Annotated in this window: 47 protein-coding genes (1 of these 47 running past the window's edge); 12 read left to right on the forward strand and 35 right to left on the reverse strand. The window is 70.9% G+C overall.

The features are described from left to right. Nucleotides 1–110: 110 nt before the first annotated feature. The 8 genes from LP52_RS17600 to LP52_RS17635 all read right to left on the reverse strand — a co-directional run bounded on the left by LP52_RS17600 (nucleotide 111) and on the right by LP52_RS17635 (nucleotide 10,976). Entirely contained in the window at nucleotides 111–1,148 is a 1,038-nt protein-coding gene (locus LP52_RS17600) for a methyltransferase (protein WP_202966133.1), read from the reverse strand. A gap of 34 nt (nucleotides 1,149–1,182) precedes the next feature. Beyond that, nucleotides 1,183–2,283 carry a methyltransferase gene (locus LP52_RS17605; RefSeq protein ID WP_202966134.1) on the reverse strand — a complete coding sequence of 367 codons (1,101 nt, stop codon included), beginning with the start codon at nucleotides 2,281–2,283 and terminating at the stop codon, nucleotides 1,183–1,185. Beyond that, a complete protein-coding gene (locus LP52_RS17610; RefSeq protein ID WP_052809982.1) occupies nucleotides 2,280–3,977 on the reverse strand; it encodes a class I adenylate-forming enzyme family protein in 1,698 nt (565 codons plus the stop codon). Before LP52_RS17610 ends, LP52_RS17605 begins: the two co-directional genes overlap by 4 nt. An 89-nt stretch (nucleotides 3,978–4,066) precedes the next feature. Continuing rightward, nucleotides 4,067–6,880: a helix-turn-helix transcriptional regulator gene (locus LP52_RS17615; RefSeq protein WP_084723289.1), complete on the reverse strand. Its 2,814-nt coding sequence runs from the start codon at nucleotides 6,878–6,880 to the stop codon at nucleotides 4,067–4,069. Between the two features lie 574 nt (nucleotides 6,881–7,454). Beyond that, nucleotides 7,455–8,060, reverse strand: a complete 606-nt coding sequence (wrbA, locus tag LP52_RS17620; RefSeq protein ID WP_040275105.1) for an NAD(P)H:quinone oxidoreductase — start codon at nucleotides 8,058–8,060, stop codon at nucleotides 7,455–7,457. Between the two features lie 39 nt (nucleotides 8,061–8,099). Next, entirely contained in the window at nucleotides 8,100–8,780 is a 681-nt protein-coding gene (locus LP52_RS17625; protein ID WP_040275106.1) for a DsbA family oxidoreductase, read from the reverse strand. Between the two features lie 190 nt (nucleotides 8,781–8,970). After that, entirely contained in the window at nucleotides 8,971–9,867 is an 897-nt protein-coding gene (locus LP52_RS17630) for an NAD(P)H-binding protein (RefSeq protein ID WP_157036371.1), read from the reverse strand. Beyond that, the gene (locus tag LP52_RS17635) at nucleotides 9,864–10,976 is read right to left on the reverse strand and encodes an NAD(P)/FAD-dependent oxidoreductase (protein WP_040275107.1); all 1,113 of its coding nucleotides are present in this window, start codon (nucleotides 10,974–10,976) and stop codon (nucleotides 9,864–9,866) included. The genes LP52_RS17630 and LP52_RS17635 overlap by 4 nt, the downstream gene beginning before the upstream one ends. A 274-nt stretch (nucleotides 10,977–11,250) precedes the next feature. Here LP52_RS17635 and LP52_RS17640 point away from each other — a divergent pair, with 274 nt between their 5' ends. Then, the gene (locus LP52_RS17640; protein ID WP_040275164.1) at nucleotides 11,251–11,631 is read left to right on the forward strand and encodes a VOC family protein; all 381 of its coding nucleotides are present in this window, start codon (nucleotides 11,251–11,253) and stop codon (nucleotides 11,629–11,631) included. Nucleotides 11,632–12,140: 509 nt separating this feature from the next. Here the strand turns inward: LP52_RS17640 and LP52_RS17645 are convergent. Next, nucleotides 12,141–13,100 carry a LysR family transcriptional regulator gene (locus LP52_RS17645; RefSeq protein ID WP_084723291.1) on the reverse strand — a complete coding sequence of 320 codons (960 nt, stop codon included), beginning with the start codon at nucleotides 13,098–13,100 and terminating at the stop codon, nucleotides 12,141–12,143. 81 nt (nucleotides 13,101–13,181) lie between these two features. Here LP52_RS17645 and LP52_RS17650 point away from each other — a divergent pair, with 81 nt between their 5' ends. Next, on the forward strand, nucleotides 13,182–14,204 hold the full coding sequence (locus LP52_RS17650) for a DMT family transporter (RefSeq protein ID WP_052809972.1): 1,023 nt from the start codon (nucleotides 13,182–13,184) through the stop codon (nucleotides 14,202–14,204). Between the two features lie 162 nt (nucleotides 14,205–14,366). On the opposite strand, the gene LP52_RS17655 is transcribed toward LP52_RS17650, so the two are convergent. Further along, nucleotides 14,367–15,104 (reverse strand): SDR family NAD(P)-dependent oxidoreductase, encoded by a 738-nt coding sequence (locus LP52_RS17655; RefSeq protein WP_040275109.1) that lies wholly within the window; start codon nucleotides 15,102–15,104, stop codon nucleotides 14,367–14,369. 101 nt (nucleotides 15,105–15,205) lie between these two features. On the opposite strand from LP52_RS17655, the gene LP52_RS17660 reads away from it, so the two are divergent. Further along, on the forward strand, nucleotides 15,206–16,054 hold the full coding sequence (locus LP52_RS17660) for a helix-turn-helix transcriptional regulator (protein WP_040275110.1): 849 nt from the start codon (nucleotides 15,206–15,208) through the stop codon (nucleotides 16,052–16,054). 166 nt (nucleotides 16,055–16,220) lie between these two features. On the opposite strand, the gene LP52_RS17665 is transcribed toward LP52_RS17660, so the two are convergent. The 7 genes from LP52_RS17665 to LP52_RS17695 form a co-directional block, all read right to left on the reverse strand. Further along, nucleotides 16,221–17,264 (reverse strand): ABC transporter ATP-binding protein, encoded by a 1,044-nt coding sequence (locus tag LP52_RS17665; protein ID WP_040275112.1) that lies wholly within the window; start codon nucleotides 17,262–17,264, stop codon nucleotides 16,221–16,223. Then, on the reverse strand, nucleotides 17,257–18,267 hold the full coding sequence (locus LP52_RS17670) for an ABC transporter ATP-binding protein (protein ID WP_040275113.1): 1,011 nt from the start codon (nucleotides 18,265–18,267) through the stop codon (nucleotides 17,257–17,259). Before LP52_RS17670 ends, LP52_RS17665 begins: the two co-directional genes overlap by 8 nt. Next, nucleotides 18,264–19,274, reverse strand: coding sequence for an ABC transporter permease (locus tag LP52_RS17675; protein ID WP_052809973.1), 1,011 nt, complete (start codon nucleotides 19,272–19,274; stop codon nucleotides 18,264–18,266). Before LP52_RS17675 ends, LP52_RS17670 begins: the two co-directional genes overlap by 4 nt. Continuing rightward, entirely contained in the window at nucleotides 19,271–20,197 is a 927-nt protein-coding gene (locus LP52_RS17680) for an ABC transporter permease (RefSeq protein ID WP_040275115.1), read from the reverse strand. Before LP52_RS17680 ends, LP52_RS17675 begins: the two co-directional genes overlap by 4 nt. Nucleotides 20,198–20,213: 16 nt before the next feature. Continuing rightward, a complete protein-coding gene (locus LP52_RS17685; RefSeq protein WP_052809974.1) occupies nucleotides 20,214–21,779 on the reverse strand; it encodes an ABC transporter substrate-binding protein in 1,566 nt (521 codons plus the stop codon). A 136-nt stretch (nucleotides 21,780–21,915) separates the two neighbouring features. Next, complete coding sequence (locus LP52_RS17690) at nucleotides 21,916–23,466, reverse strand: aldehyde dehydrogenase family protein (protein WP_052809975.1); 1,551 nt, start codon at nucleotides 23,464–23,466, stop codon at nucleotides 21,916–21,918. Next, entirely contained in the window at nucleotides 23,463–24,395 is a 933-nt protein-coding gene (locus tag LP52_RS17695; protein ID WP_040275117.1) for a 5-dehydro-4-deoxyglucarate dehydratase, read from the reverse strand. The genes LP52_RS17690 and LP52_RS17695 overlap by 4 nt, the downstream gene beginning before the upstream one ends. A 90-nt stretch (nucleotides 24,396–24,485) precedes the next feature. On the opposite strand from LP52_RS17695, the gene LP52_RS17700 reads away from it, so the two are divergent. Beyond that, complete coding sequence (locus LP52_RS17700; RefSeq protein WP_040275118.1) at nucleotides 24,486–25,274, forward strand: IclR family transcriptional regulator; 789 nt, start codon at nucleotides 24,486–24,488, stop codon at nucleotides 25,272–25,274. A 129-nt stretch (nucleotides 25,275–25,403) separates the two neighbouring features. Beyond that, nucleotides 25,404–26,366 (forward strand): YihY/virulence factor BrkB family protein, encoded by a 963-nt coding sequence (locus tag LP52_RS17705; RefSeq protein ID WP_040275120.1) that lies wholly within the window; start codon nucleotides 25,404–25,406, stop codon nucleotides 26,364–26,366. An 89-nt stretch (nucleotides 26,367–26,455) separates the two neighbouring features. Here LP52_RS17705 and LP52_RS17710 read toward each other — a convergent pair whose 3' ends face one another. After that, nucleotides 26,456–27,418: a formylglycine-generating enzyme family protein gene (locus LP52_RS17710; protein ID WP_084723292.1), complete on the reverse strand. Its 963-nt coding sequence runs from the start codon at nucleotides 27,416–27,418 to the stop codon at nucleotides 26,456–26,458. Nucleotides 27,419–27,710: 292 nt separating this feature from the next. Beyond that, the gene (locus LP52_RS17715; RefSeq protein ID WP_040275123.1) at nucleotides 27,711–28,358 is read right to left on the reverse strand and encodes a TetR/AcrR family transcriptional regulator; all 648 of its coding nucleotides are present in this window, start codon (nucleotides 28,356–28,358) and stop codon (nucleotides 27,711–27,713) included. 127 nt (nucleotides 28,359–28,485) lie between these two features. Between LP52_RS17715 and LP52_RS17720 the strand changes: the two genes are divergently transcribed. From LP52_RS17720 to LP52_RS25865, 5 genes are all read left to right on the forward strand, one after another. Continuing rightward, nucleotides 28,486–29,514 (forward strand): aldo/keto reductase, encoded by a 1,029-nt coding sequence (locus LP52_RS17720; RefSeq protein ID WP_040275125.1) that lies wholly within the window; start codon nucleotides 28,486–28,488, stop codon nucleotides 29,512–29,514. 264 nt (nucleotides 29,515–29,778) lie between these two features. Beyond that, the gene (locus tag LP52_RS17725) at nucleotides 29,779–30,999 is read left to right on the forward strand and encodes a Tm-1-like ATP-binding domain-containing protein (RefSeq protein ID WP_040275127.1); all 1,221 of its coding nucleotides are present in this window, start codon (nucleotides 29,779–29,781) and stop codon (nucleotides 30,997–30,999) included. After that, complete coding sequence (locus tag LP52_RS17730) at nucleotides 30,996–31,826, forward strand: phosphoenolpyruvate hydrolase family protein (protein WP_040275128.1); 831 nt, start codon at nucleotides 30,996–30,998, stop codon at nucleotides 31,824–31,826. Before LP52_RS17725 ends, LP52_RS17730 begins: the two co-directional genes overlap by 4 nt. 49 nt (nucleotides 31,827–31,875) lie before the next feature. Then, entirely contained in the window at nucleotides 31,876–32,292 is a 417-nt protein-coding gene (locus LP52_RS17735; protein ID WP_040275129.1) for a cupin domain-containing protein, read from the forward strand. A gap of 428 nt (nucleotides 32,293–32,720) precedes the next feature. Beyond that, nucleotides 32,721–34,736, forward strand: a complete 2,016-nt coding sequence (locus LP52_RS25865) for a tetratricopeptide repeat protein (RefSeq protein WP_052809976.1) — start codon at nucleotides 32,721–32,723, stop codon at nucleotides 34,734–34,736. A gap of 57 nt (nucleotides 34,737–34,793) precedes the next feature. Here the strand turns inward: LP52_RS25865 and LP52_RS17745 are convergent, their stop codons facing one another. The 6 genes from LP52_RS17745 to LP52_RS17770 all read right to left on the reverse strand — a co-directional run bounded on the left by LP52_RS17745 (nucleotide 34,794) and on the right by LP52_RS17770 (nucleotide 40,998). Further along, nucleotides 34,794–35,360 carry a GNAT family N-acetyltransferase gene (locus LP52_RS17745; RefSeq protein ID WP_040275130.1) on the reverse strand — a complete coding sequence of 189 codons (567 nt, stop codon included), beginning with the start codon at nucleotides 35,358–35,360 and terminating at the stop codon, nucleotides 34,794–34,796. A gap of 52 nt (nucleotides 35,361–35,412) precedes the next feature. Then, nucleotides 35,413–36,438 carry an ABC transporter ATP-binding protein gene (locus LP52_RS17750; RefSeq protein WP_040275131.1) on the reverse strand — a complete coding sequence of 342 codons (1,026 nt, stop codon included), beginning with the start codon at nucleotides 36,436–36,438 and terminating at the stop codon, nucleotides 35,413–35,415. After that, complete coding sequence (locus LP52_RS17755; protein ID WP_202966135.1) at nucleotides 36,419–37,453, reverse strand: ABC transporter ATP-binding protein; 1,035 nt, start codon at nucleotides 37,451–37,453, stop codon at nucleotides 36,419–36,421. The genes LP52_RS17750 and LP52_RS17755 overlap by 20 nt, the downstream gene beginning before the upstream one ends. Before the next feature lie 8 nt (nucleotides 37,454–37,461). Then, entirely contained in the window at nucleotides 37,462–38,370 is a 909-nt protein-coding gene (locus LP52_RS17760; protein WP_040275132.1) for an ABC transporter permease, read from the reverse strand. Continuing rightward, a complete protein-coding gene (locus LP52_RS17765; protein WP_040275133.1) occupies nucleotides 38,363–39,289 on the reverse strand; it encodes an ABC transporter permease in 927 nt (308 codons plus the stop codon). The genes LP52_RS17760 and LP52_RS17765 overlap by 8 nt, the downstream gene beginning before the upstream one ends. Nucleotides 39,290–39,360: 71 nt before the next feature. Then, the gene (locus tag LP52_RS17770) at nucleotides 39,361–40,998 is read right to left on the reverse strand and encodes a peptide ABC transporter substrate-binding protein (RefSeq protein ID WP_040275135.1); all 1,638 of its coding nucleotides are present in this window, start codon (nucleotides 40,996–40,998) and stop codon (nucleotides 39,361–39,363) included. Between the two features lie 468 nt (nucleotides 40,999–41,466). Here LP52_RS17770 and LP52_RS17775 point away from each other — a divergent pair, with 468 nt between their 5' ends. Continuing rightward, a complete protein-coding gene (locus tag LP52_RS17775; RefSeq protein ID WP_052809977.1) occupies nucleotides 41,467–42,390 on the forward strand; it encodes a LysR family transcriptional regulator in 924 nt (307 codons plus the stop codon). A gap of 77 nt (nucleotides 42,391–42,467) precedes the next feature. Here LP52_RS17775 and LP52_RS17780 read toward each other — a convergent pair whose 3' ends face one another. From LP52_RS17780 to LP52_RS17800, 5 genes are all read right to left on the reverse strand, one after another. Continuing rightward, nucleotides 42,468–43,418, reverse strand: coding sequence for an SUMF1/EgtB/PvdO family nonheme iron enzyme (locus tag LP52_RS17780; protein WP_084723293.1), 951 nt, complete (start codon nucleotides 43,416–43,418; stop codon nucleotides 42,468–42,470). Beyond that, complete coding sequence (locus LP52_RS17785) at nucleotides 43,411–45,771, reverse strand: arylsulfatase (protein WP_040275138.1); 2,361 nt, start codon at nucleotides 45,769–45,771, stop codon at nucleotides 43,411–43,413. Before LP52_RS17785 ends, LP52_RS17780 begins: the two co-directional genes overlap by 8 nt. A 73-nt stretch (nucleotides 45,772–45,844) precedes the next feature. Then, nucleotides 45,845–46,753 carry an ABC transporter permease gene (locus LP52_RS17790; RefSeq protein WP_040275139.1) on the reverse strand — a complete coding sequence of 303 codons (909 nt, stop codon included), beginning with the start codon at nucleotides 46,751–46,753 and terminating at the stop codon, nucleotides 45,845–45,847. After that, nucleotides 46,746–47,942, reverse strand: a complete 1,197-nt coding sequence (locus LP52_RS17795) for a quaternary amine ABC transporter ATP-binding protein (protein WP_040275141.1) — start codon at nucleotides 47,940–47,942, stop codon at nucleotides 46,746–46,748. The genes LP52_RS17790 and LP52_RS17795 overlap by 8 nt, the downstream gene beginning before the upstream one ends. Further along, nucleotides 47,939–48,889 (reverse strand): ABC transporter substrate-binding protein, encoded by a 951-nt coding sequence (locus LP52_RS17800; RefSeq protein WP_169775380.1) that lies wholly within the window; start codon nucleotides 48,887–48,889, stop codon nucleotides 47,939–47,941. The genes LP52_RS17795 and LP52_RS17800 overlap by 4 nt, the downstream gene beginning before the upstream one ends. A 733-nt stretch (nucleotides 48,890–49,622) precedes the next feature. Here LP52_RS17800 and LP52_RS17805 point away from each other — a divergent pair. Then, nucleotides 49,623–51,179, forward strand: a complete 1,557-nt coding sequence (locus LP52_RS17805; RefSeq protein ID WP_040275142.1) for a GMC family oxidoreductase — start codon at nucleotides 49,623–49,625, stop codon at nucleotides 51,177–51,179. A 129-nt stretch (nucleotides 51,180–51,308) separates the two neighbouring features. Here the strand turns inward: LP52_RS17805 and LP52_RS17810 are convergent, their stop codons facing one another. From LP52_RS17810 to LP52_RS17830, 5 genes are all read right to left on the reverse strand, one after another. Next, nucleotides 51,309–51,968, reverse strand: a complete 660-nt coding sequence (locus LP52_RS17810; protein WP_040275144.1) for a response regulator — start codon at nucleotides 51,966–51,968, stop codon at nucleotides 51,309–51,311. Then, on the reverse strand, nucleotides 51,965–53,425 hold the full coding sequence (locus LP52_RS17815) for a sensor histidine kinase (RefSeq protein WP_238580968.1): 1,461 nt from the start codon (nucleotides 53,423–53,425) through the stop codon (nucleotides 51,965–51,967). Before LP52_RS17815 ends, LP52_RS17810 begins: the two co-directional genes overlap by 4 nt. 88 nt (nucleotides 53,426–53,513) lie before the next feature. Beyond that, nucleotides 53,514–55,481 (reverse strand): serine hydrolase domain-containing protein, encoded by a 1,968-nt coding sequence (locus LP52_RS17820; protein ID WP_338011648.1) that lies wholly within the window; start codon nucleotides 55,479–55,481, stop codon nucleotides 53,514–53,516. A gap of 319 nt (nucleotides 55,482–55,800) precedes the next feature. Further along, nucleotides 55,801–56,910, reverse strand: a complete 1,110-nt coding sequence (locus tag LP52_RS17825; RefSeq protein WP_238580970.1) for a DNA alkylation repair protein — start codon at nucleotides 56,908–56,910, stop codon at nucleotides 55,801–55,803. Nucleotides 56,911–57,255: 345 nt separating this feature from the next. Beyond that, nucleotides 57,256–57,671: the 3' portion of a cytochrome c biogenesis CcdA family protein gene (locus LP52_RS17830; protein WP_040275146.1), read on the reverse strand. The gene runs 463 nt beyond the window's last position; only the last 416 of its 879 coding nucleotides appear in the window; its start codon lies off the right edge, out of view; its stop codon occupies nucleotides 57,256–57,258.

Genomic DNA, 57,671 nt, shown 5'->3' on the forward strand with positions numbered 1-57,671 from the left:
CGGCCCGCCGCACGGGTGCCACGTTTCGCGGCGGGGATGCGCACGACCGGTCCGGCCTGCCGAGCCCGGTCGGCTCGGCAGGCCGGACGGCCTTTCGCCGGCGGCGCCGATCAGGGCTTGCGCGCCCGGACGACCCCGTTGGCACCCACCGCGTCGAAGTACTCCGCGCGCGGATCGCGGAACCCGGCGTCACGCAGCCACTGCGCGTACTCGGCAGCCGTGTAGTTGCAGCCCTCGGTCTCGACGAGCTTGTTCAGGCTCATCATGGCCGCCGGCACCGGTCCTGTCCGTTCGTCGTTGACGAGGAGCTCGCACAGCAGCACCTCGCCTCCGCTCTCCAACGCGGCGAAGGACTTGGCCAGCAGCTCGCGGTTGCGCTCCTCCGGCCAGTCGTGCATCACCATCGAGAACAGGTGCAGGTCGTGGCCTTCGGGCAGGGCGGGGTCGCGGAAGAAGTCGCCGGCAGCGACCGAGACACGCTCGGCCAGCCCGGCCTTCGCCACGTTGGCCTCGGCGATCTCGGCCACGAAGGCGAGGTCGTATACGGTCGCGCGCAGCTCGGGATACATGCGGCACAGCTCGATGTCGAAGGCGCCCGAGCCGCCGCCCACGTCGAGCAGCGAGCGGAAGCCGGAGAGGTCGAGCGCCGATCCGAGGGTTCGGGCCGTCAGCCGCGACATCGCATGCATGGCCTCCCAGAACATCTCGACCATCCGGGGATCGGCGCTTTCGAAGAGCGAGCGATCCCGGTCGGGGTCCCAGGTCGTGGGCCGGTTCGTGCGCACCGCCCGGCTGAGTTCGTCCCAGCCCGCGTAGAGCCGCTTGTCGAACATGGTCACCAGGCCGCCCAGGTAGTCCTCGCTCCCGGGGATCAGGTAGCGGCGAGTCATCGCGCTGTTGCGGTAGCGCTGCCCGCTTTTGTCCAGCAGGCCCAGCGCGGCGCAGCCCGTCAGCAGCATGCCCGCCGGGCGCGTGTCGATGTCCCAGTCTCGGGCAAGTTCGTCGATCGTCGTCCCGTCCTTGGCGGCCAGGTGGCCGAACAGGCCGAGCTCGTGGGCGGCGGCGAGGGTCTTGAACTGCCAGAAGCTCGTCGCGAGCTGCATGAGGGGCAGAGGGGAGGCGTCGGCTGTCGGTCCGCTTTCGGTCATGACTCTCCTGACCATCGATGGTTGAGGGGCGGGATCAGGCTCGTTCGGCCACGAGGACGCTGGTAGGCGACGAGGTCGCGCGGACCTCGCGCAGGTGCAGCCCGGCGCGCTCGAACAGCGGCGCCCACTCCCGCGCGTCGCGGATGCGGCCCTTGAGCAGGGTCAGCATGACGATGTCCTGGAACTTGCCGAAGTGCGGTGCGTCCCCGCCGGGCGGCACCTCGTCGATGACGACGACCTCGCCGCCCGGAGGCAGGACCGCACGGATGTTGGCGAGGATCCGCACGGCGTCGGCGTCGTCCCAGTCGTGGAGGGTCCAGGAGACGACATAGGTGTCGCCGCCCGCGGGGACCGCTTCGAGAAAGTCGCCTCCTTCGCAGCGCACCCGGCCGCCGATCCCGGCCTCGGCCACGACGGCCTCGGCTTCGGGGACCACCCGCGCAAGGTCGAACACGACCGCCGTCAGGTCCGGGAACCGCTGCGCGATCATGGCGACGAGGTGCCCCTGCCCGCCGCCGACATCGACCAGGTGGCGGCAGCGACCGAAATCGTAGGACTCCAGTACGGCGGAGTTCACCATCCGCGCCATGCCGCCCATCGCCCTGTTGAACAGCGTCGCGATCGCCGGGTCGGCGGCGAAGTACTCCCACCAGCTCATACCGTGCTCGTGGTCGAATGCGGGGTGCCCGGTGCGCACGCTGTGTCCCACGGCGCCGAAGGCCCGCTGGCGGGCCGGCAGCGCGACGTAGCGGGCGAGGTCGGCCATCGAACTCTCCGCGTCGCCGCGCAGGGTCTCCGACAGTCCGGTGTGGCCGAAGGTGCGCGGCGCCGTCTCGGTGAAAACGCCGACGCTGGCCAGCGCCCGCATCGCGCGGTAGAGGGCACCGGGGTGGGCGCCCGCGGCCTCAGCCAGGTCGTCGACGTCTCGGGGCCCGTCCGCGAGCGCGTCGGCCAGACCGAGCTCGACCGCGACGACGAGCAGCTGGCTGACCAGCGAGCTGTAGAGCATCTCGTACATGCGAACGGCCGCCGGCTTGTTCGCGCCGCTCAGCGCACCGCCGGGCATATCCGGGACGGTGCCGGCCTCCGGTTCCGCGGATCCGCCGCGGACGGCTCTGGCGTCGGTGTCGGTCACGACGCGCTCCCTTCTGCGTCTCGGGCGAGGAGCCCGGCGAAACGTTCACGCAGGCGCCGCTTGAGCACCTTTCCCGTGGGGCCGAGCGGGAAGTCCTCCCCGCTGCGGGCGGCGACCGCGGCGGCCAGCGGGGTGAGGCCGCGGACGGCCAGGGCGTCGTTGACGAACCCGGTCAGGTCGTCGGGCTCCGGCACTCCCGCGCTCAGTCGCACCGTGGCCGCCGGCGCCGAGTACCCGCTTATGGGATCGGGCACGGCGAAGACCGAGCAGTCGTCGATTCCGGGGCAGCCCAGGAGGGCCTCCTCCAGCGGCAGGCTGTAGACGGGGCCCGAAGCGGTGTGGACGACGTCGGGCACACGGTCGAGGTGGAACACGCGGCCGTCATGGTCGCGGTAGACCACGTCGCCGGTCAGCCAGTACCCGGCGAAGGAGGACCGCGCCGTCAGCTCGGAGTCGTTCCAGTAGCCGGGGGTCACCGTGGGGGTGCGCACGCCGAGCCGGCCCGGCTGTTCGGGCGGCAGCTCGCGGCCGTCGTCGTCGAGGACGGCCACCTCCTCGACGACGTCGATCGGCGTTCCGACACAGCGGCCGTAGTCGCCGCTCTCGGGATCGCTGACCTTGCGGAACAGCGCCATGCCCATCTCGGAGGAGCCGAGGCCGTCGATGAAGCGCGACCCGGGACGAAACCCCGAGCCGTCGGGCCGGCGGCCGTGCCGCACCAGGGCTCGGATGTGTGCCTCGTGCGCCGAGTCGCCGGTGTTGATCCAGGTGTGCACGCGGTCGAGGCCGGTGTCAGCCAGGTCGGTCGTCGCCAGCTCCACGTACGTCTGCGGAAACGCGACGACGACGGTCGGTGAGAACTCGCGTGCGGCCTCGCGCACGGCATCGCCCGAGGGGTCGGCGACGACGAGCGTAGGAAGTCCCAGCAGGGTCGCTGTCATCAGGTAGCTGATGCCGGCCGAGTGCGCCTGTGGCAGGGCCGTCAGCATCCGGTTCTCGTCCGCCTGCGGGAACTCCACCAGCCGGTCGCGCTTGCCGAGGAAGAACTGCCGGTGGCCGAAGGTGGCGGCTTTGGGGATCCCGGTGGTGCCGGAGGTGTGGCACAGCATGACCGGGTCGGCATCAGCGTGGGGGTAGGGGAAGACCGCGGGGAGCGCGCCCTCCGTGCGCGACCGCGGCAGCTGCTCCGGCTCGGCCCGGAAGCGCATCCGTGCCGGCAGGCCGCCCGAGGCGTCGAGCCGCGCCAGCCTGTCGGAGTCGGCCACCACGCCCACGCTTCCGATGCGCGCCATGTAAGCCGCCGCGATTCCGGGCTCCATGCGACCGTTGATCAGCGCGGGCACCGCGCCGAGCGCGCTGAGGGCCAGGTAGTGCAGGAAGTAGCCGATCCCCTCGTCCAGGTAGACCCCGACCGGGTCCCCCTTGCCCACACCGGACTCGTGGTACCAGGAGGCGTAGGCGTCGCGGATGCCGGTCAGCTTCTGCAGGCTCAGCGGCTCGGCTTCGGCGGCCTTGCCGCCGCTGCGGCAGGCCCACAGGAAGGGGGACTCGGAGGCGGGGTGCACGCTGCGGACGCGGTCCAGGAAATTGCCCATGCCCAGACCGGAGTCGGACAGCAGGCGCAATCGCACGTCCAGTGGGGTGGCGGCGCGAGGACGGTAGTCATTGTCGAGTGAGCTGCTCGTGTCATGCATCGTGACCTCTTCAGCGATCTCGGCCATGAGGGTGCCGCGTACCGCGGTCGCCCGTGGTCGAGACTGCTCGGCTCGGCCCCGGAGCGGCATCACGCGTTCGCGCGATCCTCGCCGTCGGCGCCGTCGTCCGCCGGAAGGGTCGAGGTGTCGTTCGCCAGGACGTAGCGGGTCAGCTCGACCCTGCTGTTGACACCGAGCTTGGTGAAGCTGTGCCGCAGATGGCTGTCCACCGTGTGCGGTGAGAGGAAGAGCTTCTCTGCGACCTCGCGATTGGTGAGCCCCTCGGCCACCTGGCGGACCACGCGCAGTTCCGCGTCGGTCAGGCTCCGCCATCCGATGCTCCACCGCGACGCGCTCTCGGGGAGTCTCCGTCGGACCCGCAGGCGGCCCAGCATCTCCTGCAGCCGCGCCGCGTCGCGGCGTGCTCCGCAGGCCGCGAACTCCTCCAGGGAGCTTTCGGCGAGTTCGACCGCCTCCTCGCGCTTGCCGTGCGCGACGGCGAGCCTGGCGGCGTCCTCCTTCGCCGCGGCTCTGGCCAGCGGCCGCGGACCGTCCTCGAAACCGCGCACGGCCGCGCGCAGGTCGCCCAGGTCCGCGCGCAGTACGCCCTCGGCGTGCCGGTGGGCGGCGGCGGGAGTGCCGACCGCCGGATTCCGCTCGCTCAGCGCACGCGCCTGGCTGACAACGGCGTCGGCCTTCTCGGGGGCACCCGCCCGGTGCAGGGCCACGGCCATGGCCGACGCGGCCTGGGGTTCACGGACCAGCAAGGATACGCAGTGGGTCGTGCCCACCACCCCGTTCAGCGCCTCCACGACCTTCCGGGACTCCCCGGCGACATCGGCGAGCCGGGCGCTCATCCACACCAGTGGCGTGGGCAGCGCCTTGCTGCGGGAGGAGGCCAGGCGCCCGGCCTCCTCGACATGGTCCCGGCAGCCGGCCAGCTCGTCGCGGTGGAAGGCGACCCTCGCCAGGACCCAGCGCAGGCGCAGGTTCTGGCCATAGGCGCTGAACTGCTCGGCGATCTGCAGACCTACCTCGGCCTCGGCTTCCGCCTCGTCCAGCCGACCCGCCGCAAGCAGCAGTTCGGAACGGTGGTAGTGCCAGAGAGGCTGGGCCCAGGCCGTTCCCAGCCGTACCGCCTCCCCTTTGTCGGCGGCGAGTGCCGCCTCGCCCTCGCCGAAACGGTCCGCGGCGGTGAGTGCCGCTGCCAGCCAGATGCGGGGGTGGCGGTGCCGCGCCTCTCCCCCGACCTCGTCGGCGATACGCACCGCCTCGGCGCCGTGGGCCACGGCGGCGGCCAGCCGCCCCTCGTCGATGGCAGCCCGGCAGCGGCCCCCGTAACCGCAGGTCGCCGCCGCGAACTCGGCCGATTCGGCACCCTCGTGGACGGCGTTGCGGGCCGAGGCGTCAGCCGACGTGGCGAAGTCCGGCGCGGCCTGCTCGTCGAGCAGTCCGTGGGCCCTGATCGCATGCAGCTGCGCCCGGATGTTCTTCGGCAGGCCCGGGATGGCCAGTCCGCGGGCGGCGTCGACGACCACCGAGCCGTGATCGCCGCTCACGTAGAACGCCTCGGCCAGGGCGAGCAGCAGCGCGCCCTCCTCCTGCGGCGACAGGCCGGTGCGCAGTTCATCCTCGCCGAGGCAGCGCGCCTGTTCGGGGCGGCCGACCTTGGCGAGCAGGCGTACCGCTTCGGCGACGAGCGGGGGGCGCCGCGCATCGTCGGCACCGAGCGCCTCCAACACGTGCACGATGAAGCTGGCCGCCGTGTGCGGTGCGGAGAGGCGCATCTGATCGGCCGTCCGCAGCAGGACCCCGAGTGTGCCTTCGTCGTCGGCCCGTCCGCCGTGGCGCAGGTGCACCGCCGTCTCGCCGACGGGGCGCCCCTCCTGCTGGGCCAGCGACGAGGCCTCGCGGTGCAGGGCCGCCCGCACCGGACCCGCCAGAGCTTCGTACATGGCGGTTCGGATCAGGTCGTGGCGGAAGGCGAACTCGTCGCCGCGGTCGATCAGGGCTCCCACTTTCACGGCCTCGTCCAGGGCGGGCAGCACGTCGACCGGGGAGCGCCCGGCCAGGCGGGCGAGCTCGTGCACGGCGAAGGGCCGAGTCAGGACGGAGGCCACCTGCAGCAGCCAACGCGTGCTGTCGGTCAGGTTGTAGAGCAGGCGGTCTTCGCCGTGCAGGGACTCGGTGCAGGAGCCGTCGCCGACGAGGACCGCCTTTCCCTCGCGGATCTCGACCTGGCCTCCGTCGCTCAGCGCCCCCAGGGCGCGTTCGACCAGGAAGGGATTGCCACCGGTGCGGTGGGCCACCGCGAGGATCCCCTCATCGGGCTCGGCTCCCAGCAGGTCGGTGCTCAGCCGTGCCACGTCGGCTTCGTCGAGCGGCCCGACGGCGACGCTGTGCGCCCCTTCTGCAAGCAGCCAATCGATCGACTCCTGCGCCCGGCCCGAGGCGCATCCCAGCCGCCGCACGATCAGCCACAGCACCGGAAAGGTCTTGAGCTCAGGAATGAGTACGCGCATGGCGAGCGCGGCGACCTCGTCGGCCCACTGGGCGTCGTCGAGCACGACCATCAACGGCTGCTCGCGTGCGGCGTCCTCGAGCCGTCCGCCGATGCTGTCGACAATCTGCAACCCGTCCATGCCGGCCATGCTCGGCGATGCCAATTCCCGCCCGCAGGAGAAATTACGCAGAGTCGTCATCGGAACTTCGACGTCGAGTTCCGAAGCTCTTCCGGAACAAACCCGAACGCGCCGACAATCCGCGTAGTCCAGTACCTCCTGAGTAAGATGAGTCTTACCTATTCCGGCAGGACCCTCCAGCACGATGCATTCGCCGACCCCGTTCTCCAGCGAGTCCACGGCGCCGCGCAACCGCACAGCAACCGCCTCCCTGCTGACCATTGAATTCTCGGAAGGACGCCTGGTCACCTGTACCCCCTACAAGTGAGAACTCGCAACTTCCTGCGAATACAGCGAGGCGGATCCCGGTTTTCCAAGATCAATTTCCTATGCCCACCGGGAAGCCGTCGCGGTTGCACGCCGACATTTTACACCTTTCCCGGATTATCGCCACACCTCTACGCGATTCCGACATAGCCAATCGAAGCGCCGCACAAGCGCACGCACCCGGAAGAACGGAATCCGGCGGCAACCCCCGCGCGAACTGGGCGTCGCATTCCATCCGCATGATCAACTTATGCAGAATTTACGGCGAGCCCTTTCGAGGCCGGCCGCCGCTGCCGCGGGATGGGCGGGCCGGGCTGGGGGCCGCCCTGCGTATGGCCGCGATCGGCCAGGCTCCTCCCCGGCCTACGCGCCTCGCTCGGGCCATGCCCCCGAGAACCAGGAAAGGCCCTGCCGGCGAGCCGGCAGGGCCGATAAGAGGACGGCGATCGTCCCGATGTCCGCGATCCGGCGCGCCTCGCCCCCGGGGAGCACCCGGCGCACGGGGCCTCGGCAAGCGCCGGAAGTAGGATCAGACCCTGCCGCGCACGAACTGGGCAGCGGTCTCGGCGACCCGGCGGCCCTGGAAGTTGGCCACAGCCAGCTCCTCCTTGCTGGGGTTCTTCTGCGCATGCGTGCTGCTCGCGCCGTAGGGGTTGCCGCCGCCGGCCGAAACCGCCTCGTCGGTGTAGCCCAGAGGGACGATGATGGACCCCCAGTGCATGAAGACGTGGTACATGCTGGTGATGGTCGTCTCCTGTCCCCCGTGCATCTCGTCCGCGCTGGTGAAGCCGCTGACGATCTTGTCGGCGAGCTTGCCCTCGAACCAGAGGCCGCCCGTGGTGTCCAGGAACTGCTTGAGCTGCGACGAGACGTTGCCGTAGCGGGTCGGAGTGCCGAACACGTAGGCGTCGGCCCACAGGAGGTCGTCCAGCGACGCCTCGGGGATGTCCTTGGTGGCCTGCTGGTTTTCGTACCAGTCGGGTTCTTCGTCGATCACGCTCTGGGGGGCGAGTTCCCCGGCACGCAGCAGGCGGACCTCGGCGCCCGCATCGGCGGCGCCGGCGTGGACCTCCTGGGCGAGCTGGTGCACGTGGCCGGTCGAGCTGTAGTAGATGACCGCGACCTTGGCTGACATGGATGCCTCCTCGTCGTTTCTCTTTCGGTGCTGCAGGAGTCAGGGCAGGGCCCTGCGCAGGAGGTCGGCGTAGACGCTCGGGTCGTCCCGTTCGACCACGGGGAAACCGACGCCCTCCGCTCCCTCCCAGCTGAGCTGGATGCCCGGGTTGTGCACCCAGGTGCCGTCGGGGAAGAAGAGCGTCGGGCTGCCCTGGACCGTGTCGCCGCTGCACAGGGACACCTGCTCTTCGATGTATGCGCGGGCCCGTCCTGCGACGAGCCCCTCGCGGATCGCCGCGGCGTCGAGGCCGCAGGACTCCGCGACGGCAAGCACCTCATGCCTCATGGAGATGTTGCGGCTCTGGCCGAACAGAGCCCGGCGCAGCGCCCGGTCGAAAGTGGCGCTGACCTCCAGCCCCTGCTCCTTGGCGATCTCGACCGCTTCCATGGCCAGGACCGTCGTCACGGGGTAGTCGTGCGGCGGCGCCTGCCACACCTGCCATCCGGCAGCGGGTTCCAGCCCGCCGGCGACGGGGATCTCCGCGTCGAGGATCAGCTTGGGCGTAGCCATGTCGTTGATCAGTTCCAGGGGGAACGGCCGGATGTCGAACCGGACCTGCTCGCTCAATCCGAGCGAGCAGCGGGCCGCGAAGAGCCGGTAGTGGGCCACATGCGCCCATGGACAGCCGATGTCGGCGTAGACGGCGATTGTTCCGGGGGCCACCTCGATCGCTGTCATGATCCCTTCCCACTTCCCAGGAGACCGGCCAGCACCGGCGTGCGCGGCCAGACCGCCCACAGCCAGCGGCTTTCGCATACTCTTCGACACTAAACGGAATTCGTTCCGGATGCAATGAGTCGCGGGCCGACGCGGCCCCGCCCTCCACCACGGCGCCCTGCGCAGCGGCCGACGGCGGAGGAAGCGGCCGTCACACCTGCAGGGCGAAAGACGGCGCGGCCTGCGCCGCGAAGTCCGCGAACCGGCGCGGCGCGCGACCGGTGATCTCCTCCACGGCGGAGGTGACGAGCGAGCCCTCGCCTGCCCGCAGCGTCGAGTACAGGCCCAGGCGGGCGTTGATCGCCCACTCGGGTGCACCGCCGGCGCGCATGTTGGCCGCCGTCCGCTCGGGCGGGACGTCCACGTAGCGCACCGGCGTGCCCGTCGCGCGCGCGAGGTGTCCCGCGATCTCCGCGAACCCGAGCGCCTCGGGGCCGGTGAGGTCGTGGGCTCCCTGCACTCGCGCAGGTTCCAGCAACGCGGCGGCCGCGCACGCGGCGACGTCCCGCGCGTCGACGAAGCTGACCCGCGCCTCGCCGATGGGCAGCTCGAGAGTGCCGCGTGCGGCGATGGTGGAGCGCCACTGCAACGAGTTCTGCATGAAGGCGTTGGGCCGCAGAAGGGCGTACGCCACCCCTGAGGACTCCAGCACGCGGTCGGCTCTGCCGTGCTCGCGGTGCACCCGGATCGGGGACTCCGACGCGGCCCCCAGCGCCGAGACCTTCACGATCCGCTCGACACCGCAGGCACGGGCCATCCGCACCAGTCGGCTCTGCAGCTCGTCCTGACGGGGGCGAAGAGGCGTGATCAGGCACAGCGAACGCACGCGCACGAGTGCGTCCCCCATCGCCTCATCGCTGTCGAGATCGGCCTGGACGGTCTGGACGCGGCCCTCGAAGTCCGCATCCGAGCCGGGGCGTACCACCGCCAGAGGCGGATGACCGGACGAGAGGAGTTCCTCGACCAGCGCCCGTCCGACGGTGCCCGCGGCGCCGGTCACCATGATCGGTGCGCGTCCGCGGTCCGCCTGCGTCGTCGCCCCGCTCATGCTGCCTGCGTCGCCCGGTCGGTGCACCGCGCCAGGATTCCGGCGAGGCGATTCTCCTGGGCGCCGTCGGCCAGCAGCTCGCCGAGGACGGGTGCCATCTTGAAGAGGTTGTGCCCGGTGACAGCGGTGACCCCGTCTGTGTGCCAGACCCCGATGGCGTCGCTGCCCGCGGGAAGCTTCGTCATGGAGCACACCCGGATCCCGACCGGTTCCGGGTGCAGCCCGGGAAGCGCCCGTTCCACGTAGCGCGAGAGGCGGCGGACGTGCTCCTCCATCTCGGTTCCAGGCGGCAGGCCGCCGTCCATGGGGACGTCGACGCCCTTGCCGATCATGCCGATCACATAGCGCCCGGTGGTGCCGATCGGCGACCCGTAAACCATCGGGCCGAACTCACCGGAGCGGTCGACCCAGCAGGGCAGCGGACCGGAGGCGTGCTCGTCGCGCACTCGGAAGTGCGGTCGCGCATGCAGCGCCGCCTCCAGCGGGATGTCGATGCCCACGCCCGCAGCCAGGCGCGGGGTCGCCGCACCGGCGCAGATCAACACGTGCCGGGCGCGGTAGATCGCGTCGGCGGTCTGCAGCTCGACGCCGCCGCCGTCTCCGGGGTCGCAGACACCGTGTACCTCCTCGGAGACGATCCGGTCGCCCACCCACGACGTCAGCGCCTCGATGGTGCGGCGCGATCGGATCGCCCCCGAGTCCGGGTCGACCAGCAGCCGCCCCGACACCGGGCGCAGCGGGCCGAAGACCTCCGGCGCGAGCTCCCCCTCAACCCAGCGGTGGGCGATTCCGTGCGTGTCCAGTCCGGCGGCATCGGATTCACCGAAGCCCAGGTAGGCGGTTCCCTCCGAGCCGACGAGGGTACGCCCGCAGCGCTTCTCCCAGTCCCTCCAGAGAGCCAGTGAATCGGCGACGAGCCGCACCACATCCTCGTCGTCGTGTCGGTTCCGGAACGTGCGGGTCAGGCCTCCGGACTGGCCCTGGCCGGGTCGGCGCCCCTCAAAGCACACCACTTCGGCGCCGCGCCGGGCGAGCGCGTCGGTGGCTGCCAAGCCGAGCACGCCGGCCCCGATGACCGCGACGTCGATGTGGCGACGCAGTTCGCTCATGCTCCCGCCTCCGCGGTTGGTTGGGTCGAGCCGTACCGGAACCGAGTGTGGAGCGGAGAAGGGCGCGTTTCGTCACGTGTTCGCGCCATACGCGCCCGGCACCGCGGCTTGCGCCCGCCCGGCGGCCTTGCCGACACGGCCCGCGCCGCGGCCCCACGACTGATCGCGTGAACACGGGATGGCCGCGGGGGCGGTACGGGGGACGCTGGGTGCGCGGATCGCTGCGATCCGCTCGACCGGCGGAGTGCCTCCCGAACCCGAAGGAGCTGTCAACGTGGCTGAGAACGTCAACGTAGTCGGACCGGACTTCCTCACCCTCCAAGTACGCGACCTTGAGCGGTCGCGCCGTTTCTACACCGAACTCGTCGGGTTCCATACGGTCCCCTCGAAGGTGCCCAACGCCGCCGTGCTGGGCAGCGAGCCGATCAAGGTGGCCCTGCGCCAGGCGACCGACGACCTCGACGAGGTCGCCAAGCTCGCCTGGGGCGTGGTCATCTGGATCAAGGCCGAGGACCCCGACAAGATCGCGGGCACGCTCGCCGACAACGGCGTGCCCATCGTCAAGCCGCTGTGCGACGGCGCCTGCGGGCGCGAGTTCATCTTCGAGGACCCCGACGGCTACCGCATCACCATCTACGAGGGCCAGCCCGACTGACTCCCGTCAGCCGGGACCGGGCCGCGGTGGCCGATGGATCCGCCTCGCCGGTCCGCTCCAGTCCCGCCCGGGTGCGCGCGTCTCCGCCCTCCGGCACCAGGACCACGGTGCCGGTACCGCTGTCGGCGCTGCGCAGGTCGCCGGTGGAGGGGGCCGGACCGCGCCGCCGCGAGCAGCCATGGCGGGGACGCCGTACTCGCGGGCACGGCGGGGCCGGGATGGCGGGCGGCATCCGATGTGAAGCGGGCGCAGCCGGTGGCCGGTCCGGCCTCGCCGACGGGTCGGAGGGCCGGGGACGACGCTGCTCAGGTCGGCTGCCTCAGCTGATCCAACCCGCGCGCAGCGTCCCCGAAGGCTCGGTTCAGCACGGCCTCACTGCGCCACTGGTGGGCACACGATCGCGGGCAACCCGGCCCGACGGCTTCGATCCGGCGGTCAACGAGGCGCCGAGTGGCACGCCCCTCGCCGCGGCCCCGGTGCGCCGACTTCGCACGCGGGGTGCATGCCCCCTACGACGGAGCGCGGACGCGGCCTGCCACGCACGTCGCGCTGCCGGCCGCCGCCGCGTCCTGGCCCCGGGGAGTGCTACCCGCGACCTCCCGGAGCAGTTCGAGGGTGGCGCGTGCTGCGGGGGTGTGGTCGGCGGCGTCGTGCACCACCGCGTAGATGGACCGGACCGGGGTCGGGCGAACGACGCGGACGCACGTGACCCCGTCGGGAAGGTGGGCCGCCCCGAGCGAGGGAAGTACCGTGAGGCCGATTCCGGCCTCGACGAAGGCGAGCGCGGTCGGGTAGTCGTGGGCCTCGACGTGGAAGGCGGGTGCGAAGCCCGCAGCGGTGCAGGCCTCGACGAGGTTGGCTCGGCACCAGCCGCGGGCGAAGTCGTTGTCGATCCACCGGTCGTCGGCGAGCTCGGCCAGGTCCACTTCGTCCCTGCCGTCGAAGCGGTGCCCGCGGGGCAGCACCGCGACGTAGGGGTCGTCGAGGAGGTGGTGTCCGGTGAACCCCGTGCCGGGGTCGAAGCCGCTGCGCGCCACGGCCACCTGCACATCGGCGCGTTCCTCGGCGGAGAGCGGGATGTGCTCGCTGAGTTCGAGGTCGAGCCGTACGCCCGGAAAGTCGGAGTTCAGCCGCCGAACCACATGCGGCATCCACGCCGCGCCCACCGACGCGAAATAGGCGATGGTCAGCGAACCTGTGCGGCCCGACCGCAGGTCCGTCACCAGCGACTCGGCCTCTCCGAGCCGGGCGAGCAGGCGATCGGCTTCGGCGGCCAGCGCGTTCCCGGCGGCTGTGGGGCGCAGTCCCCGACCGGAGCGCGCGAACAGGGTGAGCCCCGTCTCCCGCTGGAGGGCGGTGATGTGCTGGCTGACCGCAGACGGCGTGTACCCCAGGTTGGCGGCGGCCGTCTGGACCGATCCGGACGCCACGACGGAGCGGAAGATCTGGAGCCGATGCACGTCGAGCATGTGCCGAATATACAGCAGGACTGAATCGTCATGAAGAGATAATCGCTGGTACTGAATCGGGCGAAGCACGAGAATCGTGGCATGACACGTCCGCAGCTCCCTGAGAGCCCCGCGCCGAGCCCGGTCACGGGCGAGGAACCGCCCGCCGTATCCGCCCCCGCCCTCTCGCACTCGGCCGCCGAGCGCGGGCCCCGACCTCCGTCCTGGACCATCGTCTGCGCCGCGGGGATCACGGTACTGCTGTGGGCTTCGGCGTTCGTGGGGATCCGCGCCGCCGGGCACGACTTCTCCCCCGGCGCTTTGGCGCTCGGCCGCATGGTGGCCGCCGCACTCGTACTGAGCGTGTTCGTCGCGGTCGCCAACGCAGCCGCCCGACGCCGGACCGCACCACGAGCAGCCGCAGCGCGGCCTCTTCCCGGCGCCCTGCCCAGTGGCGGACCGCTGGGCCTTATCGCGCTCTGGGGCGTGGTCTGGTTCGGCGGGTACAACGTGGCGCTGAACGCCGCCGAGCGACTGGTGGACGCCGGGACGGCGGCCCTGCTGGTGTCGACCGCGCCCATCCTGGTCGCGGTGGCCGCCGTCCTCGTCCTGGGCGAGCGGCTCAGGAGACGGCTCGGCATCGGGGTCGCCGTAGCGTTCGCCGGCGTCGCCCTGATCGCGATCACCGGTTTCACCGGGCGGCTCGACGCGATGGGCATCGCGCTGGCGGTTCTGTCCGCGGTGCTGTACGCCTCCGCCGTGCTCCTGCAGAAGCGCCTCCTGGTGCGCGTCGAGGCGGTGACGATGACGTGGCTCGGCACGCTCGCCGGGACCGCGGCCCTGCTGCCGTTCCTGCCCGTACTCCTTGGCGAACTCGCCGCGGCGCCGACACCGTCCCTTCTGGCCATGCTGTACCTGGGCGTGTTTCCCACGGCGATCGGCTTCCTCGCCTGGGGATACGTTCTGTCCCACTGGACCGCCGGCCGCACCATCGCCGCGACCTACCTGGTGCCGCCGGTCACCGTGGCGCTGTCGTGGATACTTCTGGCCGAGGTGCCGACACCGCTCGCGCTCCTGGGCGGCGCACTCTGCCTGGCCGGCGTGGTGCTGGCGACGCGCCGCTGACGCGGCCGCGCGCGGTGGGAGGGCGGCAGCCCGCCGAGGGGGCCGGACGGGCGGCCCCCTTCGTGGAGCCGGTGTGCTGCTCAGCGCACGGCCAGGGACGGGTCGGCGAGGCAGGAGGCGGATCCGCTCCCCCGGGACCGGCCGGTGCGCCCGGCCCCGCCCTCACCAGGGGACGGCGCCGTCGCGGTCGCGGTACTGCCCGGTCCGGCCGGGCGAGGCGGTCGCCAGCTCGACGATGGCGTCGGTGCCCTCTGCCACCGTCTGCGTGCCCCGGTGGCCGTTGAGGTCGGTGGCGGTGTATCCGGGGTCGGCGATGTTGAAGCGGATCTCCTTGATGGCCTTGGCGTACTGGGTGGTGATCATGTTGAGGGCGGCCTTGGAGGCCGGGTAGATCAGGTGGGAGACGGTCGACTCCATCCGCTCGGGGTCCGTCGTGATCGTCAGCGACCCGACGCCGCTGGAGACCATCACGACCCGGGGGTCGTGCCCGGCGCGCAGCAGCGGCAGGAACGCGTGCGTCACGCGGATCGGGCCGAGCACGTTGACGCCGAAGGCGGGGATGAGGTGCTGCGGCAGGGTCTCCTCGGGGCTGACGGGCTCACCGGTGATCCCGGCGTTGTTGATCAGGACGTCGAGCCGGTCGGTGCTCGCGCCCACGGTCCGCACGGCCGCTGCGACCGAGTCGTCGGAGGTGACGTCCAACTGGACGAAGGTCACGTCCGCGCCGTCGGCGGCGAGGTGCTGGGCAGCCGTGCGGCCGCGGGCTTCGTCGCGCGCCCCGAGGAAGACGCGCCAGCCGAGTTCGCCGAGGCGGCGCGCCGCCTCGTAGCCCAGGCCTTTGTTGCCGCCGGTGATCAGGGCGGTGGTCGTGCTGCTGGAGGTTCCGGATGATTCGCTCATGTGTCGAACGATGCCGCGCCGGCGGGGAGCCATCCAGAGACGCCTGAGGCTGGGAGCGGCAGTCCCAGGATGTCCGCGCCGGTCGGGAGGAGAATGGACGCATGGACCGACTCGAACTCGCCCGCGTCCTCAAGGCCGCACGGGCGCGCATCGCGCCCGAGGAGGTCGGCCTGCCGACCGGACCGCGACGGCGAGTGGCCGGGCTGCGCCGCGAGGAGGTGGCCCAGCTCGCCGGGCTGAGCGTCGACTATGTCGTCCGCCTCGAGCAGGGCCGCGGGCCGCAGCCGTCCCTCCAGGTGCTTACGGCTCTGACCCGGGCGCTTCGGCTTGAGACCGACGAACGCGATCAGGTCTTCCGCCTCGCAGGCAGCGCCCCGCCGCTCGCCGGTCGGGTCGAGATGTCCATCCGGCCCAGCGTGCTGCGGCTGCTCCAGCGGCTGACCGACCTGCCGGCGCTCGTGCTGTCGGCCAAGAGCGACGTGCTGGCGCAGAACCCCATGGCCGACGCGCTCCTCGGTGACCTGGGCCGCCGGTCCGGGCGGCAGCGCAACATCATCTGGCAGCGGCTCCTCGGCGCGGGGTCCGGCCGCGTCGCGCTCTCCCCCGAGGAGGACGCGGTGACGGCGCAGCAGGCCGTCGGTTCGCTGCGCACCGCACTCTCCCGCTACCCGCACGACCCGGACCTGCGCTCGCTGGTCGACGAGCTGCTGGCCGGCAGCGAGCGATTCCGGGGCATGTGGGAGGAGGGACGCTCGACGACGTGGCGGTCGATGCACAAGACGATCAACCACCCCGACCTCGGGCCTCTCGTCCTGGACTGCGACACCCTCCTGCTGCCCGACACCGACCAGTCGATGATCGTCTACTCGGCGGCCGCCGGCACGCGCGAAGCCTCGGCCCTGGACATGCTGCGCGTCACCGGCACCGAACGGATGGACGCGACCCGCTAGCGGAGGGGTGGCGCCTCGTCCGCGCCGCCGTCGCCGGGAGCGGCTATGGCGGCGCGGCAGCGCAAACCGCCCGGACGCCCTCGCCGCCCCTGCGCCCCCGACCGCCGCTCGCAGCGCATCGTCGCCGACCAGGCGCCGAAGGGACGCGGCAAGGGCGCCGGCGTCGTCACCCGCGCTGCGGACCCGACACCGGAGGGACAGGATGCGCGGGTTCCAGTGGGAAGTGGCATGCGGCCGTATGCGTCGGGTCGCCGCCGTGCGCCTCAGCGGGGGGAACCTCCTCGGCGCACACGTCCTCGGCACGCCAGCACCGGGTGCGGAACCGGCATCCGGACGGCGGGTCGATCGGCGAGGGCACCTCGCCGCGCAGCAGGATGCGCTGCCGGGAGGTGCCCTCGGAGCCCACGGGGGCCGGCGCCGAGGACAGCAGCGCCGCCGTGTAGGGGTGGCGCGGGTTCGCGAAGATCTCCTCGGTCCGGCCCGTTTCGGCCACCTTGCCCAGGTACATCACAGCGACCCGGTCGGCGACGTGGCGAACCACCGAAAGGTCGTGGGAGATGAACACATACGACACGTCGAGTTCGGCCTGCAGCTCCGCCAGCAGGTTCAGCACCTGCGCTTGCACGGACAGGTCCAGGGCGGACACGGGCTCGTCGCAGACGATGACGTCGGGTTTCAACGCCAGCGCGCGGGCGATCCCGATGCGCTGCCGCTGCCCGCCGGAGAGCTCCTGCGGGTAACGGCGGGCGTCGCCCTCGCGCAGCCCGACCATCTCCAGCAGCTTCCGCACCCGCCGGTCCCGGCCGCCGCGAGGCACGAGGTCGCGGTGGGTGCGCCAGGGCTCACCGATCAGCTCGGCCACGTTCAGCCGCGGGTTGAGGGAGGCGAACGGGTCCTGGAAGACCATCTGCACCCGCCGGCGCCAGGCGAGCAGTTCCTTTCCGCGCAGCGAGAGCGGATCGGTGCCGTCGAAGCGCAGCGTGCCCTGGTCGGGCCGGTCCAGCATGAGCAGCACTCGGGCCAGCGTGGACTTGCCGCAGCCCGACTCGCCCACCAGTCCCAGGGTCTCGCCCCGTTCCAGCGTGAGGTCGACTCCGTCGAGGGCGCGCAACCTGGTGGTGCCGGCCGAGCTCCTGGGCACCTTGAAGCTCTTGGTCAGACCGGCGGCCTCAACCAGCGGCGCCGGCGGCCGTGTCACGGTGTCAGGCATGCGCCGCCTCCTTCCAGTAGTGGCAGGCCGCCGCGCGGCCGAGGCCGGTTTCCGACAGCTCCGGCCGGTGTGTGGCGCAGTCCTCGCGTGCGATCGGACAGCGGGTGCGGAACGCGCAGCCGGTGGGTACCGCCCGCAGGTCGGGAGGATTACCGGGGATGAACCGCAGCGGCTCTCCTCGGTTCCGGCTTCCCGGCACCGAGTCGAGGAGCCCGCGTGTGTAGGGGTGTCGTGGGTCGGCGAAGACATCGCCGACCGGGCCGGCCTCCACGACGGATCCGGCGTACATCACCGCTACGTGGTCGGCGTGCTCGGCGGCGACCGCGAGGTCGTGTGTGATGAGGACCAGCGCCGTGTCCTGCTCGGCCCGCAGGTCGTGCAGCAACTCCATGATCTGGGCCTGCACGGTGACGTCCAGGGCCGTGGTGGGCTCGTCGGCGATCAGCACCGAGGGCCGCAGCGCCACCGCCATCGCGATCAGCAGGCGCTGGCGCATGCCGCCGGAGAACTGGTGGGGGTAGGCGTCCACGCGGGATCGCGGCTCGGGGATGCCCACCCGCTCCATGAGCTCCACCGCCTTGGCCTTGGCCGCCTTGCGGGACAGCCGCTCGTGGATGCGGAAGGGTTCGGCGAGCTGCGTGCCCACGGTGAACACCGGATTCAGCGCGGTCAGCGCGTCTTGGAACACGATGGCCAGGCCGGGGCCGGCGAGGCGGCGCCGCGCCGCAGCGCTCAGCGCCAGCAGGTCGGAACCGTTGAGCCGGATCTCGCCGCCGACGACGTCGGCGACCGGTTCGAGAAACCCGGCGACCGCCTGCGCCGTCATGCTCTTGCCGCACCCCGACTCGCCGAGCAGCGCCAGCGTCTCGCCGGAACGCACGGTGAAGCTCACATCGCGGACCACGTGAGCGGTGCCTTCGGGGGTTCGGACGTCGACCGATAGCCGGTCCACCTCCATCGCCGCCGCGCCCGAGGGCGGCGCCGCTTCCCGGGTCGTGCTCATGCCGGTACCTCCTCGGTCGAAGCCTTGGCGCGGCGCCTGCGGCGCGGCACGGTCAACCGCCACCGCTGGGCCGGGTCGGTCGCCAGCCGCGCCCACGACGCCAGGGTGGTCGCCGAGATGGTGGTGATGACGATGGCCAGACCGGGAAAGACCGCGGTCCACCACGCCGTCTGCAACTCCTCGCGTCCCTGGGCCACCATCAGTCCCCAGCTCAGATCCGGCGGTTGGATGCCGATGCCCAGGAAGCTCAACGAGGACTCCGTGAGGATCACGAAGCAGAAGTCGAGCGTGGCGACGGTGAGCAGCGTGGGCAGCACGGTCGGCGCGACGTGGCGGCGGATGATGTCGCCGCTGCGGGCACCGAAAGTACGGGCCGCGTCGACGAACAGCCGGCTCTGCAGCTCGGCCGACTCGGCGCGGGCGGTTCGCACGTAGACCGGCAGCCGCGCGATCGCGATGACCAGGACGAGATTGGCGACGCTGGGCGAGAACACGTAGAGGACGACGACCGCCAGCAGCAGGGACGGGAAACTGAGGATCACGTCGGCGATCCGCATCGACACGCTCTCCCGCCAGCCGCGGTGGTAGCCCGCCCACATGCCCCATACCGAACCCAGCGTCAGCGACAGGACCACGGCGGGCACCGCCACCAACAGGGTGGTTCGCGCGGCGACGACGAGCCGGGCCGCGACGCTGCGGCCCAACGAGTCGCTGCCGAGCACGAACGACCAGCCGTTCTCCAGGGTGAACGGCGGCAGACTGGTCGAACGCAGGTTCTGCTCGGTGGCGAGTTCGCCGAGCAGGAAGGGGCCGATCGCCGCGGCGGCGCCGATGATCACCAGTACCAGGGCCGCCAGGCAGGCGAAGCGGTCCTTGAGCAGCAGCGCGAACAATCGCGGCGGCTGCGGCGCCGGCGCCTCGGCCGCGGAAGCGGCGGAGGCGAACCCCGGGCCTCCGTCAACTCCGCCGTCCGTGCCGTCTCTGTGGTCGCCGTTGCCGTTGGTCATGCCGTCACCCCCTGGCGGACGCGCGCGTCCAACAGCGCGTAGCAGACGTCGATGAGGATGTTGAGCGCGAAGATCGTCAGGGCGGTCAGCAGCACCGCCGCCTGGAGCACCGCGAAATCGCGCTCCAGGATCGAGTCGATCATCAGCTTGCCGATGCCCGGCCAACCGAAGATCGTCTCGACGACGACGGCGCCGTTGATCATGCTCACGGTCAGGTCTCCGGCGACCGTGAGCGCCGGCGCGGCGGCGTTGCGCAGCGCGTGGCCGAAGATGACGCGCTTCTCGTCGGCGCCCTTGCTGCGCGCCACTTTGGTGTAGGGGGCCGACAGCGCCGAGACCATGGAGCCGCGCACCACCTGGACGAGGACGCCGAAGGGGCGGATGAGCAGCGTGAGGATCGGCAGGACCCACGCCGCCGTCCCGTCGGTGCCGGAGGTGGGCAGCCAGTTCAGTGTCACGGAGAACACCAGCACCAGCATGATGGCGAACCAGAAGTCCGGCACGCTCGCCGACGTCGACGACAGGAGACTGGCGGCCCGGTCGGCCAACGAGTTCGGGCGGTAGGCCGCCAGGCTGCCGATCACCACGGCCGCCACGATGGCGATGAGCATGGTCGTCCCGGCCAGTTGCAGTGTCGCCGGGAACGCCTGCAGCACCGCCTGGGCGGCGGGCTGGGCTGTCCGCAGCGACTCGCCGAAGTCCAGGCGGGCGATCTGGCCGAGGTAGTCGAAGAACTGCACCACCACGGGCTGGTCGAACCCGTTGCGGGCGGCGAACTCCGCCCGCATCTCAGGCGTCGCGCTGAGCGGCAGGTACAGGTTCGCGGGGTCGCCGGTCAACCGCGCCAGGAAGAACACCCCGAGGATCACCACGAGGAGCGGCAGGGCGCTGGAGACGATACGGCGCCAGAGGAAGGCGAGCATGGACCGGAATACCTCCTCAGTCCGCGGGCTGCATCCCGCGCAGCCGCAGCTCGTCGTTGGTGGCCGAATTCGGTGTGTAGGACACGTCCGGGGAGATCGCCATGACGCCGGTCATGTGCGCGAGGACCGCGTCGCGGACCACCTCGTCGTTCTGGTAGGCGAGCGCCTCGGCGAAAGCCTGCTGACGGGGCTCGTCCTGGGCGTTCTCGGCCTCCTCGATCATCGAGTCGAGCTTCTCGGTGCCGTAGCTGCTCTGCGCCCCCGAGGAGCCGTAGATCTGCTCCATCGTGAACGCGGCGTCACCGGCCTGGTTGCCGTGCTGGGCCTGCAGCAGCGTCGGCCCCATGTCCGAGGGGAACGGCCGGAGCAGGTACTCCATCCAGGCGTTGACATCGAGCATCTTGACCTTCACCTTGAGCCCGGCGTCGATCAGGGACCGCTGCACGACCTCCGTGGCCTCCGAGGCCTTGGGGTAGATGCCGTTGCGGCCGATGATGGTGATGGTCGTGTCGACGGGGACGCCGTCGGCCCGTGCCTCGTCGATCAGGGTCTCGGCCTTCTTCGGGTCGTGGGGCCACGGTTGGATCTCCTCGTTGTGGCCGGTCACACCCTTGGGAACGATCTGCCCGGCGGGTTGGCCGAGCCCGGAGAAGACGGAGGAGACCAGGCCCTTCTTGTCGATCGCGTAGTTGATGGCGCGGCGCACGCGGATGTCGTCGAGCGGCTCCTCGCCGGCGTCGATACGCATGTAGGAGGTCTCGTTGTTCGGGTACTCCACCGCGTTGTCGCCCGCGCTGTCCTGGGGCGTGAGCCCGACGGCGATGTCCGCCTCGCCCTGGGAGACCATCGCGGCCCGGATGCTGCTTTCGGCACGCCAGACGTAGCGGGCCGTGGCGTAGGCGGGCTTGTCGCCCCAGTAGCCGTCGTAGCGCTGGAGCTTCAGGTCGACGCCCTGGTTCCATTCCTTGATCTTGTAGGGGCCGGTGCCGACAGGCTCGCGGGCCTTGTCCTGTGTGTCGGTGCTGCTCGGCACGATCTCGATGAAGGACAGCCGCAGCGGCAGGATCGGGTCGGGCTCGGCCGTGGTCACTTCCAGGGTGTGGTCGTCGACGGCCTCGGCGGTGAGTTCGCTGTCACCGAAGACGTAGCCGTCGACGTTGCAGCCGATGTCGGAGTCGACGGTGCGGTCGATGGAGAACGCGGCGGCTTCGGCGTCGAAGGCCGTGCCGTCGTGGAAGGTGACCCCCTCGCGCATGGTGAACGCCCACGTCTTGTCGGACGTCTGCTCCCAACCGGTCGCCAGCGCGGGTTCGAGGGCGCCGGTCTTGGGCACGCGTTCGGTGAGCGCCTCGGTGATGTTGGATCGCGTCACACGGCCGGTGGCGGTCAGGGATGCGTCACAGGGCTCCAGTGTGGGCGGCTCCTCGGGAAGCGCGATACGGACCGTGTCCGCGGCTCCGCCGTCGTCGGTGTTGGCGACGGCGCAGGCGGTGCCGGCCAGGAGGAGTCCGACGGCGGCGAAGACGCCGGGGATCCGCAGCGGCCGGGGACCGGTCGCCGGGGTGAGCGGTGGTATGGGCATTGGTTTCTCCTGGAACGTGGCTGGAGGAAGCTGGAGGAAGGTGTGGGGACGGATGGGAGTGCCTCCGGACCCGCGAGGCGCGTGATCGGGTTCGGGGCGAGGCGTCGGCGGTGCCGGGCGGCTCAGGCGGCGCCGGTCACGTGCCGCGCAAGGCGCCGGGCAGCAGCGCCTCGGGAACGTCCTGGAAGGTGACGGGTCGTTGGAACCGCCGTACCGCGGTCCAGCCGACGGAGGTGTGCGCGCTGTCGGAGGTGGCCGGGTACGGGCCGCCGTGCGTCTGCGCGGCGTTGACGGCCACACCGGTCGGGAAACCGTTGTGCACGACGCGGCCGGCCAGGTCGGCGAGCTCCGCGGTGAACGGCGCGAGTCCCGCGTGGTCCTCGGGTTCGGCGTGGACCGTCGCGGTGAGGGAGCCCGGCATCAGCCGCACCGCCTCGAAGAACCGCTCTTCGGATCCGACGTCGACCACCACGGCGACCGGGCCGAAGTGCTCCTCCCGCAGCTCAGGCGCTGCCGCCAGGTCGTCGAGCCCGGCCAGCAGCAGGACCGGTGCCGCACGCAGGCCGGGGCCCTCGAAAGCGTCCCGCCTCTTCGTGACCACCTCGACTCCGGCGGCGTCGGTGCTGGCGGCCAGCCGGTCGGCGAGCGCGTCGCGGGTGGCGGCGTTGAGGAGCACGCCCGGCTCGGCATCGTCGAGGTGAGTCGCCGCCCTCTCGGCGAACTCGCGGCCCCGCGTGGTGAACACGAGGCCGGGCTTGGTGCACATCTGTCCGGCGCCGACGGTCATGGAGGCGGCGAAGCCCTCCGCGATCTCATCGAGCCGTTCCCGCACCGCGGCCTCGGTGACGAACACCGGGTTGAGACTGCCCATCTCGGCGAACACCGGGATCGGGCGGGGCCGTGCAGCGGCGAGCTCCGCCAGAGCGCGGCCCCCGGCGAAGGAGCCGGTGAACCCGACCGCGCGGACCTCCGGCGCGGTAACCAGGGCCGCCCCGGTCTCGTTGCCCGCCCCGTGCAGTAGAGCGAAGGTACCGCGGTGGGCTCCGGCCGCGGCGACGGCGTCGACGACGGCGCGGCCGACGATCTCGCTCGTGGCCGGGTGGGAGGGGTGGGCCTTGACGAGCACGGGGCACCCCGCCGCCAGCGCCGAGGCGGTGTCGCCTCCGGCGGTGCTGAAGGCGAGCGGGAAGTTCGAGGCGCCGAACACCGCGACCGGGCCGACCGGGACCAGTACGCGGCGCAGGTCAGGACGGGGCGGGACGGCATCGGGGGCGGCTTCCACGCGAAGCGCCTCCCGGTAGTCGCCCTCTTCCACGACCCGGGCGAACCCGTTCAGCTGGTTGCGGGTGCGGGCCAGCTCGCCGTCGAGGCGCCCTTCGCCGATGCCCGTCTCTGCACTCGCCGCCCCGACGATGCTGTCGCGGACGGCCTCCAGCCGCTCGGCGATTCCCCGAAGCAGGACCGCCTGCCAGCCTTCGGGCAGGGACCGGTTGGCGTCATAGGCGGCCCGAGCCGAATCGGCGGCGCGAGCGACGTCGTCCGCACCGCAGGAGGTGAATTCCGGCCCGACCGGCGCGGCGGTTGCCGGGTCGACCGCCCGGAACGCGGCACCCGACCCGCGCAGTTCCGCTCCGCCCAGGAAACCGATGCCGGTCGCCGGGAGTGCCTTCTCCGTCGAGGGGGTCATGCCGCCACCTCCGCACTCGCGACGGCCAGTCCGCGGTCGATGATGTCGGCCAGTTCGGCCTTGTGTTCAGGAGACGGTTCCGCCAACGGTGGGCGCACGGGCCCGGCCGAACGCCCGCGGATCTCCAGCCCCGCTTTGACCAGCGAGACGGCGTAACCCGGTGTGGTGTTGCGCAGCTCGGCGAGCGGGACGTAGAACTCGCGCAGCAGCTCGTCCTGGACGGCCTCGTCGCCGCGCTCCGAGGCGGCGAAGAAGGCGGTCGCGACGGCGGGAGCGAAGGCGAGCACCGCGGAGGAGTAGGCTGCGGCGCCGACGGCACGGTAGGCGCGGGCGAAGGTCTCGGCCGTCGGCATGCCGTTGAGCAGCGGGAGGCGGTTCTCGGTCACGGTCCTGATGCGCTGCAGCAGTTCGATGTCGCCGTGCCCGTCTTTCAGCGCGACGACGCGGTCGTTCCCGGCCAGTTCGGCCACGGTCTCGGGGGTGAAGACCGCGGTGGAGCGCTGGTAAGGGATCAGTCCGAGGCCGGTGGAGTCGAGGAGGTCCCTGTAGTGCGAAAGCAGCCCTCTCTGCGGGCCGACCTGCAGGTAGGGAGGGAGCACGAGCGCGCCGTCGGCGCCCTCGCCCTCGGCCGAGCGGAGATACTCCTTGGCGACCCGGGCGCCGCCGCCGACGCCTGCCAGCACCGGGACCGCGCCGCCGACGTGTTCGACCGCGGTGCGCACCGCCGTGCGGTGCTCCTCCAATGTCAGCGAGGCGAACTCGCCGGTGCCGCAGGCGACGAACAACGCTCCGGGGCCGGCCTCGAGCATGTCGTCGAGGTGCTCCTTGAAGCGCGGCAGGTCGAGCTCTCCCGCGTCGGTGAAGGGAGTGACCGGAAAGCCGAGCAGTCCGGTGAAGGACTCGCCGAGCTCCGCAGGCGATAGCGGCATGAGCAAACCTCTTGTCTACAAATGGATACAATATCTATGCTGGTAGACAAGCACCGTAAGCTGGTGTTTCAAATCACGTCAAGGGGAAATATGAGGCGATCCACGACGACGGGGGCGGAAACCGCCGAGGTCACGGGGGTTCGGACGGTGAAATCGGCCGAACGGGCGATCCTGCTGCTGGAGTACCTCAGCTCCGCCGAGGAGCCGCGCTCGCTCCGCGACGTGGCCCAGGACCTGGAGATCCCCCGGGCCAGCGCCTATGCGCTGCTGATGACACTGGTCCACCGCGGGTGGGTGGAGCCTGACGCGACCGGCTCCGGATTCCGCCTGGGCATCCGGGCCCTGCGGGTCGGCGCCTCCTACGTGGAACACGACGACGTCGTGCAGCGGGCGCACCGCGTCATGGACGAGATGTCTCAGGAGTGGGGAGAGACCGTCCACCTCGCCCGGTTGGACGCCCACGAGATCGTCTACCTGGCGACCTGCATCTCGCGCCATTCGCTCGCGGTCGTCTCCCGTCCCGGCCGCCGGCTTCCGTGCTGGGCGACAGGGCTCGGCAAGGCGCTCCTGGCCGAACGACCGTGGGAAGAGAACGACGCACTGCTGCCCGAGGCGCTCTCGGCCCGCACCGTCAACACCTTCACCGACCGCGAGGCGCTGCGGGACGAGCTGAAGTCGGTGCAGGAGCGCGGTTACGCCATCGACGAGCAGGAGTCCACGATCGGGCTGCGGTGCTTCTCCGTCGCTCTGGACTTCGGCGACGGGACCGCCCCCAAGGAGGCGCTCAGCTTCTCGGTCCCCATCGTGCGCCTGGACCCGGAACGCGAGCGGAGCCTTGTGGCGGCCCTCCTCGATGCCCGCGAACGGATCGTGCGCTGACCGCGCCCCGCTCACCTCGGCGATGCGGGCGCTTTTCGTGGCGGGTCTGGGGTAGTGGGGGCGCGCACCGCATCACGTGCCGCGCAGGGGGAGGCTTCGGTGCCGACACGACCGGAAGAAGGGCCGAGAATGGCCGGAAACCAGCGGAGTACCGAGAACGGCTCGCCGCAGCAGGAGGCGTCGGCGCCCACCGAACTGCCGAAGCGGTCGTGGACGGGTTCGATGCGCCGGACCGTCGCCGAATTCCGGGACGACAACCTGCTCGACCTCGCCGCCGCGCTGACGTACTACGCGGTCCTGTCCATCTTTCCCGCACTCCTGGTCCTGGTCTCGCTCCTGGGACTGGCCGGGCGGTCGGCGACGCGGGCTCTGACCGACAGCATCTCGGCAGCACCGGCCGATGTGGCCTCGGTGCTGACCTCGATCCTGGAGAACGTGCAGCGCAGCCAGGCCACGGCCGGGATCTTCGGCTTGATCGGCCTGGCCGTCGCCCTGTGGTCGGCCTCCGGCTACATCGGGGCCTTCATGCGCGCGTCCAACGTCATCTACGACGTCCCTGAAGGACGCCCCATATACAAGACCCTGCCGATCCGGGTCGGGGTCACGCTTCTCATGGTCGTCCTGCTGGCCGTGGCGGCGGTGGCCGTCGTCGTCACCGGCGGCCTCGCCGAGCAGGCCGGGCAGCTCCTGGGCCTGGGACCCACCGCGGTCATGGTGTGGCGCATCGCGAAGTGGCCGGTTCTCCTCTTCGTCGTCGCCTTCATGATCTCCCTGCTCTACTGGGCGTCGCCCAACGCCAAGCGGGGCTTCCGCTGGGTGACGCCGGGCAGCGTGCTGGCCATCGTGATCTGGCTGCTGGCCTCGGGCGCCTTCGCGGTCTACCTCGCGAACTTCGCCTCCTACAACCAGACCTACGGCAGCATGGCCGGAGTGATCATCTTTCTCGTGTGGCTGTGGATCACCAACATCGCGATCCTTCTCGGCGAGGAGTTCAACGCCGAGCTTGAGCGGGGCCGAGCCCTCGCCGAAGGCCACCCCGAGACCGAAGAACCCTATGTGGAACTGCGCGACATACCCAAGAAGCAACGCTGAGCACCGGCTTCGCGCCATTCCCGCATGCGCGGGAGGTGCAGACGCCGTCTTTCACGGCCCGGAGGTGGTCGTTGCGCGCCCGCACCGCTTCACCGTGCCACGCGGAATCCCGTATTGCCGGTGGAGCTGTCCGGGGAGTTGCCCATCCGCGCCGAGGTGCGGTAGCGGAAGCAGTACGACTCGTGGCACATGTGGGAGCCGCCCTTGAGAACCCGGGCCTGCCCGAAGCGCGGACCGGTGGGGTCGGTCCACGGCCCCTTCCGGTGGTACCGCGGGTTGAACCGGTCCGCGCACCACTCCCACACGTTTCCCGTCGTGTTGTACAGCCCGTAGCCGTTGGGCGGGAAGGCGTCCACCGGGCAGGTGCCGACGTAGCCGTCGGCAGCGGTGTTGCGGTCGGGAAAGGAGCCCTGCCAGACGTTCATGCGGTGCTCTCCGCCCGGCTCGCGTTCGTCGCCCCAGGGGTAGGGCTTCCCGGTCAGCCCGCCCCGCGCGGCGTACTCCCACTCGGCCTCGGTCGGCAGCCGAACGCCGGCCCATCGGCAGTAGGCGAGCGCGTCGTCGTGCGAGACGTGGACGACGGGGTGGTCCTGGCGCCCGCGGAGCCCGGAACCGGGGCCCTCGGGGCGGCGCCAGTCGGCTTCGTGCACCTGGCGCCACCACGACGCGCCGGCGGCGGCCCGCGTCGGGGGGAACCGGCGCGGCAGGAAACCCGCGAAGACGAAGGTCCAGCCGTACCGCTCGGCGTCCGTGGCATAGCCCGTGCTCTGGACGAACGCGGCGAACTCGGCGTTGGTGACCGCCGTGGCGGCGATCTCGAACCCGCTGAGCGTCACCTCCCGGACCGGCCCCTCGCCGTCCTCGGGGTAGGGTCCGTCCGCACAGCCCATGAGGAACGCGCCGCCTTCCAACGTCCGCCAGCCGCCGTGCGGCGGCGGGGCGGCCGCCTCCGCAGCGGCGACGGGCGTCGGCGCCTCGGCGGCCTGCGCCTCTCCCCGTGGCGGGGCGCAGCATGAACTCCGAGGCCGGTCGGATGAGGTGTCTGCGCTCATGGATCGCTCCTCGTACCGTCTCGGCCGCACTGCCGTCGAACTCGGCGCCCCGCACGGCCGGGGCGATCTCCTCCGGCGGTGAGCGGCACGGCCACCGCCGATCGTCCCGTTCCCACACCACATGATCACAGTGGTGGCGATGCCGCCCGACCAGGCGCGTCGCCTGCACCGGTCCGGGGCGCGCCGGCGGCCTTCCTTTCTGCGGGCGCTCGCCGCCCGCGAGGCCGGTGCGACGTTCGACCTGCGCGCCCGCGGCGGTCGCGGACCGGGTCTCTGGGGGACACACAGGGCTTCAGGGGCGAGACCGGCTCGTGTCGGCACCGTGGCGCAGTCCGTCGATGAGGAGCCCGACCATGCGCCGGCTGTAGCCGACTCCCCTGTCCGTCACGGGCATGCAGAGGTTCGATACGGCGTACAGGAGGTCCTCGGGGGCGATGTCGGCGCGGATCTCGCCCCTCGCCGCCGCGGCTTCGAGCAGTGAGCCCAGGGCCGGGCCGAGGCGCTGCATGAAGTAGGCGGGCAGGGCGTCGAACGCCGGATCCCCCGAGTGGAGGGCTTTGGCGAGGCCCCGTTTGGCCGCGAGGAACTCGGTGTAGCGGTGGATCCACTTCTCGAGTGCCTCTGCCGGCTCGTGCGCGGCGGCCAGCGCCGGGGCGGCGTCGGCGCAGGCGTCCACCTCGTGCTGGAACACGGCCTTGACCAGGTCCGAGCGCTGCGGGAAGTGCCGATACAAGGTTCCCACCCCGACGCCGGCCTGATCGGCGATCTCCCTCGCGGGCGCGTCTACGCCCGACGTGCCGAAGACGGCTTTCGCCGCGTCGAGCAGGGAGTCGATGTTGCGCTGCGCGTCGGCGCGCGGCCGACGCGGCGCGCGTTCCGGTGCGCCCGGGCCCGCCGAGCCGGTCGATTCGGCCCCGGTCCGCGCCGTGTTGTCCGTCACTGCACTCCTCCGCTTGCTTTCCGGAACGTTGTTCCATATTGTTCTGGAAGGGCGTTCCACTTCGGTTCAGAATACGGCATCGAATCAGCGCTCTCCATACCTCGGCTCCAACCTCGGGAGACACCCAATGCAGTACCGCAACCTCGGCCGGACCGGCATCAAGGTCAGCCCCTACGCGCTCGGCGCGATGATGTTCGGGGCCGTCGGCAACCCCGACCACGACGACTCGATCAAGATCATCCACAAGGCCCTCGACGCGGGGATCAACGTCGTCGACACCGCCGACGTGTACTCCCACGGCGAGTCGGAGGAGATCGTGGGCAAGGCCCTCAAAGGACGCCGCGGCGACGTCGTGCTCGCCACCAAGGCACGGCTGCCGATGAGCGAGGACCCCAACCACCAGGGCGCCTCCAGGCGCTGGCTGGTGCGTGCCCTGGACGACTCGCTGCGGCGCCTGCAGACCGACCACATCGACCTGTTCCAGATGCAGCGGCCCGACCCCGACACCGACATCGAGGAGACCCTCTCGACGCTCACCGATCTGGTGCGTGCGGGCAAGGTCCGGGCCGTCGGCACCTCGTCCCTGCCCGCCTCGGACATCGTCCGCTCCCACTGGGTCGCCGAGCGGCGCGGCCTGACCCGGTTGCGCACCGAGCAGCCGCCGTACTCGATCCTCAACCGCGGCATCGAGCGCGAGGTCCTGCCCGTGGCGCAGGAGTACGGCATGGGCACCCTGGTCTACAGCCCGCTCGCCGGCGGCCTGCTGACCGGCCGGTACCGCAAGGGCCAGGACGCCGACACCCACCGGTCCCGGTTCGGCTTCAACCACCTGAAGGACGAGCGCCGCCTGGACGCCGTGGAACAGCTCATCCCCCTCGCCCAGGAGGCCGGGACGCCCCTCGCCCACCTCGCGCTGGCCTTCGCCATCGGCCACCCGGGGGTCACCTCCGCGATCATCGGACCGCGCACCATGGAGCACCTCGACGACCTGCTCGCCGGCGTCGACGTCACGCTCAGCGACGAGGTCCTCGACCGGATCGACGAGATCGTCCCGCCCGGCACCGACATCGGCCGACTCGACATGGCCTACGACCCGCCCGCCATCCTGCGGTCCCCGCTGCGCCGGCGCCCGTTCGAGGCGCGTGCGGCGGCCTGAGCCCATCCGCCGGCGTGAGACGGGTCGGCGGCGGTCCGCCCGCCACGGCCCGAAAGTGCGGCCGCGGCAGATCCGCCGGCGGGCACGGCCGCTCCTGGGAATCGGTGCACGCGCCGATCAGTGGGCACCCGGACCCTGGCGGCCTGTGCGGCGGCGTCCCGCGGCGCCTCCGACCCGCCGCGGTCACCGGGGCATTGACGCGCCAGAACCGGCCGGTCTAGCGTCCAAGAGCTGGAGCGTCCCCGCACTCGAGGAGTTGGGCCCATGGCGCCGACGGTCGCGCTGCTCGGCACTTTGGACACCAAGGGAGCGGAGTACGAGTTCCTCAGGCAGCGCCTCGCGGCCGCCGGATGCACGCCCCTGCTGATCGACTGCGGCGTGTACCCGCCCGAGGGGGCGACCCCCGACATCCCCGCCGAACAGGTGGCCCAGGCCGCCGGTGCCGCGGTGGAGCGATTGCGCGAGGCCGCCGACCGCGGTGCGGCCGTGGCGCGGATGGCCGAGGGGGCGGCGGCGACCCTGCGGGAACTGTCCGAGGCGGGCCGGGTCCAGGCGGTGCTGGCGGTGGGCGGCTCCGGGGGCACCGCGATCGCGGCCCAGGCGATGGCCGCGCTGCCGATCGGCATGCCCAAGCTCATCGTCTCCACGGTGGCTTCGGGAGACACCCGCCCCTACGTGGGCGCACGGGACGTGACGATGATGTATTCGGTCGTCGACATCGCCGGCATCAACCGCATCTCCGCGCGCATCCTCGCCAACGCCGCGGCGGCGGCCGCGGGCATGGCCGGCGCCGCGGAACCGCGGGTCCCGCCCCGGCCGCTGGTGGGGACCAGCATGTTCGGCGTCACCACGCCCAGCGTCACCGCCGCCCGCGAGAACCTCGAGCGCTCCGGGTTCGAGGTCCTGGTCTTCCACGCCACGGGCACCGGCGGGCAGTCGCTGGAGGCACTGGCCGCCGACGGCTATCTGGCGGGCGTACTCGACATCACGACCACCGAGCTGGCCGACGAACTCGTCGGCGGGGTCATGAGCGCCGGATCCGACCGGTTGCGCGTGGCCGGCCGCCACGGCCTGCCCCAGGTGGTCTCGGTGGGCGCGGTGGACATGGTGAACTTCGCCGCGCCCGACACCGTGCCCGCCGCCTTCGCCGACCGGGTCTTCTATCACCACAACCCCAACGTCACCCTGATGCGCACCACCGCCCAGGAGTGCACCGAGATCGCCCGGCGCATCGCGGACCGGCTGAACGGGGCCGCCGGGCCCGTGTCGCTCTACCTGCCGCTCGGCGGCGTATCCGCGCTCTCGGTGGCCGGCGGGCCCTTCCACGACGCCGAGGCCGACACCGCGCTGTTCGCCACGCTGCGCGAGCGCATCGACCCGGCCCGCGTGGAGCTGCACGAGCTCGACACCGACGTCAACGACCCGCGGTTCGCCGCGGCGATGACCGACCGCCTGACCGCACTCGTCCAGGAGCACCAGCAGTGAACCGTGACCAAGCACTCGCCCGGCTGCGTCGCGTGGCCGGGGCGGGCGAGACCGTGATCGGCGCCGGCGCGGGCACCGGGCTGTCGGCCAAGTGCGCCGAGGCCGGGGGCAGCGACCTGATCATCATCTACAACTCGGGGCGCTACCGCATGGCCGGGCGCGGCTCGCTGGCCGGCCTGATGCCCTACGGCGATGCCAACGCGATCGTGGTGGACATGGCGCGTGAGGTGCTTCCGGTGGTACGCGAGACCCCGGTGCTGGCCGGTGTGTGCGGCACCGATCCGTTCCGGCGGATGGAGGTGTTCCTCGCCGAACTGAAGTCCCTGGGCTTCGCCGGGGTGCAGAACTTCCCCACGGTCGGCCTCATCGACGGCACCTTCCGGGCCAACCTCGAAGAGACCGGGATGGGCTTCGGCCTCGAGGTGGCGATGGTCCGCCAGGCGCGGGAGATGGACCTGCTGACCGCTCCCTACGTCTTCGACACCGACCAGGCCCGGCGCATGGCCGAGGCCGGCGCCGACGTGGTGGTGGCTCACATGGGGTTGACGACCTCGGGGACCATCGGCGCCCAGACCGCCCTGACCCTCGACGATTCGGTACGGCGGGTGCAGCAGATCGCCGACGCCGCCCGCGAGGCCTCCCCCGAGGTGATCGTGCTCTGCCACGGCGGGCCGATCGCCGAGCCCGACGACGCCGGCTACGTGCTGGCCAACACCCGCGGGGTGTCCGGCTTCTTCGGCGCCTCCAGCATGGAGCGCCTGCCCACGGAGACCGCGATGAAACAGACCATGCGCCGCTACAAGGAACTGCGCCCCGCACCGGGCTGAGCCGGCCGACGGGCGCCCGGGCGCGACGAAACGGACAGGAGATCACACGGTGCGACTCGCAGCGGTCGACCCCCACAGCCGGGAGACCATGACCTTCGACTGGGGCTCGGCGAAGTGGTACATCCAGCCCGACAGCGTCCCCGAGACCGGGCTGACCTTCGGTGAGGTGGTGCTCAACCCCGGCCGGGGCCACGACCGGCACAACCACCCCGGCTCCGAGGAGGTGCTCTACGTACTGTCCGGAACCGGGCGGCAGATGCTCGACGACGAGGAACCCTTCGACGTCTCCCCCGGCGACGTCGTCCATGTGCCGCGGGGCGTGTACCACAGCACCATGAACACCGGCTGGACCCCGATGCGGCTGATCGCGGTCTACAACCCCGGCGGCGAGGAGGCGGCACTGCGCGGCCTCCCGGACTTCGCCCCCGTTCCGCCCGGCGAGGTTCCCCGACTGCGCCGCGAATGAAATCCGAGGCCTCCCCCGCAGGCCTTTCGGCCGCCGAGCCGGCGATCGGCGGGACGATCCGGCGGCCGTATTCGCAGATGTGGCGCGCCGCGTCCTGACGGTGGCCCCTGGCGGAGGGGACCCGGCTTCCGGGTTCCCCCTCGCCTGCCGACGCCGGGCGGTGGTGGTACACAATCGGTGCCATGCTTCCGGGCGCAGTCTCCCTACCCGTCCCCAGAGCTCTCGTTCCGGTCCCCGGTCCGACGCCGGGGAGTTGGGCCGTGGCCGGACTTTCCCAGGAAACGAGCGTTTCCCTGTTGTGGGTACTCTGCATCCTCGTGGGCCTCGGGGCGAGCGCCGGACTGGTCCTGCGAGTGCGGCGCCGCCCGAAGCCCTCTCCGCCTGACAGCGGCGGCGGCCAAGGCCCCGGCAGCAGGATCGAAGGAGACGTGGCCGGTACCGCCGTGCAGGCCGGTACCGTCACCGGCGGCATCCACGTCTACGCCCACGGCCCCAGCCGGCCTCCGCCCACGGAGACAGACGCGGCCCTGTCCGCCGCCATCCCCGTTGGACAAGCTCTTCCCCGCCGATTGGGGATACACGCCGCCCGCCGCGGCACCGACGACTCCGACCTGCCCCCGTACGTGCCGCGCGACTCCGACGGCCTCATCCGACGACGCGTACGCACATCCGCGGACCACGGGGGCGCTGTACTTGTGGTAGGAGATTCCACCGCAGGCAAGTCCCGCGCGCTGCTGCACGCCCTCGCCGAGACGGTGCCCGAACGACGGCTGGTCGTACCGGCCGCGGACACCGACTTCACCGCCTTGGCTGACCGCCTGCGCAGCACGGCGATCGACGAGGAGCATGAGCGCTGGGTTCTCTGGCTCGACGATCTCGACCGCTACCTGTGGCACGGCGCGAAGGGACTGACCGAAGCCACGGTCCAGGCGCTGGCAGCCGCGCGGACCCTCGTGGCCGCCACCATTCGAAGTGAGTACTACGACGCCTATCGGGCCGCCCCCGCCGACGGTCGGGGTGAAGCGCACGGAGACGGTGAAGAGGCCCGCCTGCTCCGGCGCATCGACGTCGTAGAGCTCGGACGGGTGTGGTCGCCCGGAGAAGTCCGGCGCACCGCGGAATCACCGGATCGGCGGCTGCGCGAAGCCGCAGCGCATCACGGCGTACACGGTGTCGCCGAGTACTTGGCCGCAGGCCCCGACCTCCTGGCGGAGTGGCGCCGTGCCCGGCGACACGTCCAGCGGGGTGGGCATCCCCGGGGCCACGCCGTGGTCACCGCAGCCGTCGACCTCACCCGCACCGGCTTGGGAAGCCCACTCACCCGGGAACTGATCGAGCAGGCCCACTCCGCCTACCTTGCCGACGCGGCCGCCCTTGGCCCCGAAACGTTCGAGGAAGCCTGGGACTGGGCACGAGAGCTCCGGCTGGGGACCACCGGACTTCTGGTTCCTGCCGACCACGGCGGCAAGGAAGGGTGGCGCCCATTCGACTATCTGATCGAAGCCGCCGACACACCGATCCCCGCCGCCACATGGCAGGCGGCACTCGACCACGCTACGGATGCCGAAGCACGCCTGCGCGTCGTTCTCTCCGCCGACCGCCTGGGCGAGCGGGAATTCGCGCATGCCGAATGCGAAACTCTGGCCCTGACGGGCCATGCACGGGCCATGACGATCATGGGCCGCTGGGAACGGCGTGCCCAACGTTTCCGAAAAGCCGAGGAATGGTTCCGACAAGCCGTTTCCGCGGGAAACGCCACCGCCGTAAGGGACCTCGGCCATGCGCTCAGTATGCGGGGACGCGTCGGCGAGGCCGAAGAACTGCTGCGCAGTGCTGCCGAGCACGGTGACTTTCGCGCAATGAATGCCCTCGCCAGCCTGCTCAGCGAGCAAAGGCGGCCGGAGGAGGCCCTGCACTGGTACCGCAGATCCGCTCTCTCCGGCGACCGGTCGGCAGTAGAGCAGTACGGCCGCATGCTTACCGACCAAGGGCGGCCGGAGCTGGCGGAGCGGTGGTACCGCGAAGCCGTCGAACGGGGCCACTTCTCCGCCATGGCCAGCCTGGGAACACTGCTCCAAGCGCAGGGGCGATCCGACGAGGCCGAGGAATGGATTCGAACGGCCATAGACGACGGCCGGCATGATGCCGCACTTCAGATCGGACTGTTCTTCATGGAGCGACAGCGGCCTGCGGAAGCGGTCCCCTGGCTCCGCCGGGCCGCAGCCGATCTCGGTGCCGGTATCGGTGTCGAGCACCTTGCGGCCGCCCTCGTACACGAAGGCAGGGACGAGGAAGCCGCCGCCTGGATCCGCGAATTTGGTAGCGACTACGACGCCACCATGGTCGGCCTTATCCTCACTGCGGGCCGTTGGGACGACGAAGCGCGTCGATGGGAGCAGGCAGCGGGCGAGCTCCTTGAACCCGGTTCCGACAAGGACGCCTGATCCGGCGGCCGCGCGGCCAGCGGGCCGAGGGCCGCGGGGTCGCCGTAGCAGCGCAGATCAGCCGTCGTGCTGAGCTGGAAGCGCCTCCGCTGCCCACTCGTCGTCGAGGATCGAGTGCACGATGGAGTCCCGCCAGGCGCCCCGGCTCCACAGGTGCCGGCGGATGCGGCCCTCCTCCACCATGCCGGCACCGGCCATCACCCGCTGGGAGGCGGCGTTGGCAGGCGAACGCGCGCCCCAGAGGCGGCTCAGGCCCAGTTCCTCGAAACCGAGCCGCAGGAGCAGCCGGACGAGTTCGCCGCCCATGCCGCGTCCCCACATATCCGGCCGCAGCACGAAGCCGATCTGACCGCTGTGCGGGTGCTCGTCGATCCCCAGGCGGGCGACTCCGACCAGCTCGGCGCCGCCGTCGACCGCCGCGAGCATGTACACGGTCCTCGGCTCGGCCGCGGCGTAGGCGATCGCGGAGTCGAGGACGGCCGCGCACTGCTCCGGCGAGCGCGGTGGGAACGTCAGGTGGCGGGTGGCTTCCTCGTCCCCGTAGACCCGCAGCAGGCCCGCGGCGTCGTCCGCGGCCATCTCCCGCAGCCCGAGGCGCGATCCCGCGATCTCCATCCCGGTCATGCCCCGAGCCTAGCCTCGCCTTTCCGCCGGCTGACCCGCCTCGCGGCGCGGGTCAGCCGGCGGGGGCGGCGTCGTCGGCTTCGGGGAAGTGGCAGGCGCTGGGATGCCGGGTTCCCGGGCGGATCTCCAGAAGGGGCTCCTCCCGGGAGCAGAGGTCGGCGGCTTTGTAGCAGCGGGTGCGGAACCGGCATCCGCTGGGCGGGTCGGCGGGGCTCGGCACGTCTCCGGGGAGGATGCGCCGCCGACGGAGCTGCCGGCCCTCGGGATCGGGCACGGGAGCCGCCGAAAGCAGAGCCCGGGTATAGGGGTGCCTCGGCTCGTCGTAGACGTGGGTATCCCGGCCGACCTCGACGAACTTGCCCAGGTACATCACCGCCACACGGTCGGCGATGTGGCGCACCACCGACAGGTCGTGGGCGATGAACACGTAGGCGAGGCCGAACTCCCGCTGGAGCCGCTGCAGCAGGTTGATGACCTGGGCCTGGACCGATACGTCGAGCGCGGAGATCGGCTCGTCGCACACGATGACCCGCGGCCGCAGGGCCAGAGCGCGGGCGATGCCGATGCGCTGGCGCTGGCCGCCGGAGAACTGGTGCGGGTAGCGGTTGATGTGCTCGGGATCGAGCCCCACGACCTCCAGCAGGTACTGGATGTGGTCGCTGCGCTTGCCCGCCGGCGCCATCTCGGGGTGGACCTCGAACGGCTCGCCGACGATGTCGCCCACCGTCATGCGGGGATTCAGCGATGTGTAGGGGTCCTGGAAGATCATCTGGACGTCGCGCCGCATCTGCTTGATCTGCGGGCCGCGCTTGTGCGCGACGTCCGCCCCGTCCAGCAGGATCTCGCCCGAGCTGGGCCGGTCCAGGCCGACGAGCATCTTGGCCAGCGTGGACTTGCCGCACCCCGACTCGCCGACCACCCCGAGGGTCTCGCCGGGAGCCAGGGCGAAGTCCACCCCGTCGACGGCGCGGACCCATCCGACCGTCCGCTTCATCACCACACCGGTGGTCAGCGGAAAGTGCTTGACGAGGTTGCGCGCCTCCAGCACCGCGGTCCGGTCACCGGTCACCGTGGTCATCAAGCACCTCCTGGTAGAAGTGGCACGCGCTCGCCCGCTCGGGTCCGACGGTGTACATCGGCGGCGGGGTGGTGACACAGGTTTCGCGCCGGTAGTGGCAGCGCGGATGGAATGCGCAGCCCAGCGGCATGTCCATCAGGCTCGGCGGGGTGCCGCCGATGGCCTGCAGGTCCGATCCCACCTGGTCGAGCCGCGGAATGGACTCCAGCAGGCCCTTGGTGTAGGGGTGGGCGGGGCGGCGGTAGGCGTCGAACACGTCCGCGTACTCCACCACGCGCCCGCCGTACATCACCGCCACGCGGTCGGCCACATCGGCCACCACCCCCAGGTCGTGGGTGATGAGGATCAGGGCCATCCCCAGCTCTTCCTGCAGTTCGGCCAGCAGCTCCATGATCTGCGCCTGGACGGTGACGTCCAGGGCGGTCGTGGGCTCGTCGGCGATCAGGACCCCCGGGTCGAGCGCGATCGCCATCGCGATCATGATGCGCTGGCGCATGCCGCCGGAGAACTGGTGCGGATAGTCGCCGGCGCGGCGCCGCGCGTCGGGGATGTGGACCCGGTCCATCAGTTCCACCGCCCGCTTGTTGGCCTCCGATCGGGAGGCGCCGCGGTGGACCCTGAACATCTCGGCGATCTGCCAACCGACGGGGAACAGCGGGTTCAGAGCCGAGAGCGCGTCTTGGAAGATGATGGAGACGCCCTCGCCGCGGACACGCCTGCGCTCCTCGGCGGACATGCCGAGCAGGTCGCGCCCGCAGAACCGGATGCTCCCGCCGGTGATCGCGCCGGGAGGCATGTCGAGGATCCCCATGACGGCCTGCGCCGTGACGCTCTTGCCGGAGCCCGACTCGCCCATGACGGCCAGGGTCTCGCCGCGGTCGACGGTGAAGCTCACCCCGTTGACCGCTTCGGCCGTCCCGGCGCGCGTGCGGAACTCGACGTGAAGGTCCTCGACCTCCAGCAGGGGGCTCCTGTCCTCGGGCCGCTCGTTTTCGTCGGGCAGGTTCAGTGCCACGTTGACTCCTAGCGAAGCTTCGGGTCCAGCGCGTCGCGGACCGCGTCACCCAGCAAGACGAAGGCCAGCACGGTGGCACACAGGAAGATGGTCGGGAACAGGGTGAGGTAGAAGGCCTGCCGGATGAAGTCGCCGGACTCGGAGATGGCCACTCCCCACGAGATGACCGGAGGCCGCAGTCCGACGCCGAGGAACGACAGGGTCGCCTCCGCGCTGACGAACGTCGCGATCAGCAGCGAGCCGTAGACCACGATCGGCGCGAGGGCGTTGGGCAGCAGGTGCCGGAACAGGATGCGCATCGGACCGGCGCCCAGGACCCGGGCGGCGTTGACGTAGTCGGCGCTTTTCACGGCATAGACCGCCGAACGCGCGATCCGCGCCACCATCGGCCAGGAGAGCGCCGTGAGCGTGGCGATCACCAGCATCATGATCGTGGCCGGACCGGCGTCGCTCTGCGCCCCCGCGAAGGTGGACAGGATGATGATGGCGCCGAGCACGAACGGCAGGCCGAGCAGGATCTCGCCGCCTCGGGAGATGAGGATGTCCACCCATCCGCCGCGGTAGGCGGCGATCATCCCCAGCAGCCCGCCGAGCACTGTGGTCAGCACAGTGGCGGTCAGCCCCACCACGATGGAGGCCCGCGCCCCGTAGACGGTCCGGGCGTAGACGTCGCGGCCCTGCCGGTCGGTCCCGAACCAGTGCTCGGAGCTGGGCGGTTCCATGCTGAGCGACAGGTCGGCCCACCGCGGGTCGACCCGTGTGAACAGCTGCGGGAACGCCGCCATCAGGATGAAGACGAGGATCAACCCTGCGGAGATCCAGAAGATCGGTCGCCGCTTCAACTCGTCCCAGGCGTCGTCCCACAACCCGCGAGGCGCCTCGCCGGCGGATGAGGTGAGGGATGCCGGTTCACTCATAGCGGATCCTCGGGTCGAGCACGCCGTAGAACAGGTCCACGACCAGGTTGGCGAAGATGTAGATCAGCACGAACAGGGTGGCGACCGGCACGACCACCGTGGAGTCGAGCCGCAGGATGTGGTTGTAGACCAGACCGCCCAGCCCGTTGATGTTGAAGATGCCTTCGGTGACCACCGCGCCCACCATCAGGGAGCCGAGATCCAGGCCCAGCAGGGTGATGAGCGGGATCAGCGAATTGCGCAGCACGTGCACGCCGATCACACGGCTGCGGGGCAGCCCTTTGGCGATGGCGGTGCGCACGTAGTCGGCGCGCAGGTTCTCGGCGATCGTGGTGCGGGCCAGGCGGGCGAGCACGGCTGTGGTCGTCGTGGCGATCACCGCTCCGGGAACCAGCAGCTCCGCCCAGGTGGCCTCGTTCGAGACCGTGGGGCTGATCCAGCCCAGGTTGACCCCCAGCCCCCATTGGGCGAAGCGGGCGATCACGAAGATCGGAACCGACAGCGCCACCAAGGTGCTGACGAACACCAGGGTGTCGAAGTAGCCGTTGCGGCGCAGACCGGCGATCACCCCGGCGACGATGCCGACGACGGCCTCCACAGCCAGCGCGATCAGCGCGAGCCGGAGGGTGACCGGGAGCGCCTGGGCGATCAAGGTGGAGACGGGGACCATGTTGTAGGTGACCCCGAAGTCGAACTGGACCAGGTTGGCCATGTACGCGCTGTACTGCACCAGCAGCGGCTGGTCCAGCATGAACTGGGCGTTCATGGCCTCGATGTAGTCCTGGGGGCAGGCGCGCTCCCCGCAGCGTCCCGCGAAGGGGTCTCCGGGCAGGGCCCACATCATCCAGTAGATCAGCAGCGTGGTCCCCACCACCACGGGGACCGCTTGCAGCAGGCGCCGCAGCGCGTAACGACCCATTCCCGTCCTTCCCGAAGGCAGGAGGAGCGCGTGCCGAAGACGACCGGCGCTCCTCCTGCCGTGACCCGGTGCTACTTCTCGAGGTTCGCGAAGGCGGGAACGCCGAACGGGGTGACCTCGACGTTGGTCATCTCCTCGGAGTAGCCCGTGATCGTCCGCGCCGTGTAGATCGGCAAGGCGGGCATGTCCTCGGCGAGGAGCCGCTCCCCTTCGCGGTACATCTCGATCGCCGCGTCCTCGTCGGACTCCTGGCGGGCGTCGGCCATCAGCTGGTCGAACTCCTCGTTGCTGTAGTCGCCGTCGTTCGAGGAGGCGCCGGTCTCGTACAGCGGGGAGAGGAAGTTCTCCAGGTGCGGGTAGTCCATCTGCCAGCCGGTGCGCAGCAGGCCGGTGTACTTGTCCTCGTTGATCCCGGCGCGGAACTCGCTGAAGGTCGGCACCGGCTTGGCGACGGCCTCCAGGTCGCCTTCGAACGTCTGGTTGATGCTGTTGACCACGGCCTGGACCCACTCGCGGTGGTCGGCGTCGTCGTTGAACCAGATCTGGACCTTCTCCGGCGGTTCGAACCCGTCGTCCAGGGCCTCCTGCAGCAGCTCGTCGGCCCGCTCGGGGGAGTACTCGCAGTACTCGCCGCAGGCACCCTTCTGCGCGCCGATGACGACGCTGGGAGCCCACCCCTTCGACGGCACCTGGGTGCCCTCGAAGATCTCCTCCACGATCGACTCGCGGTCGATCGCCGCGGAAAGCGCCTGGCGGAACCGGGCGTCGTCGTAGCCCTCCTCGTTGCCCGTGACGGTGAGGGTGAACATCAGGCCGGCTTCCTGCTCGACGTAGCGGTCGCCCAGGTCGTCCTTGTAGACCTCGTTGGCCATCGCGGCCGGGGTGAGGCGCGTCATGATGTCGAGGTTGCCGGCGAGCAGGTCGGCGTAGGCGGCTTCGCGGTCGTCGTACATCCGCCAGGTGACCGCGTCCACCTGAGCCGGGTGGGAACCGGCGAAGTCCTCATAGGCCTCGACCGTGATCTCCTGGTTGTCGGTCCAGGAGGCGAACTGGAACGGGCCGTTGCCGACCGGCTCGCGGCCGAACGCCTCGGGGTCCTCGAAGAAGACCTCCGGCAGCGGAGCGAAGGCGGTGTACCCGAGCTTCATCGGGAACTGCGCGTAGGGCTCGCTGAGGGTGACCTCGAAGGTGCGGTCGTCGACCACCTCGAGGCCGGACATCTTCTCGGCCTCGGGCTCGGGCGGGTCGGCTTCGGGATCCTCAGGCTCGGGGTGGACCTCTTCGTAGCCCTCGATCTGCTCGAACCAATAGGCGTTCAGGTTCGCATTCGGTCCGTAGGCGCCCCAGTTCCAGGCGTCCACGAAGCTCTGGGCCGTGACCTCGGTGCCGTCGTGGAAGGCCCATCCTTCCTGGACAGTGATGGTGAAGGTCTGATTGTCCTCGGTCTCGATGGACTCGGCGACGTAATTCTCGGGCTCGGCCGTCTCCGGGTCGTAGCGCACGAGTTTGGAGAAGAGCGTATCGAGCACGTCACCGCCGAATACCTCGTTGGTATTGGCGGGAATGAGCGGGTTTTCGGGCTGGCCGCCGTCGACGGTAACGGTCGTCTGACCGCCGTCTTCGTCACCGCCGCCGCCGGAACAGGCGCTGATGGCCATGACCGCTGCCGCGGCCGCGGCCACCGCGGGGCGGAACCTGGTTGCTCGCATACTCGTGCGCCTCCTCTGGAACACCGGACGAACAGCGAAGAATAAGAATTCAACCTAAACCTGAATCCGTTTCACTTGAATTTCACATATGCACCACAGCGGTAACGTTCGCGTCACGCGATCGCATACCACGCGGGGGAACGGCACTCGAATGCGAGTGAAAGTCCGGAAGATTGGTATATACGTTCGAAGATTCGCGGAAAATCCCTGCACACGAATGTGCGATCGCACGACAGGCCCACTCCGCCCCCCGCGCCGTCGCCCTTCGCGCTCCCCGGCCCCGCCGGCAGCGGCGCGCCCGCGCCCGGCTCCCGCGCTGCGGGTCGCCGAGCGACGTGATCAGGTATGTTTCGCTGTGTCCGTGCGCGCAGGCGCCCGGAACCCGGCCGGACGCTGAAGGCCGGGCCGGTGACCGCCGGGCCGGGCTCCTACCGGCGCCGCCCCTTCTCGCAGGTGTAGGAAGATCGTGTGGAGCGAAAGCATCTCGAGTACTTTCTCGCGGTCGCGAGCCACGGGAGTTTCACCAGCGCCGCAACCTCGCTGCACATCGCGCAGCCGTCGCTGTCCTATGCCATAGGCGTCCTGGAGCGCGAGGTGGGGGCGCCGCTGTTCCGCCGCGTCGGGCGGGGCGTGGTGATGACGCCCGTGGGCGAGGCCCTGCTGGACCCCGCCCGGCAGGTGCTGCACGACTTCATGCGGGTGCAGACCGCGGCTCAGCGGGTGTCCGGACTCGTGTCGGGACGCATCGACATCGCCGCGGTCACCACCTTGGCCGTGGACCCGCTCGCATCGCTGGTCGGAGCGTTCCGGAACCAGCACCCCGGAGTGGAGTTCCGCATCGTGGACGCGGAGAACGCCACGTCGATCGTCGACCTCGTCCGACGCGGGCAGTGCGAGGTAGGGCTCACCGAGTACGGCATCGCCACCGCAGGCATGCGGGTACTCGCCCTCCCCCAGCAGGAGGTCCTCGCCGTGCTTCCGCCCTCCACGGCCACGCCCGATGAGCCGATCCCCCTGCAGAAGCTCGCGGAACTCGACCTCGTCACCACCCCGAGCGGCACCACGACCAGGAGCGCCCTCGACAGCGCGCTCGCCCTCACCGCGGCGTCGCCGCGGATCGCCGTCGAGACGACGCACCGCGCCGCGATCGTGCCCCTGGTGATCGCGGGCGCCGGTGCGACTCTGCTTCCGCACCGGCTCGCTCTGGAGGCGGCGGGGCTCGGGGCCGTGGTCGTCAGCGTCGCCCCGCCGCTGGCGCGCCGGGGCGTCCTCGTCTGGCCGCCGGATTCGCTCTCGCCCGCGGCCCAGGCGTTCGTCGATCTCGTCTCGACCCGCCACGCGGGCGACGATACGGACAGCCCCCGGCCGTTGGACGACGCCCGCCCCGGCTAGAGGAAAGCCGGGGCGGGCGCTGAACGACGGCCCGCGGACATCTCCGCGGGCCGTCGTTCAGCGCGGGTCGCGGCGGGCTAAGCCTCCCGCGCGCACCGGAAGCCGGTGTTGCCCAGGGAGGAGTCGGGGGAGATCCCCTGGCGCCCGCTGACCCGGTACCGGCGGCAGTAGGACTCGTGGCACAGGTAGGAGCCCCCGCGCGCGCTGCGTCTGGTGCCCTCGGCGGGCCCGCTCGGATCGCGCCGGGTGTCCGCGGCCGCGCCGTCCGGGGCGAACCGGTCGCGGCACCACTCCCACACGTTGCCGGTCGTGTTATACAGCCCGAACCCGTTGGCCGGGAACGCGTCGACCGGGCAGGTGCCGTACCAGCCGTCGGCGCGGGTGTTCTCCTGGGGGAACACCCCCTGCCACACGTTCATCCGGTGCTCACCCGCGGGCTCCAGTTCGTCCCCCCAGGGGAAGGCGCACCCCCGCAGACCGCCCCGGGCGGCGTACTCCCACTCGGCCTCGGTGGGCAGCCGCAGTCCCGCCCAGGCGCAGTAGGCCTGGGCGTCGTTCCACGACACGTGGATCACCGGGTGGTCCGCGATGCCCTCGGTGTCGGACTGCGGACCGGCGGGGTGGCGCCAGTTCGCACCCTCGACCTGGCGCCACCAGGGCGTCCCGACCACTCCGCGGGTGGGCGGGAAGTCGTCGGGCAGCAGCCCCCCGAACACGAAGGACCACCCGAACCTCTCCGCCTCGGTGCGGTACCCCGTGGCGTGGGTGAAGGCGGCGAACTCCGCGTTGGTCACCGCCGTCGGACTGATCCAGAACGGGCTGAGCTCGACGGTGCGGACGGGCCCCTCGCCGTCGTCGGGATAGGCGCGGTCGTCCTCGCTGCCCATGAGGAACTCCCCGCCGTCGAGGAGCACCATGTCCTGGGTGCTGCCCGCGCCGCCGCCGGCCTCGGGCCCGTTCTCGGGAGAGGGGGCTGCGCCCCGCCGACCGCTCGACGGGGCGCAGCACGATCCGTGCTCCTCACTCATGTGCCGCTCGGAACTGCTCTCGCTGGACCTCGCTGTCGGAGTCGCTGCACAGGTCGTCGCCGAGGTCGACACGTACCCGGCGCAGCCGCCCCGTGAAGGCGTTGTCCGCCGTCGGGTAGTCGTCGGTCACCGGCGAAAGCCTGTCGACCCCGAGGTCGAAGGTCTCGTCGAAGGCGAAGTAGTAGGGGATGGTGGCGTCCACCCGGCCTTCGGCGACCTGCTTGCCGTCGACCAGCAGGGAGACGTCGCCGCCGCGGCCGACGCCCCCGCCGTCGTAGGAGAAGTCCACGCGGATCTCGTGCTCTCCGGGCGACAGCGGATCCTCGCCCGCGGCCGTGTGCACCTGCAGCCCGAAGTAGTTGTAGGCGTAGCGCGGGCGCCCCTCGTGGACGTACAGCGACCACCCGCCGAACCGGCCGCCCTGGGCCACCAGGACGCCCTCGGCCCCTTCTTCGGGGACCTCGACGCATGCGGTGACGGTGTGCGAGCGGTTCTTCACGTTCGGAGCGGTCTCCTCGGTGAGCCGCAGCCCGGGACCGTTGAACGTGACGCTCTTGCGGTCGCCGAACAGGTCGAGGCGCCCGGCCTCCCGCGGGTTCTCCCGCTCGGTCATCCGGTCGTCCAGCGGGAACACGTTGTACTTGGCCGCCTCGGTGAGGAACAGCTGCTTCAGCTGGTGCAGCTTGCCGGGGTGCTCGGCGGAGATGTCGCGCGCCTGGGTCCAGTCGACGTTGGTGTCGTAAAGTTCCCACACGTCGTCGTCGAAGTACCGGCGGCCGTTCTGCACCATCTCCCACGGCGTGCCGTGGCGGGTGACCGCCATCCAGCCGTCGTGGTAGATGCCGCGGTTGCCGACCATCTCGAAGTACTGCAGGCGACGGCGGTCGGCGGCGTCGGACTCGTTGAAGCTGTAGAGCATGCTGGTGCCCTCGACCGGCTGCTGGGCGATCCCGTCCACCGAGTCCGGCTCGGGCACCCCGGCGGCTTCGAGGATGGTCGGCAGCACGTCGATCACGTGGTGGAACTGGTGGCGCAGGCCGCCGCGTTCCCGGATCCCGTTGGGCCAGTGCGTGATCATGCCGTCACGCGTCCCCCCGAAGTGCGAGGCGACCTGCTTGGTCCACTGGTAGGGGGTGTTCATCGCCAGTGCCCAGCCCACCGGGTAGTGAGCGTGGGTCGTCTCGTCGCCGAGCGCCTCGTCGTGGGCGTTGATGAACTCGGCGCTGTCGGGGATGCCGCTGGCGTAGCGGTGCTCGTTGAGCGTGCCGCCCAGGCCGCCCTCGGCCGACGCGCCGTTGTCGCCCAGGATGTAGATGAACAGCGTGTCGTCGAGCTGGCCGTTCTCCTCCAGCGCGTCGACGAGGCGGCCGATCTGGGCGTCGGTGTGCTCGGCGAAGCCGGCGTAGAGCTCCATCAGCGAGGCGGCCGACCGCTTCTCGGCATCGGAGAGCTCGTCCCAGTGCGGCACCCCCTCGGCCCACGGCGCCAGTTCGGCGTCCTGCGGGACGACGCCGAGCTCCTTCTGCCGCTCCAGGGTGATCTCGCGCTGGCGGTCCCACCCGTGGTCGAACTTGCCGCGGTACTTCTCCCGGTACTCCTTGGGCACGTGGTACGGCGCGTGCGTGGCGCCGAACGGGAGGTAGGCGAAGAACGGGATGTCGGGCTTGAGGCTCTGCTGCGTGCCGACCCATTCGATGGCCTGGTCGATCAGGTCCTCGGACAGGTGGTAGCCCTCTCGCGGCGTCTTCGAGGGCTCCGTGGGGACGGTGCCGTCGAACAGCGCCGGGTACCAGTGGTTCATCTCGGCGCACAGGAACCCGTAGAACTTCTCGAAGCCCTCACCGGTGGGCCAGCGGTCGAACGGGCCGGCCGGGCTCACGTCGCGCGCCGGGGTCTGGTGCCACTTGCCGAACGCCCCGGTGTTGTAGCCGTTGGCGCGGAGCGTCTCGGCGACGGTCGCGGCGCTGCGCGGGCGGATGCCGGAGTACCCCGGCGCCGCGCTGGACATCTCGGTGGTGACCCCCATCCCCACCGAGTGGTGGTTGCGCCCGGTCAGCAGCGACTGCCGGGTGGGCGAGCAGACCGCGGTCACGTGGAACCGGGTGTAGCGCAGCCCGTCCCGGGCCAGCCGGTCGGCGGTGGGCATCTCGCACGGTCCGCCGAACGCGCTGGGGGCGCCGAAGCCCATGTCGTCCAGGAGCACCAGCACGACGTTGGGTGCGCCCTGCGGCGGCCGCAGCGGGTCGGCCGGCTGGTAAGGCGGGTCCTGCTCGCGCACGTCCATCGACGTGGCCGGAGCGTGCCCCCGTTCCTCGATCGGCAGGTTGTACCGATTGGGGCCTGCGTCGCTCACGGAGTTCTCCTCTCCCGTTCTGTAGGGGATGCTGATATTTCCGGCGGGCCGTGGTTCGGCCCCCGTTCCGCGATCACGCCGGTGCCGCTTCCGGCTCGTTCCGGCGGCCCTTGGACCGGACCAGAGCGAGCAGGGCGGCCGCCGGCCGCCGGCGTGCGCTCCCGCTGCGTCCCAAGGCTCCGGTCACCCTGTCGAGGAAGATCGCGAGGACGACGACGGCGATCCCGCCTTCGAAGGCCGTGCCGATGTTGAACTGGGTGACGCCGTTCACGACGACGCCGCCCAGGCCCTGGGCACCGACCAGCCCGGCGACGACGACCATCGACAGCGCGAGCATGATGACCTGGTTGACCCCGGCCATGATCGAGGGCAGGGCCAGCGGCAGCTGCACCTCGCGCAGCACCTGCCCGGGGCGCGACCCGAACGCGCGGGCGGCCTCCAGGACCTCCCCGTCGACCTGGCGGATTCCCAGTTCGGTGAGCCGGACCGCCGGCGGGATCGCGAACACGGTCGTGGCCGCGATGCCCGGAACCACCCCGATGCCGAACAGGAACACCGACGGCACCAGGTAGACGAAGACAGGAAGGGTCTGCATGAAGTCGAGGACCGGCCGCGCGACGAAGCTGACGCGCGCGCTGCTCGCGGCGAGGATGCCGGCCGGTACGCCCACCAGGATGGAGAAGGCGGCCGCGATGATCACCACCGCGAGCGTCTCCAGCGTCTGCGCCCACAGATTCATGCTGACGACCAGGGCGAACGCGAGCACCGTGAACACGGTCAGGCCGATGCTGCGGGTCGCGACGATCATGAGGACGGCGAAGATCGCGATCAGCACCGCCGGCAGGGGGGCGGAGAGCACGGTGTAGACCGTGTTCACCGTGAACAGCAGAACGGCGGAGACGGCGTCGAACACCCCTCCGGCGTTGTCGGTGAGCCACTGGAGACCGGATTCGACCGCGTCTCCGACGGGGATCCTAGCCACGCTCGCCCACCTCCTCGGGCACCGAGGCGATCGCATTCATGACTCGGCTCCTGGGGAGGACGCCGACCAGGTGCTTTGCACCGTCGACGACCGCGAGCGGCGCCGCGTGCCCCCCGGTCAGGTGGCAGAACTCGACGACGGGGGTGTCGCCGGAGACCGCTGCGTAGTCGTCGTGGACGCAGGTGCCCAGGTCGGGCTTGTGCTCGTCCACCGCTCGCGCCAGGATCTCCGCGGTGGTGATCCCGGCGATCCTGCCTTCGGCGTCGGTGACGTAGGCGCACGCGCCGGGCCTCTTCTCCAGCCGGGCGAGCACGTCCGCGGGCCGCTCGTCGAGGGTGGCGGTGACCCAGGGATCCTGCATGACCGTGCTCGCCGTCAGGCCCCGCGTTCGGTCGACGTCGGAGACGAAGTCGCGGACGTAATCGGTCGCCGGCTGGGAGATGATCTCCGGTCCGGTGGCGAGCTGGATGGGCCTGCCGTCCTTCATCACCATGATCCGGTCGCCGATGCGCATGGCCTCGTTGAGGTCGTGGGTGACGAAGATGATGGTCTTGCCCAGGTCCTGCTGGAGTTCGAGCAGCTGCTCCTGCATGGCGCGCCGGGTGAGGGGGTCGAGCGCGCTGAACGGCTCGTCCATGATCAGTACGTCGGGGTCGGTGGTGAGGGCGCGCGCGAGTCCCACGCGCTGCTTCATCCCGCCGCTGAACTCGTCGGGGTAGGAATCCCCGCGGTGGGCGAGTCCGACCTGGTCCAGCGCCTTGTCGGCGCGTTCGAGCCGCTCGCGCTTGGGCACGCCGCGGGCCTTGAGGCCATAGGCGGCGTTCTCCCTGACCGTGCGGTGGGGGAACAGCGCGAAGTGCTGGAAGACCATGCTGATACGCCTGTTGCGCAACTCGCGCAGTTCCTGGCGCGCCATGCTGCCGACGTCGGCGCCTTCATAGGAGACGGTGCCCGCGGTCGGCTCCACGAGCCGGTTGATCATCCGGACGACCGTGGACTTGCCGGAGCCCGACAGGCCCATGACGGCGAAAAGCTCTCCGCGACCGACGGAGAAGGAGACGTCGTCGACGGCGAGGACGCCGCCGGCGGCGCGTACCGCGCTCTCGCGGTCGCCTGCGGAGTCCAGGGCCCGGCGTGCGCGGGCCGGTGCGAGATCGAAGACCTTGGTGAGATTGCGGATTTCGATCACGCGGGGGCCTCCGCCGGTTCGCCCTCCACGGTCTCGACGCCCTTCAGCCACTTCCGGACCTGGTCGGGGTTCTCCTCGATCCACGCGCCGGCGACGTCCGCGGCGGACTTGTCCTCCTGGCTCACGCTGTAGACCCAGTCGGACGCGGTCTCACGGTCGATCTTCATCTGGGAAAGGAAGCGCGCCACGTTCGGGTTCTCGTCCTGGAACCCCTTCCGGGTGGCGGTGCGGATCTCGCCGGCGCCCGGCCAGACGTCCTCGGGGTCGTCGAGGTAGACGAGGTCCCACTCGATGTTCATCCAGTGGGGTTCCCAGCCGAGGAAGACGACCGGCTGCTTCTGCTTGGCCCGCTTCTCGACCTCGGCGAGCATCGCCGGGGTGCTCGACTCGACGAGCTTGAAGTCGCCGAGCCCGTAGGCGTCCTCGTCTATCGCCTTCTGGATGGAGTTGTTGCCGGGGGTGCCGGGCTCGATCCCCAGGATCTCGCTGTCGAACTCCTCGGCGTTGGCCTCCAGATCGGCCAGCGAGGCGACGTCGTACTCCTCGGCGACGTACTTCGGTACGGCCGGTTCGTAGGTGACCCCGGTGACAAGGGTGGACAGGACCTCGACATCGCCCTTGTCGATGGGGTCGGAGAACACCTCCTTCTGGCTGGGCCACCAGTTGCCGAGGTAGGCGTCGGCGTCGCCCTTGGAGAGCGCCTGGGCGGTGAGGGGAACCGAGAGATCCTCGATCTCGATGTCGTAGCCGGCTTCCTTCAGGACCTGGCTGGCGATCTGGTTCTCGACCATGAGGTCTTCCCACGGCTGCTGGGCGAGGGTGACCGTGGTCTCGGCTCCGCCGCCGGAGCCGAATCCTCCCCCGGTGCCGCCGCCGGATCCGCCGCATGCGGCGACCATCAGGGAGCTGAGCGCGATAATCGACGCCGATGCGATACGACGCTGCATCGAATCCATATCTTTACATCCAATCCAGACGGAGAGAATCACGGCGGCGCGGAGCCTTCACGGCGCCCCCGCACGGCAAGCGCGTACACACTTCCCATTTCCACCTTCCTTTGCCCCACGAACACCGAGGGCGACCCCGCCGCTACCCGGCGGAGGTCGCGAAATTGACATTGAACGATCATGACGCAAATAGGGAGCGACATCAACATCTAACGCAATATAAAGGCATATCAATCTTTGGTTGTTCATATAGAACGACTCTATAGAAGAATGTAGAAAGTACACCGACAATTCGTCACCCCCCTTTCGGGGCGCTGACCTGCACCAAAGTACCCGGGACCGCCGCCGGGTGCGATTTTCCGGCCGCCTCGGCAGCGCCTGCGGGACCACCGGCCGCCCGCGCCCCACCAGCACCGACACGCTCTTGGGGGGGCTGCGGCAGGGCTGCACGCCCAGCGCGGCGGCACCCCTCAGGTTGCGGATCAGGAATTCGTGTGCAGAATAAGGAGAACGTAACCCGGGAGCGGATGACCCTCACCACATGAGGAATCTCACCTCGAAACCCCCGGGGTCGAAGTATTCGCCGCACCTATGAACATTCCGGTGCGGCGAACCGAGAAAGTGTGCGAGTCCGTTCGCCGACGCCTTTCGCAGGGTGCGTTGGGATCCGGCTCGGCGGAGCAGGCCGTACCCGGCGGTCCCGGTCGCGGCCCGAAGCAAAGGAGTTGTTCTGGTGTCCGCAAGCGACAGCGCCGCCGCCTACGACTACGTCATCGTCGGCGGCGGAACCGCGGGCTCGGTGCTGGCCAACCGCCTCACCGAAGACCCCGCCACCAGCGTGTGCGTGATCGAGGCCGGCCCCTCCGACCACGACCAGGACCGCGTCCTGCGCCTGCGCGACTGGCTGGACCTGCTCGAAAGCGACCTCGACTACGCCTACCCCACCGTGGAACAGCCCCGCGGCAACTCCCACATCATCCACTCCCGCGCCCGTGTCCTGGGCGGCTGCTCCTCCCACAACACCCTCATCAGCTTCCGCCCCTTCCCCCAGGACCTCGCCGACTGGGAAGCCGCCGGCGCCCGCGGCTGGGACAACGCCACCGTGCAGTCCTACGCCGACCGCCTCAAGAACAACATCGCCCCCGTGGCCCCTCAAGACCGCAACCCCCTGGTTGCCGACTGGATCACCGCCTGCGCCCGCGCCACCGGCGCGCCCGTGGTGACCGACTTCAACGCCGAGACCTCCCACCGCGGCGGCTTCAGCGAGGGAGTGGGATTCCTCCCGCTTGCCTACGATCCCTACACCGGCCACCGCTCCTCGGCCTCGGTGGCCTACCTCCACCCGATCATGGGCGTGCGCGACAACCTCACCCTGATGCTGGAGACCCGCGCCGAGCGGGTGCTGTTCGAGGGCGAGCGCGCCACCGGGGTGCAGGTCACCACCGCCCGCGGCGAGACGACCACGGTCACCGCCGAGCGCGAGGTCCTGCTGTGCGCCGGGGCGATCGACACCCCGCGGCTTCTGATGCTCTCCGGGGTGGGCCCGGCCGGCGACCTGGCCTCGGCGGGCATCGGGGTCCACCACGACCTGGCCGGGGTGGGCGAGAACCTGTTGGACCACCCCGAGTCGATCATCATGTGGGAGACCGCCCGCGAGGTGCCCGAGACCACCGTGATGTACTCCGACGGCGGACTGTTCCTCCGCCGGGACACCGCCGATCCGCGCCCGGACCTGATGTTCCACATCTACCAGGTGCCCTTCGACGACAACACCGCCCGGCTGGGCTACGACTCGCCGGGCCCGCGCAACGCCATCTGCATGACGCCCAACATCCCGCGGTCGCGCTCGCGCGGGAAGATGTGGCTGGAAAGCCCCGACCCCCGGGTGAAGCCGGCGCTGGACTTCCGCTACTTCACCGACGCCGAGGACTACGACGCCCGCACGATCGTGGACGGGTTGCGCATCGCCCGCGACATCGCCGCCACCGAGCCCTTCGCGTCCTGGATCGCGCGCGAGGTCGCGCCCGGGCCGGGGGTGAGCGGTGATGCGGAATTGTCGGAGTTCGGTCGCCGCGCGGCGCACACGGTGTATCACCCGGCGGGTACGTGCCGGATGGGTGATGAGGACGACGAGTGGGCCGTGGTCGATCCGGCGCTGCGGGTGCGGGGGCTGTCGGGGCTGCGGGTGGTGGACGCGTCGGTGTTTCCCACGATGCCCTCGCCCAATCCGATGGTGACCGTGCTGACGGTGGGTGAGCGCGCCGCGGACCTGATCCGCGCCGACCGGTGACCACCCGCCCGGAGCCGCACCGGCCCGCGCCCGGGGTGGGCCCCGCCCACCCCGGCCCACCACAGGCCGCAGCGTCCGGCGGCCATGCCCCGATCGAGGCGGAACCCCGGACTCCGGCGGACGGGCGGCCTACGGCCGCACCAGCCCGTGCTGATAGGCCCACACCACGGTCTGCACCCGGTCGCGGGCCCCGATCTTGGTCATGACCCGTCCGAGGTGCGACTTGACCGTGCTCGTCTCGATGAACAACTCCCTGCCGATCTCGTCGTTGGACATGCCCTGGGCGAGCAGACGCGTGATCTCGGTCTCGCGTGCCGTGAGCAGATCGAGCGCCTGGGCGGCACCGTCCGGGTTCGCGGGTTTGCGGCGGGCGAACTCGGTCATCACACGCCGGGTCACGGCCTGGTCCACCAGCCCGTAGCCGTCGGCGAGCCGGCGCACGGCGTCGATCAGATCGTCGGGGTCGGTGTCCTTGAGGACGAACCCGCCGGCCCCGGCCTCCAGCGCACCGAAGACGTACTCGTCGAGGTCGAAGGTGGTGACGATCAGGATCTGGGGCGGGTCCGCCGTGCCGCCGGACAGGATCCGGCGGGTCGCCGACAGCCCGTCGCCGCGGGGCATGCGCACGTCCATGCAGATGACGTCGGGTTCAAGGGACCCGGCGAGTTCCACCGCCGCGGGCCCGTCGCCGCACTCGCCGACGACCTCGATGTCCTCCACCATGTCGAGGATGACGCGGAAGCCGGCTCTGACGACGGACTGGTCGTCCACGAGAAGCACCCTGATCACTGCGCCTCCTCCTCGTCTGCGGTCTCGGTGCGGCCTGCGGAGATCTCCCTGCTGACGGGCAGCTCCAGGCGGACCCGCCACCCGCCCGCCGAGGTCGGGCCGGCGTCCAGCTCGGCGCCGACGAGCTGGGCCCGCTCCCTCATACCGAGCAGGCCCAGCCCGCGCGGTGCGTCCGGCTTCGCGACCTCGGTCTCGCGGCCGCTCCCGTGAGCGTTCTCGACATCGAGGACGACTCGCGTTTCGCGGTAGTGCAGCAGCAGGCGCACGGACGCGTCCGGCGCGTGCTCGCGAGCGTTGGACAGCGCCTCCTGCGCCACCCGGTAGACGGTGACGTCGGCGACCGGCGGCAGGTCATAGGGGGCGCCCTCCCGCACCAGTTCGATCGAGCATCCCAGATCCCGCTCGGCCTGCACCAGGCGTTGGAGCGCGGCGGCCCGGGGTACGGGCGCCCCGCGCGCCCCCGGGTTCCCGGTGTGCGACAGCCCGTCCCCGGAGGAGGCGGGCTCCTCTCCGGGATCACGCAACGTCCCGACGACCAGGCGCAGGCTGTCGAGCGTCTCCTTGCCCTGGGAACGCACCCAGGAGGTGGCTTCGCGAGCCGCCTGGTCGTCGTGGCCGATCAGCCGTTCGACCGCCCCCGCCTGGACGACCATTCCGGAGAGGTGGTGGGCCGCGATGTCGTGCAGCTCGCGTGCCATGCGCGCCCGCTCGCCCATGATCGCGCCCTCGGTCCTCTCCCGCTGCCGCTGGACCACCTCGGCGGCGCGGATACGCGTCAGTTCGGCATAGCGCCGCCGGATCGCCATGAACGCTCCCACGAGCGCAGACCCTACGTAGATGAGCAGTGCCGAGGTCAGCAGTCCGCCTCCCAGCCGCAGGTAGTCCTCCACACTCGCCGGAGGCAAGGGGCTGAAGGCATCCGGGGCCACGACGAGGTCGGCCAACGTCCCCGTCACCAGTGTCCCGACGACCCCCTGAAGGACCAGGACGGCCGCAAGCGACCGCACCAGCCGGCGCGGCGGCAGCAGAGTGCCGCACGTGTAGGCGGCGATGAACGAGGCGAATCCTTGGGCCATCACGAACGGGGGCAGCAGGGCGGCGAGCCCCACTTGGGTGAGCGCCACCGCGAACAGGCACAGAGCCGGGTGTCTGCGCCGCACGCACAGAAGCAGGGACTGGGTGTACAGCAGGGCGGTGAGCGCGGCGACGGCGGTCGGGGAGAGCGTGAGACCGTCCTCCCTCGCCATGAAACCCACCAGGGACCAGGCCATGGCGGTGGAGAGGAGTACCACAGCCCCCGCCAGCAGGCAGTCGCGGGCGAAGGCGGAGCGCATCCCCAGGCGGTTCAGCCCGTCGTCGAACCGCGTCTTCACGCGCAAGGCCGCGCTGTCCATCTCCGCCGGCCCCAGGGCGTCTCCGGCGTGCCCGCGGAGATCGTCGTCGGTCAAAGCGTCCACTGGTTCCTCGACTCGTTCCGGGGTGGGGCACGGGACCGCACCGAAGGCGAATCCTTCCGTGCGGCCCCGCTTCCGAACAACCGGGCGGTCAGTACGTCATGTCGAAGGAGAGCAGGCCGAAGGCCGCGGAGAAGGACGCCACCCCGATCAGCGCCAGCAGGACGAGCGTGCTGCCCAGGTACCGCTTCCATCCCGAGCTGCGCCGGATCTCGTCGATCACGACCACGGCCGCAGGCGCGATGGCCGCGACGCCGAGCCACTGCGCCGCCGCGGTCCCGTAGAGGACGTAGTCGGGCACCGGCACGAACTGCATGACCAGGAGGATGTTCACGGCCCAACTGCCGAGCGCGGCCAGCGCACCGCCCACACCCACCCGGGTCAGGGTCCGGGCCACACGCCCGGATCGTCCCCGCTTGGGCTGCGACGTGCGCCACCGGGCCACGGCGCCGACGGGCCAACTCACAACGGCGGCCACCAGCAGGAACACGGAAGCGCCCAGCACCGGAAGGGCCACGGAGGCCTGGCGCGTGGGGTCGAGGCGCAGCTTGGTGAAAGCCACGCCGTAGCCGATCGCCTCCACCCGGCCTCCCTGCTCCCGCATCGTGAGGATCCGCTGTCCCCCGACCTCGCGCCACACCCAGGGCTCGATCTCCTCGTAGACCGTGGGCTCGAAGGTCGACGGACCCGGGGTGACCAGGATCGTGCCGTCTTCCTGCGCAGTGACCTCGGTCTGCGGGTTCATCAGGTTCGCGGCGTACAGGAAGGTGCTGTACATCGACCGGGTGTCCTCGTAGGTGCCCTCGGCCATCGCGGCGTGTTCGGCGGCCGTCGGCTCCACCGAGGAGTCGGCCTCCTGCTCATCCGAGGCGGGGAAGTAGCGATCCGCGAAGCCCGAGGTGAGCTGCTCGCGCAGGTTGAGGCTGTCGACCGCCTCCTGCCCGCCGCCGTTGACACTCACGAAGATGCCGGTGTCCTCGTCGGGGTAGATCTGCATGTGGGAGTGGAAGTACGTGGTGTCTCCCCCATGGCCGACGATCCGGTGGCCGTTGCGGTCCTCTCGGAAGAAGCCCAGCGCCATGCGCGGTCCGGCGGCCAGATTCCCCAGAGACTCCTCGCCCAGGGCGGGTTCGTGCATGCGTTCGAGCGTCTCGGGGTCGAGGAGCGCGGACGGGCCGGTTCCGGCGTCGTTCAGGTGCGCGAGCATGAACTGCGCCATGTCGGTCGCCGGCGCGGTCAGCGCGCCGGCGGGTACGTCCGAGACGACCTCGAAGGGCCCGGCCGGCGCGGTGCCGTCGGCGGCGTAGCCGCCGGCCAACCGTCCTTCCAGGCTGTCGGGAAGGGGCTGGGCGAAGGTGGAAGAGTCCATTCCCGCCGGTTCCAGCACGTTCTGCTGAAGGTACTTCTCGAAGGGGACGCCGCTGACGCGCTCGACGATGTATCCGGCGAGCGCGTTGCCGTAGTTGGAGTAGGCGGGGACCGTGCCCGGCTCGAACACCTGCTCAGGGGGATCGGTGGCCAAGCGCTTGCGCAGGTCGGTTTCGGTGCCCTGGGGCAGGATCATGCCTGAGACGCGTTCCTCGAAGCCCGGGGTGTGGCTCAGCAGGTGGCGCATGGTTACGGGTTCGTCGAAGGAGGTGGGGATCGTGAAGTCGATGTACTCGTGTACGTCGGTGTCCAGGTCCACCTCTCCTTCCTCCACGAGCTGCATCACCGCCGTGGCGGTGAAGAGCTTGGAGACCGAGCCCGTCCGGAAGAGCGTCCGCTCGGGGTCGACCGGTACCGGCTCGTCCCCGCCCGCACCGGTGTCGGCGTAGCCGTAGCCCCGGGCGCTGAGCAGTTCGCCGTCGTGGACGACGGCGACCGCGGCCCCCGGGATGCCGGTCTCCTCCAGGGCTGTCGGCATACGGCCGTCCAGCCAGGCGTCGAGGTCCTGCTTGGTCAGTCCGGCGGTACCGGGCGATGAGGGTGCGGAAGAGCGAGAGGGCACCTGATCCGTCTCGGACGCGGCCCCGGCACAACCGCCGGCCAGCACGGCGACGGCCGTGGCGGCCACCACCGCCGCCAAGGGTGCACGGGATCCGCGCCGCGGCCGCGAGGGGCCGACCGGGGGAATGGCGGAGGTTGCTTCGGGGGGCTTCACGGGCTCACTCCTGCTGTGTGGATGACTCGGACAGCCGGGCGGCCCCGTACATGTACGTGCCTCGCCCCGGCTGCTGATCTCCAGCGTGCTGGCACAGCCCCCTTCGCCACAGCCCGCGCAGGTCCCCATCGCATTTGCGACTTTCGGTGGAGGCCGCTTCCGCCTCGGGCACAGGCACGCGGGTGCGACCACGGTGTTTCGCGGTTTCGGCGGTCCGACGGCGCCCCGACCGGACTCAGCGGCGGCCGTCGGGCCCGCCGTCGTGCGGGACCAGAGTGAACTCGGCCCTGCCCGAGCGGACACCGTTGATCTGCAGTTCGAGGGCGTGGCGACCCGGGTGGTAGCGGCGGGTGGTGATCACGCGGAACGAGTGCTCCTTGGCGAGGTCGAGGGTCTCGCCAGCACCGAGGGTGCGCGTCGTGAGCTTGAACGTCTTGCCGGTCAGACTGCCGTTCGCCTTGCGGTGGTGGACGACGTAGTCGATCGCCAGCTGCGCCGGGCGCGTTTCGAGGTTGCGTACCGCCGCCGTGAAAGCCAGCGCATCTCCGATGGCGACCGTGTCCGAGGCGAGTACCGGACCCGTTACGTCGAGCCGTGCCGGGGTGAAGCCGAGCAGTTCCAGCGCTCCCGGGTGCCCCTGCTTGACCAGTGTGCGCAGGCCGTGCCGTACGACGCGCCGGGTGTCCTCGCCGGGGTCGGCCAGCCACGCCGCCGCGGTCTGCACGACCAGCTCGGGTTCCCGCCGGCTCAGGTCGTTGAGGTGGTTGGCGACCGAGCGCCGCACGTACTCGCTCTCGTCGCGGTACAGGGCGTCGAGGATCGGCAGCGTCGAACGGGGCGCGGCGAGGATCCCCGGAACCCGCACCGCCCACGGCAGGAAGGGCCGGGTCCCCTCGGACGCCAGCCGGCGGACGGCCGCACTCTCCGATCCGGTCCAGTCGCCGATCGCGGCCACGGCACGATCCAGATCGCGGTTCAGGAGCACCCGCAGCGCGAACTCCGAGGACAGCAGGGGCGTCAGGTCGGCAAGCAGAGCGAGGGCGTCGTCGAACGCCTCGTCCGAGCCGTCCTCGACGGCCTTGGCCGCGACCGCACTCGTGACAGGCCAGATCAGCCAGCCCGTGAACGACGGCGCGCGGTCGAGCGCGGCCCGCACCGTCGCCGCGAACGACGCGTAGTCACCGGGCAGGTCGGCCATCAGGGCGTCGCGCAGCAGGTCGCTGCGCTCCCGCACCGACAGCGGGGCGAGTCCGGCCTCGGCGGCCTCCAACGCCGCCGGGCGCGCCCCGGGCACAACCGTTCGCACGGCCGTGGCCAGGGAACGCGCCGTGGAGGCACTGATCATTTCCTCAGCGGAAGGCATGGCATCTCCGTCGCGGATCGGCCCGGCGTGTGGGGTCATCGGGGTCATCGGGCGCAGGGGGCAGGTGGGCGAGCGCCTCGGTGCTGCCGCTGCCGGACTCGGCGCACCGCGCCCCTGGGAAAGGCTCAGCCTGGCGGCGCAGAGCCAAGGTACCGAGCCGGTACGACAAGCGCGGCCGCGGCGCTGCTCACTCGGGTCGCCGACGCCCCTACCCCGCAGCACCGGAAGGACCCGCACCCGTGCCGCGCCGACGCCCCGGGGCCGGTTGCCGGGAGGCCGATCACCGCGCCCGTCGGCGCCCGTCGGACGGCCGGCCTCGCGCTCCCCTCACCCGTGTTCCGCCCGCACGCGCCCCCGCCTGCGCACCGCCCCGGCGGCGACGGCGGCTGCGCAGAGCAGCCCGAGCGCGGCCAGCAGCGTTCCCGGACCGGCCTGCTCCACCGCCCGGACCAGCGCCGACTGCACGGACGTGGCCGCTCCCACCACGGGATCGGAGGCCGCCTGCCCGGACAGCACCTGCAGTTCGAACCAGCCGTAGTAGGCCACATAGGCCCCTGCCGGAAGGAGCAGTGCACCTCCGGCCCGGGTCACATACGGCAGGGCGCGGCGCATGCGTGCCGCCACCCCCTCATGGGCCAGGGCGGTCGCCACCGTCAGCACCCCCACGACCAGGGCCATGCCTGCGGTATAGGCGAGGAACACCCCCACGGCCCCGGCCACGCCTCCTGTGGCGGCCGCGCTTG

Source organism: Streptomonospora alba, assembly GCF_000826685.1.
GTDB classification, from domain to species: domain Bacteria; phylum Actinomycetota; class Actinomycetes; order Streptosporangiales; family Streptosporangiaceae; genus Streptomonospora; species Streptomonospora alba.

Coding starts and splice junctions, on each gene's coding strand:
- LP52_RS17800 (WP_169775380.1), bottom strand. CDS start 48,889: ATGCAGCGTCGTATCGCATCGGCGTCGATTATCGCGCTCAGCTCCCTG.
- LP52_RS17705 (WP_040275120.1), top strand. CDS start 25,404: ATGGCCGGAAACCAGCGGAGTACCGAGAACGGCTCGCCGCAGCAGGAG.
- LP52_RS17710 (WP_084723292.1), bottom strand. CDS start 27,418: ATGAGCGCAGACACCTCATCCGACCGGCCTCGGAGTTCATGCTGCGCC.
- LP52_RS17745 (WP_040275130.1), bottom strand. CDS start 35,360: ATGACCGGGATGGAGATCGCGGGATCGCGCCTCGGGCTGCGGGAGATG.
- LP52_RS17695 (WP_040275117.1), bottom strand. CDS start 24,395: ATGCCGCTATCGCCTGCGGAGCTCGGCGAGTCCTTCACCGGACTGCTC.
- LP52_RS17600 (WP_202966133.1), bottom strand. CDS start 1,148: ATGACCGAAAGCGGACCGACAGCCGACGCCTCCCCTCTGCCCCTCATG.
- LP52_RS17680 (WP_040275115.1), bottom strand. CDS start 20,197: ATGCTCGCCTTCCTCTGGCGCCGTATCGTCTCCAGCGCCCTGCCGCTC.
- LP52_RS17720 (WP_040275125.1), top strand. CDS start 28,486: ATGCAGTACCGCAACCTCGGCCGGACCGGCATCAAGGTCAGCCCCTAC.
- LP52_RS17675 (WP_052809973.1), bottom strand. CDS start 19,274: ATGACCAACGGCAACGGCGACCACAGAGACGGCACGGACGGCGGAGTT.
- LP52_RS17770 (WP_040275135.1), bottom strand. CDS start 40,998: ATGCGAGCAACCAGGTTCCGCCCCGCGGTGGCCGCGGCCGCGGCAGCG.
- LP52_RS17645 (WP_084723291.1), bottom strand. CDS start 13,100: ATGCTCGACGTGCATCGGCTCCAGATCTTCCGCTCCGTCGTGGCGTCC.
- LP52_RS17765 (WP_040275133.1), bottom strand. CDS start 39,289: ATGGGTCGTTACGCGCTGCGGCGCCTGCTGCAAGCGGTCCCCGTGGTG.
- LP52_RS17690 (WP_052809975.1), bottom strand. CDS start 23,466: ATGACCCCCTCGACGGAGAAGGCACTCCCGGCGACCGGCATCGGTTTC.
- LP52_RS17780 (WP_084723293.1), bottom strand. CDS start 43,418: ATGAGTGAGGAGCACGGATCGTGCTGCGCCCCGTCGAGCGGTCGGCGG.
- LP52_RS17725 (WP_040275127.1), top strand. CDS start 29,779: ATGGCGCCGACGGTCGCGCTGCTCGGCACTTTGGACACCAAGGGAGCG.
- LP52_RS17670 (WP_040275113.1), bottom strand. CDS start 18,267: ATGAGCACGACCCGGGAAGCGGCGCCGCCCTCGGGCGCGGCGGCGATG.
- LP52_RS17610 (WP_052809982.1), bottom strand. CDS start 3,977: ATGCATGACACGAGCAGCTCACTCGACAATGACTACCGTCCTCGCGCC.
- LP52_RS17825 (WP_238580970.1), bottom strand. CDS start 56,910: ATGATCAGTGCCTCCACGGCGCGTTCCCTGGCCACGGCCGTGCGAACG.
- LP52_RS17635 (WP_040275107.1), bottom strand. CDS start 10,976: ATGAGCGAACTGCGTCGCCACATCGACGTCGCGGTCATCGGGGCCGGC.
- LP52_RS17650 (WP_052809972.1), top strand. CDS start 13,182: ATGACACGTCCGCAGCTCCCTGAGAGCCCCGCGCCGAGCCCGGTCACG.
- LP52_RS17665 (WP_040275112.1), bottom strand. CDS start 17,264: ATGCCTGACACCGTGACACGGCCGCCGGCGCCGCTGGTTGAGGCCGCC.
- LP52_RS17660 (WP_040275110.1), top strand. CDS start 15,206: ATGGACCGACTCGAACTCGCCCGCGTCCTCAAGGCCGCACGGGCGCGC.
- LP52_RS17700 (WP_040275118.1), top strand. CDS start 24,486: ATGAGGCGATCCACGACGACGGGGGCGGAAACCGCCGAGGTCACGGGG.
- LP52_RS17750 (WP_040275131.1), bottom strand. CDS start 36,438: ATGACCACGGTGACCGGTGACCGGACCGCGGTGCTGGAGGCGCGCAAC.
- LP52_RS17630 (WP_157036371.1), bottom strand. CDS start 9,867: ATGAGCGGGGCGACGACGCAGGCGGACCGCGGACGCGCACCGATCATG.
- LP52_RS17655 (WP_040275109.1), bottom strand. CDS start 15,104: ATGAGCGAATCATCCGGAACCTCCAGCAGCACGACCACCGCCCTGATC.
- LP52_RS17760 (WP_040275132.1), bottom strand. CDS start 38,370: ATGAGTGAACCGGCATCCCTCACCTCATCCGCCGGCGAGGCGCCTCGC.
- LP52_RS17615 (WP_084723289.1), bottom strand. CDS start 6,880: ATGGTCAGCAGGGAGGCGGTTGCTGTGCGGTTGCGCGGCGCCGTGGAC.
- LP52_RS17685 (WP_052809974.1), bottom strand. CDS start 21,779: ATGCCCATACCACCGCTCACCCCGGCGACCGGTCCCCGGCCGCTGCGG.
- wrbA (WP_040275105.1), bottom strand. CDS start 8,060: ATGTCAGCCAAGGTCGCGGTCATCTACTACAGCTCGACCGGCCACGTG.
- LP52_RS17625 (WP_040275106.1), bottom strand. CDS start 8,780: ATGACAGCGATCGAGGTGGCCCCCGGAACAATCGCCGTCTACGCCGAC.